General features: G+C 65.6%; 54 protein-coding genes (2 of these 54 only partly in view). 30 read left to right on the top strand and 24 right to left on the bottom strand.

Going from position 1 to position 55,742, the window contains the following annotated elements; translation table 11 throughout:
• The 3 genes in view from fdhF to AC3WLF_RS05295 are tightly spaced (at most 16 nt apart) and all read left to right on the top strand, a layout consistent with a single transcriptional unit that may run on beyond the window.
• A protein-coding gene (fdhF, locus tag AC3WLF_RS05305) for a formate dehydrogenase subunit alpha (RefSeq protein ID WP_492352249.1) crosses the window boundary here: on the top strand, positions 1-1,508 show its 3' portion. Its footprint begins 1,372 nt before the window's first position; 1,508 of the gene's 2,880 nt are visible here — the last part of the coding sequence; the start codon falls outside the window, past its left edge; the stop codon is at positions 1,506-1,508.
• A gap of 16 nt (positions 1,509-1,524) precedes the next feature.
• On the top strand, positions 1,525-2,391 hold the full coding sequence (gene fdhD / locus AC3WLF_RS05300; protein WP_492357919.1) for a formate dehydrogenase accessory sulfurtransferase FdhD: 867 nt from the start codon (positions 1,525-1,527) through the stop codon (positions 2,389-2,391).
• Entirely contained in the window at positions 2,388-2,612 is a 225-nt protein-coding gene (locus AC3WLF_RS05295; protein WP_010811246.1) for a formate dehydrogenase subunit delta, read from the top strand. Before fdhD ends, AC3WLF_RS05295 begins: the two co-directional genes overlap by 4 nt.
• Positions 2,613-2,630: 18 nt before the next feature.
• Here the strand turns inward: AC3WLF_RS05295 and tssA are convergent, their stop codons facing one another.
• From tssA to AC3WLF_RS05265, 6 genes are read right to left on the bottom strand one after another with little or no spacing between them, the layout of a single operon-like run.
• Positions 2,631-3,677: a type VI secretion system protein TssA gene (gene tssA, locus AC3WLF_RS05290; RefSeq protein WP_492357918.1), complete on the bottom strand. Its 1,047-nt coding sequence runs from the start codon at positions 3,675-3,677 to the stop codon at positions 2,631-2,633.
• A 2-nt stretch (positions 3,678-3,679) separates the two neighbouring features.
• Positions 3,680-4,720 carry a type VI secretion system baseplate subunit TssG gene (gene tssG, locus AC3WLF_RS05285; protein WP_492357917.1) on the bottom strand — a complete coding sequence of 347 codons (1,041 nt, stop codon included), beginning with the start codon at positions 4,718-4,720 and terminating at the stop codon, positions 3,680-3,682.
• 2 nt (positions 4,721-4,722) lie between these two features.
• Positions 4,723-6,603 carry a type VI secretion system baseplate subunit TssF gene (gene tssF / locus AC3WLF_RS05280; protein ID WP_492352253.1) on the bottom strand — a complete coding sequence of 627 codons (1,881 nt, stop codon included), beginning with the start codon at positions 6,601-6,603 and terminating at the stop codon, positions 4,723-4,725.
• A gap of 4 nt (positions 6,604-6,607) precedes the next feature.
• Positions 6,608-7,129 (bottom strand): type VI secretion system baseplate subunit TssE, encoded by a 522-nt coding sequence (tssE, locus tag AC3WLF_RS05275; protein ID WP_011614627.1) that lies wholly within the window; start codon positions 7,127-7,129, stop codon positions 6,608-6,610.
• Positions 7,122-7,958, bottom strand: coding sequence for a type VI secretion system accessory protein TagJ (locus AC3WLF_RS05270; RefSeq protein WP_492317577.1), 837 nt, complete (start codon positions 7,956-7,958; stop codon positions 7,122-7,124). The genes tssE and AC3WLF_RS05270 overlap by 8 nt, the downstream gene beginning before the upstream one ends.
• A complete protein-coding gene (locus AC3WLF_RS05265) occupies positions 7,948-8,550 on the bottom strand; it encodes a TagK domain-containing protein (protein ID WP_492317576.1) in 603 nt (200 codons plus the stop codon). The genes AC3WLF_RS05270 and AC3WLF_RS05265 overlap by 11 nt, the downstream gene beginning before the upstream one ends.
• 453 nt (positions 8,551-9,003) lie before the next feature.
• Here AC3WLF_RS05265 and tssH point away from each other — a divergent pair, with 453 nt between their 5' ends.
• The 18 genes from tssH to AC3WLF_RS05175 all read left to right on the top strand — a co-directional run bounded on the left by tssH (position 9,004) and on the right by AC3WLF_RS05175 (position 31,136).
• Positions 9,004-11,718 (top strand): type VI secretion system ATPase TssH, encoded by a 2,715-nt coding sequence (tssH, locus tag AC3WLF_RS05260; protein ID WP_492357916.1) that lies wholly within the window; start codon positions 9,004-9,006, stop codon positions 11,716-11,718.
• Between the two features lie 39 nt (positions 11,719-11,757).
• The gene (gene tssB, locus AC3WLF_RS05255; RefSeq protein ID WP_492356822.1) at positions 11,758-12,291 is read left to right on the top strand and encodes a type VI secretion system contractile sheath small subunit; all 534 of its coding nucleotides are present in this window, start codon (positions 11,758-11,760) and stop codon (positions 12,289-12,291) included.
• A gap of 49 nt (positions 12,292-12,340) precedes the next feature.
• Positions 12,341-13,834: a type VI secretion system contractile sheath large subunit gene (gene tssC, locus AC3WLF_RS05250; protein WP_492357915.1), complete on the top strand. Its 1,494-nt coding sequence runs from the start codon at positions 12,341-12,343 to the stop codon at positions 13,832-13,834.
• Positions 13,835-13,962: 128 nt separating this feature from the next.
• Positions 13,963-14,448 (top strand): Hcp family type VI secretion system effector, encoded by a 486-nt coding sequence (locus tag AC3WLF_RS05245; protein WP_492317575.1) that lies wholly within the window; start codon positions 13,963-13,965, stop codon positions 14,446-14,448.
• A gap of 130 nt (positions 14,449-14,578) precedes the next feature.
• Entirely contained in the window at positions 14,579-17,041 is a 2,463-nt protein-coding gene (locus AC3WLF_RS05240; protein ID WP_492317574.1) for a type VI secretion system Vgr family protein, read from the top strand.
• A gap of 17 nt (positions 17,042-17,058) precedes the next feature.
• A complete protein-coding gene (locus AC3WLF_RS05235) occupies positions 17,059-17,916 on the top strand; it encodes a DUF4123 domain-containing protein (protein ID WP_492352258.1) in 858 nt (285 codons plus the stop codon).
• 181 nt (positions 17,917-18,097) lie between these two features.
• Positions 18,098-18,727: a DUF3304 domain-containing protein gene (locus AC3WLF_RS05230; RefSeq protein WP_492357914.1), complete on the top strand. Its 630-nt coding sequence runs from the start codon at positions 18,098-18,100 to the stop codon at positions 18,725-18,727.
• 22 nt (positions 18,728-18,749) lie between these two features.
• The gene (locus AC3WLF_RS05225) at positions 18,750-19,382 is read left to right on the top strand and encodes a DUF3304 domain-containing protein (RefSeq protein WP_492340238.1); all 633 of its coding nucleotides are present in this window, start codon (positions 18,750-18,752) and stop codon (positions 19,380-19,382) included.
• Positions 19,379-20,113: a DUF3304 domain-containing protein gene (locus AC3WLF_RS05220; protein ID WP_492340239.1), complete on the top strand. Its 735-nt coding sequence runs from the start codon at positions 19,379-19,381 to the stop codon at positions 20,111-20,113. Before AC3WLF_RS05225 ends, AC3WLF_RS05220 begins: the two co-directional genes overlap by 4 nt.
• Positions 20,110-20,559 carry a hypothetical protein gene (locus AC3WLF_RS05215; protein WP_492357913.1) on the top strand — a complete coding sequence of 150 codons (450 nt, stop codon included), beginning with the start codon at positions 20,110-20,112 and terminating at the stop codon, positions 20,557-20,559. Before AC3WLF_RS05220 ends, AC3WLF_RS05215 begins: the two co-directional genes overlap by 4 nt.
• Positions 20,546-22,513: a T6SS phospholipase effector Tle1-like catalytic domain-containing protein gene (locus tag AC3WLF_RS05210; protein ID WP_492357912.1), complete on the top strand. Its 1,968-nt coding sequence runs from the start codon at positions 20,546-20,548 to the stop codon at positions 22,511-22,513. The genes AC3WLF_RS05215 and AC3WLF_RS05210 overlap by 14 nt, the downstream gene beginning before the upstream one ends.
• A 67-nt stretch (positions 22,514-22,580) precedes the next feature.
• Positions 22,581-23,051, top strand: coding sequence for an inner membrane protein YiaA (gene yiaA, locus AC3WLF_RS05205; protein WP_492317570.1), 471 nt, complete (start codon positions 22,581-22,583; stop codon positions 23,049-23,051).
• Positions 23,051-23,389 carry a PAAR domain-containing protein gene (locus AC3WLF_RS05200; RefSeq protein ID WP_492317569.1) on the top strand — a complete coding sequence of 113 codons (339 nt, stop codon included), beginning with the start codon at positions 23,051-23,053 and terminating at the stop codon, positions 23,387-23,389. The genes yiaA and AC3WLF_RS05200 overlap by 1 nt, the downstream gene beginning before the upstream one ends.
• Positions 23,376-23,933 (top strand): type VI secretion system lipoprotein TssJ, encoded by a 558-nt coding sequence (tssJ, locus tag AC3WLF_RS05195; protein WP_492317568.1) that lies wholly within the window; start codon positions 23,376-23,378, stop codon positions 23,931-23,933. Before AC3WLF_RS05200 ends, tssJ begins: the two co-directional genes overlap by 14 nt.
• A 4-nt stretch (positions 23,934-23,937) precedes the next feature.
• Entirely contained in the window at positions 23,938-25,281 is a 1,344-nt protein-coding gene (tssK, locus tag AC3WLF_RS05190) for a type VI secretion system baseplate subunit TssK (RefSeq protein WP_492317567.1), read from the top strand.
• A 56-nt stretch (positions 25,282-25,337) separates the two neighbouring features.
• Positions 25,338-26,576: a type VI secretion system protein TssL, long form gene (tssL, locus tag AC3WLF_RS05185; RefSeq protein ID WP_492356818.1), complete on the top strand. Its 1,239-nt coding sequence runs from the start codon at positions 25,338-25,340 to the stop codon at positions 26,574-26,576.
• A gap of 19 nt (positions 26,577-26,595) precedes the next feature.
• Positions 26,596-30,420, top strand: coding sequence for a type VI secretion system membrane subunit TssM (gene tssM / locus AC3WLF_RS05180; protein WP_492352261.1), 3,825 nt, complete (start codon positions 26,596-26,598; stop codon positions 30,418-30,420).
• Positions 30,417-31,136 carry a TagF domain-containing protein gene (locus tag AC3WLF_RS05175; protein ID WP_492352262.1) on the top strand — a complete coding sequence of 240 codons (720 nt, stop codon included), beginning with the start codon at positions 30,417-30,419 and terminating at the stop codon, positions 31,134-31,136. The genes tssM and AC3WLF_RS05175 overlap by 4 nt, the downstream gene beginning before the upstream one ends.
• 46 nt (positions 31,137-31,182) lie before the next feature.
• Here AC3WLF_RS05175 and AC3WLF_RS05170 read toward each other — a convergent pair whose 3' ends face one another.
• Both AC3WLF_RS05170 and AC3WLF_RS05165 read right to left on the bottom strand, forming a co-directional pair.
• Complete coding sequence (locus AC3WLF_RS05170; RefSeq protein WP_316153245.1) at positions 31,183-31,878, bottom strand: transglycosylase domain-containing protein; 696 nt, start codon at positions 31,876-31,878, stop codon at positions 31,183-31,185.
• 181 nt (positions 31,879-32,059) lie between these two features.
• Positions 32,060-33,583, bottom strand: coding sequence for a DASS family sodium-coupled anion symporter (locus AC3WLF_RS05165; RefSeq protein WP_492352263.1), 1,524 nt, complete (start codon positions 33,581-33,583; stop codon positions 32,060-32,062).
• A gap of 433 nt (positions 33,584-34,016) precedes the next feature.
• Between AC3WLF_RS05165 and AC3WLF_RS05160 the strand changes: the two genes are divergently transcribed.
• A complete protein-coding gene (locus AC3WLF_RS05160; protein WP_010811526.1) occupies positions 34,017-34,262 on the top strand; it encodes a hypothetical protein in 246 nt (81 codons plus the stop codon).
• A gap of 50 nt (positions 34,263-34,312) precedes the next feature.
• A complete protein-coding gene (locus AC3WLF_RS05155) occupies positions 34,313-35,134 on the top strand; it encodes a tyrosine-protein phosphatase (RefSeq protein ID WP_492357911.1) in 822 nt (273 codons plus the stop codon).
• A 1-nt stretch (position 35,135) separates the two neighbouring features.
• Here AC3WLF_RS05155 and AC3WLF_RS05150 read toward each other — a convergent pair whose 3' ends face one another.
• Positions 35,136-36,371 carry an acetate/propionate family kinase gene (locus AC3WLF_RS05150; protein ID WP_492317561.1) on the bottom strand — a complete coding sequence of 412 codons (1,236 nt, stop codon included), beginning with the start codon at positions 36,369-36,371 and terminating at the stop codon, positions 35,136-35,138.
• A gap of 47 nt (positions 36,372-36,418) precedes the next feature.
• Complete coding sequence (locus AC3WLF_RS05145) at positions 36,419-37,381, bottom strand: phosphate acetyltransferase (RefSeq protein WP_492352268.1); 963 nt, start codon at positions 37,379-37,381, stop codon at positions 36,419-36,421.
• Positions 37,382-37,422: 41 nt separating this feature from the next.
• Here AC3WLF_RS05145 and AC3WLF_RS05140 point away from each other — a divergent pair, with 41 nt between their 5' ends.
• The 4 genes from AC3WLF_RS05140 (at position 37,423) to AC3WLF_RS05125 (ending at position 40,071) form a co-directional block, all read left to right on the top strand.
• Positions 37,423-37,938, top strand: coding sequence for a hypothetical protein (locus tag AC3WLF_RS05140; RefSeq protein WP_492357910.1), 516 nt, complete (start codon positions 37,423-37,425; stop codon positions 37,936-37,938).
• A gap of 84 nt (positions 37,939-38,022) precedes the next feature.
• Positions 38,023-38,817 (top strand): TOBE domain-containing protein, encoded by a 795-nt coding sequence (locus AC3WLF_RS05135; RefSeq protein WP_492317559.1) that lies wholly within the window; start codon positions 38,023-38,025, stop codon positions 38,815-38,817.
• A gap of 96 nt (positions 38,818-38,913) precedes the next feature.
• Positions 38,914-39,513: a LysE/ArgO family amino acid transporter gene (locus AC3WLF_RS05130; RefSeq protein ID WP_013955713.1), complete on the top strand. Its 600-nt coding sequence runs from the start codon at positions 38,914-38,916 to the stop codon at positions 39,511-39,513.
• Positions 39,514-39,531: 18 nt separating this feature from the next.
• The gene (locus AC3WLF_RS05125) at positions 39,532-40,071 is read left to right on the top strand and encodes a class IV adenylate cyclase (protein ID WP_492317558.1); all 540 of its coding nucleotides are present in this window, start codon (positions 39,532-39,534) and stop codon (positions 40,069-40,071) included.
• Here the strand turns inward: AC3WLF_RS05125 and AC3WLF_RS05120 are convergent.
• From AC3WLF_RS05120 to AC3WLF_RS05100, 5 genes are all read right to left on the bottom strand, one after another.
• On the bottom strand, positions 40,041-40,763 hold the full coding sequence (locus AC3WLF_RS05120; RefSeq protein WP_492317557.1) for an ATP-binding cassette domain-containing protein: 723 nt from the start codon (positions 40,761-40,763) through the stop codon (positions 40,041-40,043). The two genes, AC3WLF_RS05125 and AC3WLF_RS05120, sit on opposite strands and share 31 nt — an antisense overlap.
• A gap of 13 nt (positions 40,764-40,776) precedes the next feature.
• Entirely contained in the window at positions 40,777-41,487 is a 711-nt protein-coding gene (gene modB / locus AC3WLF_RS05115; RefSeq protein WP_492317556.1) for a molybdate ABC transporter permease subunit, read from the bottom strand.
• An 18-nt stretch (positions 41,488-41,505) separates the two neighbouring features.
• Positions 41,506-42,279, bottom strand: a complete 774-nt coding sequence (gene modA / locus AC3WLF_RS05110) for a molybdate ABC transporter substrate-binding protein (protein WP_492317555.1) — start codon at positions 42,277-42,279, stop codon at positions 41,506-41,508.
• A gap of 210 nt (positions 42,280-42,489) precedes the next feature.
• Entirely contained in the window at positions 42,490-42,684 is a 195-nt protein-coding gene (locus AC3WLF_RS05105; protein WP_013955718.1) for a DUF1059 domain-containing protein, read from the bottom strand.
• A gap of 71 nt (positions 42,685-42,755) precedes the next feature.
• A complete protein-coding gene (locus AC3WLF_RS05100; RefSeq protein WP_492317554.1) occupies positions 42,756-43,697 on the bottom strand; it encodes a 2-hydroxyacid dehydrogenase in 942 nt (313 codons plus the stop codon).
• 177 nt (positions 43,698-43,874) lie between these two features.
• On the opposite strand from AC3WLF_RS05100, the gene AC3WLF_RS05095 reads away from it, so the two are divergent.
• Positions 43,875-44,435, top strand: a complete 561-nt coding sequence (locus AC3WLF_RS05095; protein WP_492317553.1) for a nucleoside 2-deoxyribosyltransferase — start codon at positions 43,875-43,877, stop codon at positions 44,433-44,435.
• Here the strand turns inward: AC3WLF_RS05095 and AC3WLF_RS05090 are convergent.
• From AC3WLF_RS05090 to AC3WLF_RS05060, 7 genes are all read right to left on the bottom strand, one after another.
• Entirely contained in the window at positions 44,432-45,037 is a 606-nt protein-coding gene (locus AC3WLF_RS05090; protein WP_492357909.1) for a PqiC family protein, read from the bottom strand. The two genes, AC3WLF_RS05095 and AC3WLF_RS05090, sit on opposite strands and share 4 nt — an antisense overlap.
• Positions 45,034-46,689 carry a PqiB family protein gene (locus tag AC3WLF_RS05085; RefSeq protein ID WP_492356813.1) on the bottom strand — a complete coding sequence of 552 codons (1,656 nt, stop codon included), beginning with the start codon at positions 46,687-46,689 and terminating at the stop codon, positions 45,034-45,036. Before AC3WLF_RS05085 ends, AC3WLF_RS05090 begins: the two co-directional genes overlap by 4 nt.
• Positions 46,676-47,428, bottom strand: coding sequence for a paraquat-inducible protein A (locus AC3WLF_RS05080; protein WP_492356812.1), 753 nt, complete (start codon positions 47,426-47,428; stop codon positions 46,676-46,678). The genes AC3WLF_RS05085 and AC3WLF_RS05080 overlap by 14 nt, the downstream gene beginning before the upstream one ends.
• Positions 47,425-48,114 carry a paraquat-inducible protein A gene (locus AC3WLF_RS05075; protein WP_492357908.1) on the bottom strand — a complete coding sequence of 230 codons (690 nt, stop codon included), beginning with the start codon at positions 48,112-48,114 and terminating at the stop codon, positions 47,425-47,427. Before AC3WLF_RS05075 ends, AC3WLF_RS05080 begins: the two co-directional genes overlap by 4 nt.
• Positions 48,114-49,271 (bottom strand): AI-2E family transporter, encoded by a 1,158-nt coding sequence (locus AC3WLF_RS05070; protein WP_010811543.1) that lies wholly within the window; start codon positions 49,269-49,271, stop codon positions 48,114-48,116. The genes AC3WLF_RS05075 and AC3WLF_RS05070 overlap by 1 nt, the downstream gene beginning before the upstream one ends.
• A 574-nt stretch (positions 49,272-49,845) precedes the next feature.
• A complete protein-coding gene (locus tag AC3WLF_RS05065; protein WP_492317548.1) occupies positions 49,846-50,985 on the bottom strand; it encodes an HPP family protein in 1,140 nt (379 codons plus the stop codon).
• 177 nt (positions 50,986-51,162) lie between these two features.
• A complete protein-coding gene (locus AC3WLF_RS05060) occupies positions 51,163-51,582 on the bottom strand; it encodes an Lrp/AsnC family transcriptional regulator (protein WP_010813068.1) in 420 nt (139 codons plus the stop codon).
• A 165-nt stretch (positions 51,583-51,747) separates the two neighbouring features.
• On the opposite strand from AC3WLF_RS05060, the gene AC3WLF_RS05055 reads away from it, so the two are divergent.
• Both AC3WLF_RS05055 and ocd read left to right on the top strand, forming a co-directional pair.
• Entirely contained in the window at positions 51,748-52,626 is an 879-nt protein-coding gene (locus AC3WLF_RS05055; protein WP_492317547.1) for a dimethylarginine dimethylaminohydrolase family protein, read from the top strand.
• Between the two features lie 22 nt (positions 52,627-52,648).
• Complete coding sequence (gene ocd / locus AC3WLF_RS05050; RefSeq protein WP_492317546.1) at positions 52,649-53,734, top strand: ornithine cyclodeaminase; 1,086 nt, start codon at positions 52,649-52,651, stop codon at positions 53,732-53,734.
• 46 nt (positions 53,735-53,780) lie between these two features.
• Here the strand turns inward: ocd and AC3WLF_RS05045 are convergent, their stop codons facing one another.
• Together AC3WLF_RS05045 and AC3WLF_RS05040 are read right to left on the bottom strand one after the other, a co-directional pair.
• Positions 53,781-54,377, bottom strand: a complete 597-nt coding sequence (locus AC3WLF_RS05045) for a helix-turn-helix domain-containing protein (protein ID WP_492317545.1) — start codon at positions 54,375-54,377, stop codon at positions 53,781-53,783.
• A gap of 481 nt (positions 54,378-54,858) precedes the next feature.
• Positions 54,859-55,742: the 3' portion of a sigma-54-dependent transcriptional regulator gene (locus tag AC3WLF_RS05040; protein ID WP_010813064.1), read on the bottom strand. 436 nt of this gene lie beyond the right edge of the window; only the last 884 of its 1,320 coding nucleotides appear in the window; its start codon lies beyond the right edge, outside the window — the gene reads right to left on this strand; its stop codon occupies positions 54,859-54,861.

Below are 55,742 nucleotides of genomic sequence, written 5' to 3'. Positions count from 1 at the left end.
TGCAACTGCGCCCGGGCACCAACGTGGCGCTGGTGACCTCGCTGGCGCACGTGATCGTCACCGAAGGCCTGCTCAACGAAGCCTTCATCGCCGAGCGCTGCGAGGACCGCGCCTTCCAGCAATGGCGCGATTTCGTCTCGCTGCCGGAGAACTCGCCGGAGGCGATGGAAAGCGTGACTGGCATTCCGGCGGAACAGCTGCGCGGTGCCGCACGCCTGTATGCCACCGGCGGCAACGCTGCGATCTACTACGGCCTGGGCGTGACCGAGCATGCGCAAGGCTCCACCACCGTGATGGGCATTGCCAACCTTGCCATGGCAACCGGCAATATCGGCCGCGAAGGCGTGGGCGTGAACCCCCTGCGCGGACAGAACAACGTGCAGGGCTCGTGCGATATCGGTTCGTTCCCGCATGAGCTGCCGGGCTATCGCCACGTGTCGGACTCGACCACGCGCGGCCTGTTCGAAGCCGCGTGGAATGTCGAGATCAGCCCCGAGCCGGGCCTGCGCATCCCCAATATGTTTGAAGCCGCGCTGGCCGGCAGCTTCAAGGGTCTGTACTGCCAGGGCGAGGACATCGTCCAGTCCGACCCGAACACGCAGCACGTGTCCGAGGCGCTGTCGTCGATGGAATGCATCGTGGTGCAGGACATCTTCCTGAACGAGACCGCCAAGTACGCGCACGTGTTCCTGCCGGGCTCTTCCTTCCTGGAAAAGGACGGCACCTTCACCAACGCCGAGCGCCGCATCTCGCGCGTGCGCAAGGTGATGCCGCCCAAGGCGCGCTATGCCGACTGGGAAGCCACCATCCTGCTGGCCAATGCGCTGGGCTACCCGATGGACTACAAGCATCCGTCGGAGATCATGGACGAGATCGCGCGCCTGACGCCGACCTTCGCAGGTGTCAGCTACAAGCGCCTGGACCAGCTCGGCAGCATCCAGTGGCCGTGCAACGCCGAGGCGCCGGAAGGCACGCCGACCATGCATATCGACACCTTCGTGCGCGGCAAGGGCAAGTTCATCATCACCAAGTACGTGCCCACCACCGAGAAGATCACGCGCGCCTTCCCGCTGATCCTGACCACCGGCCGCATCCTGTCGCAGTACAACGTCGGCGCGCAGACGCGCCGTACCGACAACGTCTACTGGCATGCCGAGGACCGGCTCGAGATCCATCCGCACGATGCCGAGGAGCGCGGCATCAAGGACGGCGACTGGGTCGGGGTGCAGAGCCGTGCCGGCGACACGGTGCTGCGCGCGATCGTCAGCGAGCGCATGCAGCCGGGCGTGGTCTACACTACCTTCCACTTTCCGGAATCCGGCGCCAACGTGATCACCACCGACAACTCCGACTGGGCCACCAACTGCCCGGAGTACAAGGTGACCGCGGTGCAGGTGCTGCCGGTGGCGCAGCCGTCGGCGTGGCAGCGGGAGTACCAGGAGTTCAACGCCCAGCAGCTGCAACTGCTGGAAGCCGCCAGCGCCGACCCGGCGCAGGCCGTACGCTGAGCGGAGGGGCCACGCCATGATGCGCTGCATGCAGTCACCGGAGGTGCATCCGGCCGCGGCCGGAGACGCCGAGCCGCCCACTCACAGCACCTTCGCCGTCAGCCGCTGGCGCCGCGGCGAGCTGATGCTGAGCCCCGATGAAGTGGCCGAGGAGGTGCCGGTCGCGCTGGTGTACAACGGCATCTCGCACGCGGTGATGCTGGCGACGCCGGCCGACCTGGAGGACTTCGCACTCGGCTTCAGCCTGAGCGAAGGCATCGTCGCGAGTGCCAGGGATGTCTATGACATCGAAATCGACACGCGCGAGGAAGGCATCGCGGTGCAGCTGGAGATCGCATCGGAAGCCTTCATGCGGCTCAAGGACCGCCGCCGCTCGCTGGCCGGGCGCACCGGCTGCGGACTGTGCGGCACCGAATCGCTGGAACAGGTGATGCGCCTGCCGGCACCGGTGCGCAGCGATGCCAGCTTCCATACCGACGTGATCCAGGCCGCGTTCGTGCAACTGCAACTGCGGCAGGAATTGCAGCAACACACGGGTGCGACGCACGCTGCCGCATGGCTGCGTGCCGATGGCCATGTATCACTGGTGCGTGAAGACGTGGGCCGCCACAACGCGCTGGACAAGCTGGCGGGCGCGCTTGCCCGCAGTGGCGAGGACATCTCCAGCGGCGCGGTGCTGGTGACCAGCCGCGCCAGCTATGAAATGGTGCTGAAGACCGCCGCCATCGGCGCCGGCGTGCTCGCCGCGGTATCCGCACCGACGGCGCTGGCCGTGCGGCTTGCCGAACAAGCCAGCATCACCCTGGCCGGCTTCGTGCGCGCCGGCGCGCACGTGGTCTATGCCCATCCCACACGTCTGCAGCACGAAGCGAGCCTGGCATGAAGATCGACAACCTCATCACCATGGCCAACCAGATCGGCAGCTTCTTCGAGGCCATGCCGGATCGGGAAGAGGCCGTCTCTGATATTGCAGGGCATATCAAGCGGTTTTGGGAGCCGCGCATGCGCAAGGCCTTGCTGGGGCATGTGGATGCCGAGGCAGGGAGCGGACTGCTGGACATCGTGCGCGAGGCGTTGGGGCGCCATCGGGCGATGCTGGAGTAGCTTGCAGGCCGGTTGCCGCTATGTGTCCTGCGCCCAGCGCTCCACCAGATCCGCAGGGATCGCCTGGAACACTTCATCGAAGCGCTTGCCGGTCAGCCGCTCGGCTTGCCTGAGCAGCAGTGCCACCGGGCTGCTGGGTTCGTGGAACTCGAACCATTGACGCGCGGCGCGGATGGCGGCCAGGGCGGCATCGCGATCCCGCGGTTTGCAGCCGTCTGCGTGCACGGCGGTTGCGGCAGGGGAAAGACCGCCGGCAGCATCGCCGCATGAAGGAGCAGCGACTGGCGCGGCCGTTGGTGCGGCGACCTGCGCTGGCGGGGCGGTTGCGACAGTGCTCTTCATCAAGCCAAGCAGCCTGAGCAGCGGGCTCAAGTCGGGGCTGTCCTGCCGGAGGTTGGCTTTTGCCCAAGCGTCAATGGCCGCTGCTTGGGCCGCGGCCTCGTCGAGTGCCGTGAGGGCGGGGCTGTTCTGCTGGCGCAGATCCTGCATTTGTTGTCGCACCGATTCCGGCGCCAGGGCGTCCGCGGGCCGCGGCACGCCGAGCGAACGCTCGACGTCGCGGATCTGCAGCCGGAGCGCCGCGTTGCCAGTGATCGTCAGCTCCCGCACGTCCCGCATCAGCCCCTCCGGGTCGGTCAGCGCGGCCAGCGCATTGGCGCGCATCGCGGGATCGGTTTCGCCATCGACGCATAACTGCGGATGGACGGCATCGGGCCATTTTGCCAGCAGCCGCGCCATGGCCGCGAGTCCGTCGCGCAGGCCGCTTGCCTGGCCTAGCCGGGTACGGCAGCGCAGCAACAGCGCCAGGATGCGGATGTCGCGCGTGCGCAGCAGCAGGCGCCGGCAGTCGCGCTCCAGATCCGCCCAGTTGATGGCCTCGGGCTCACTGACGAAGTTGCCGTACTGCGCGTCGGGCTTCGGCGCCGCCTTGGCCAGCAGCACGACGAACTCAGGGTCGTATTCCAGGTCGTCACCGCATGGCCTGTCGGGTGCGACAGGTTCCAGCAGTTCCGGGAAGGGAAAGTCAGGTCTTGGCACCGGTACGGCCTTGGCTTTGGCATTCATGGTCAGTGTGTTGCATAGTGTTCGGGCTCGAACACCATGCCGGTGATGGCGCGGCTGTGATCCGGTTCGCCCAGCCATGTAGACCAGCCCAGGCGTTCCTGCGAGCCCAGGATGGCAGGCGGCGCCGAGTCCGGGATCACCTGCAGCTCGGCTTCCCAGACGAACTCGAAACCGACGAAGGCGCGCACCCATTCGATGAGCGTCGGAAGATCCCTGCCGTTCGGCGTGAAGTTCAAGTATTGCTGCAACCCGAGCGGGCCGATCACCAGACGGAACTTGTGTTGGCGGTCCGGCACCATTTCGCCAAGCATGGCGCCTTGCCCCATGACGCCTGGGGCGCCCGGGTGTCCCAGGCGGCTGCGCTCGGCCGGATCGACGGCGATCCAGTGCAATACATACTCTTCAAGCCTGACGGGCACACCAAAGAAGTGTGAAAGCGTGGCCGCGATGCCGTCGGGATTGCGTGCTTCGCGCACCTGGTGTGCGCTCGCAGCGAGCCGGGCGTGCGGCGGCAGGGTGCCGTGCGCGATTTCGTCGGCTTCATTGCCCGCCAGCCAGCCGACATAGCGGGAGAACACCTCGCCGTCGCGCCGATCGAGGCCCGCGGTGGCTTGCGCGCTTGCCCACGCGCGGTAGAACTGCGTGAAGGCGCGATGGTGGAAAAGATCCAGGAAGTCGGCGGTGGTGTTGTCCCGCTGTGCCTCGCTACGTTCGCGTACAACTTCCGTCAGGTGAATCGGCAGCGCCCCGTTCGGCCCCAGCATGCCCAAGCCAAACAATTGCACCTTGAGCCGGCCGGACAGCGGCTGCACCTGCGCGATCTCGCGCGGCGCGAAGGTGAGCGCGGCCTGCTGGCCAGCCCGGAAAGGCTCGTCGCGTGGCCGGCTCGCCTGCCCGATCGGGGGCAAATCAGGGTGCCGGGCGGACAGATGCCGCAGGAGCCCCAGGAAGCTCAGCTTCCACGGCGCCTGGCCGGCATAGTTTCCGGGCGCGGCCGTCGCCGCCGGCGAGGGCGGCACATTGTCGTCGTTGCCTTTGAACATGGCTACACGGCGCTGCGGCCGCCCATGCGCACGGGCCAACGATGCACCAGGCCGCGTTGCATGGAGTGCAGTTCGGTTTGCGTGAAGACATTGACCGAGACGTGGCGCGCCAGGAAATGCTCCAGCACCACGCCGAACAGGTATGGGCTGATGCCGGAGAAGCCGCCTTCGTCCACCGTGAGCTGGCACTGGATGCCGCGGCCGTAGATCAAGGGCCCGTTGCCTGGCAGCCGGCGCATGACTGGTTTCACGTTCGCGCCGATCAGGCTCTGGATTTGCCCCTGGTGCGCGAGGTCGTCGTTCGCCACGAAAAGCCGCAGCATGTCACGCAGGCCCTGGCCCCCTGAGCGATGCTCCAGGTCGGTCAGCGACAAGTAGTTGAAGCCCAGCAGCCGTATCAGGCGCCAGGCCATTTCACCATCCGCATAGGGCGGCCGTGGTGCCGACGGCGCGCGGATCAGGCCGATCCCGTCCACGGGGATGGAAGCTGCCGGGGTCAGGTCGTGCCGGCCATTGCGCGGTACCAGATTGGGCAGATCGCGATTTGTAACCAGCGATTCCACTGACAGGTAGCGCAAGGCGTCCGGGTAGGGAGCTTCGTGCTGGTCCACCAGCGACACGAACAGCTCGGTGCCGACGTATGCCGTGCGTGTGCCGTACTTGCGAGCCTGCTCAGAGATCAGCCGACGCTCGCGCCGCAGGGAAAAGTAGCGGCCGTGGTTGCCTTCATCACTATTCAGGGTGGTAAAGAGCGGCTGGAAGTCGATGCCTGCGCTGTGCTCGGACCGTTGTGCGGAGAGCTGCCTGACGGTGTGGATTTCGTAGTCAAGCGGATGCTGCCGGTCGGCGACCAGGTGAAACTCGGCGCGGCCCGGCGTGACCTCGATGCGATCGGTGCGCTTTGGAAACAGATTGACCACCGGTGTGCAAAACAGCGCGAACTGTTCGCGGTCGACCTTGCTGGTCAGATCCCGGGGCGGCTTTGACAGCAGCACGACGATCTCGGCTTCCTTGCCGCGGATCCGGCTCAGGCCCTGAGCGAGCTTGTTGAGGCCGAAGAAATAGAAGCGTTGCGGGCAAGCGAAGTACTCATGCAACAGGTTGTGCCCGTGGAAGCTGTTCCACTGCAAAGGCAGCGCGCCTTCGCCCGGTCCCATTCCCACGTAACTGACAGCATCCTGCGCCACTGCGCAGGGGCGCTCGCTCATGGCCCCGGGGTGTCCGATCAGCGTCGCCACACCGGCGCTGTGCAACAGTTCGAACAGTTGTGAGGCGATCAGGTCATCGCCGCGCAGATAGACCGGCAGGTGGTCCAGGCCGGGCAGTTGGTCGAAGGTCGCGTCTCGCGTACAGCGCAGGCGCAACCGCAGGGCACCCTGGACTGTCACATGGGCGGGCACATAGCGCTCCGGCCCCCTGACATCGGGCGGAATGCCAGTGAGCCGCGCTTCGGTGATCTCAACCGGCCACAGTGTCAACGGCTGCGTGGTCCTGAACTGGCAGGCCGTCTTCTCTCCAGGCGCCGCCGCCGCGTTGACCTCCGTGCCGCGCGGAACCTCCACGCCACGCGCAAAATCGCCCTCGCTCTGGCTGGGTCGGAACTGCGCGACCGCAATCGATGGCGTCGGCGCCACATAGTTGGGGTAGATCACCTCCAGCAGCCGCTGCGTGAAGCGTGGGAACTCAGCGTCCAGCTTGATCTCGGTACGCGCTGACAGGAAGCAGAACGCCTCGATCAGGCGCTCGACGTAGGGGTCGGCCACTTCGATGCCCTGCATGCCCAGCCGTTTCGCGACCTTCGGGTGCTGTTTGGCGAATTCCCCGGCCAGCTCGCGCATATAGACGAGCTCGCGATTGTAGTAATCGAGCAGTTGCGGATCCATGGTGTCAGCTGGCGTGGATCGATTGGACACTCATCCGGCTGGTTTCCAGGTCGAGCGAGCTTTGGGCAGTGAACGCCATCGGATACGGGTTCATATGGATCAGGCCTTTGATCTCGAACACCAGGGTGTTGTAGCGTTGTGGCGCATCTTCTTTGAGAAGCGGCTTCACTTCCAGCGAGCCGGGGATGAGCCGGGGTTCGAAGTCCAGGATCGCACGCCTGACGATGGTGACGATATCGCTCCACTTGTGTTCGGCCAGATAACTGCCGGCGACCGGGGACACGCCGTAGTTGATGGTCGATGCGGCAGCAGCGGGATAGCGCTTGCGATCGATTTCATCCTCGCGATTGGTGGTGTTGAGCAGATAGGTGAGGTCGCGCTGGATGATCTCGCGCATCTGGGCACGCGTGACGGTGTATTCGTCCGCGCTTTCCGTCTGGCGCTGGGGCGCGTCGTCGCGCAGCCGGTCCAGCAATGTCGGCAGCAGTTGCGAATTCGGGCGGCGCGGCGGGCGGTGTTCAGCCATGCTCCGCGTCCAGGGTGAGTGTTGTCACATCCAGCATGGCGACATCCCCCGTGTCCGTCATCCAGGTCTTCTGGCCGAAACCGATGACACCTGTCTCGCCCGCTTCACTCCAGCTGGTTTCGCGAGCCAGCCGAATCCCGTCGCTGCCTTGTTCGGAGCCTGGGTAGCGCACCGGCAGGAAGCCACGGCTGACCACGCCGTCGGCGAGTGTCACCGTGGCCGGGCGCCATAACAGATCCAGCAACCCGGACGCCTTGCCCAACTCGATCTTGCGCATCTGCGCAAAGGGCAGCCAGGCGTAGCGCCCCGCGGTTACGATCTCGCAGGTCGGTCCCAGCCGTGTGTCAGTGTCGGTGATCCAGGCAAAGCGCACGCCGTCGTGCGCGCCGGCTGAGGCTGGCACCTGCGACAGGGCCAGGTGCCGGCTGGCGTCCGCGGCTGAGCAATCGCCGGCCTTGTTTCCTGCCAGAGCCGTGTGGAGCTTTGCCACCCACGCCGGGGCCGGCAGCAGCGAGCCGGGGGTGCGCTGGCCGGCAAATACCTCGCCACGGAACACCTCCGCACGGATCAGGTCGCGGTACACATGCGCGGTTTGCGCGAAGCCGGGCGCAAGCTGCGTGGCGACCTGCAATTGCTTGAGGGCCCTGGACCAGTCACCGACCACGCAGAGCCACTGGAATAGCCGCCAACGGAAAGCGAAAGAGCCAGGTTCCTCGCGGACCTGCGCCTCCGTCTGGGCCAGCGCGCCCTTGACCGAGCCGCTTCGGCGAAGGATTGATGACAGCCCCGTGTCGGATGCCTGACGAGGGGTGTGCGATTCAAGCGTCATGGTCAGGATCAGGCGTCAGCGCCGGCGCGGGACGGTAGGCGCTGTCCATCGAGACCAGATGGTGTTCGCGACGGGTAAGCGGGGCCGTGACATTGCGGCGCCGCGTGGGCGCAATGTCGCCAGCGAACAGCCACAGCACGTCCGGCGCAGCCGGGGTTGAAAAGAGTTCGTGCTCTTCCAGGGATTCTTGGGAGCCGATCAGCGAATCAATATGGCCAGCTGTGTCCAGCATGTCCATCAAGCTATCGGCATGGTTCGCTTCGCGCGCGACCGTTTGCAGCGGCTTCGGGTCGACCTCCGCCGGGATCTGAACTGTCGACGTTGCATTTGAGCTGGCATGTGCACTGACGTAGTTCGGATCCCGTAGCGCCGTCTCGGCCTCGCGTTTGAGCTGATCGAGCACGTCGGCCGGGTCAGGGGCAGCCGCCGCCGTTGTCCCCGCGCCACCGGCTGGCTTCACCAGCGAGAACGGATCGGCAGCGTCTGGCTGCGGCCCCCCAAGCGCATCCCAGGGCCAGGGCGCATTGCTGTCGCCACCGAGTCCGGCGTTGACGGCGTGGATTTCTGCAGTGCGGTTCTGCCAGTCGCTCATAGCCCAGCCACCTGAGGTTATTGGTTTTCGAGAGCGTCTGATGATAATCGAAAATCCTGGTGTAACGAATTTTAAATCGAATGGAATTTTCCTATTAAATATCCGGAAAATCAGAATTAAAAAATGATTTTAGCAGTTTAAGGATGATCCTATGGACATCGGATAAAAATGATGTATGTCTCGGATGGATTGTCAAAAATTGTAATATTTCATGCGGGCATGGTGTTGGGTCATTGTCGGCGCGAAGAAATCGTGATAATCGCGCGATGGTGTGAATAAGTTCTTCAAAATCAATTGGTTAGATAAATTTAAGATGCCGCCGTGCAGGGATTTTGTCGCGGATGAGAAGTTTGCTAGCGTATTGTTTTGGTCATATCCTAAAAAAGCCAATAACAAAATCTCTGTGCAATGGCAGCCCTCTCTTCCAAGGAGGGCGAACGGCAAAGGCATCGAATGGATATTTCGCGTCAGGCGTTATTTGGCCGACTCAATCTCACGCTATTCAAGGCGATCGAAAGCGCGACGGCCTTTTGCAAGCTCCGCGGCAACCCGTACGTGGAGCTTGTGCATTGGCTCCACCAACTGCTGCAAGCCCCGGATGGCGACCTGCAGCGGATGCTGCGCCATGCCGGCGCCGACCTGTCCGTGCTTGAAGCCGACCTGACCCGCGCGCTGGCCGCGTTGCCTGCCGGCGCCACCTCGATCAGTGACTTTTCGTTCCAGCTTGAGTCGGCGATCGAGCGGGCCTGGGTCTATGCGACGCTTGCTTTTTCCGATGACCACGTGCGCGGCGCCTATCTGCTCGCTGCGCTGCTCAAGACGCCGGAGTTGCGCCGTACGGTGCTGGGCATCTCAAGCCAGTTCGCGAAGGTGCGGCCCGATGACCTGGTGGAAATGGCACCGGCGCTCCTCGCGCAATCGCCTGAGAGCCGTGAAGCGGCGTATGACGGCAGTGGCCTGGCGCCGGCCACACCGGGTGAAGCCAGTGGCGCGACGGCACCTGCCAGTGCCGGCAAGCCCGCCCTGGGCAGGTACTGCCGCGACTTGACCGAGGAGGCACGCGCGGGCCGGCTGGATCCCGTGATCGGCCGCGAGCATGAGATCCGCACCATGACGGACATCCTGCTGCGCCGCCGTCAGAACAATCCGCTCCTGACCGGAGAGGCGGGCGTCGGCAAGACCGCCGTCATCGAGGGGCTGGCACAGGCCATTGCCGCGGGTGAGGTGCCGCCCAGCCTGAAGGACATCAGGCTGCTGAGCCTCGACGTGGGTGCGCTGCTGGCGGGCGCCAGCATGAAGGGCGAGTTCGAAGCGCGGTTGAAGGGCGTGCTTGAGGAAGCTGCCAGATCCCCGACGCCCGTGATCCTGTTCGTCGATGAAGTCCACACGCTGGTTGGCGCCGGTGGCCAGGCCGGCACCGGCGATGCCGCGAACCTGCTCAAACCGGCGCTGGCGCGTGGGGCACTGCGCACGATCGGCGCCACCACCTGGAGCGAATACAAGCGCCACATCGAGAAGGATCCGGCGCTCACCCGCCGCTTTCAGGTGCTGCATGTCATGGAACCGGACGAAGCCAGTGCGGTCGCCATGGTGCGGGGTCTGGTCCGGACGTTCGAGGCGCATCACCAGGTACTGATCCGCGACGAGGCGGTGCGCGCCGCCGTCAGGCTATCGCATCGCTTTATCCCGTCGCGGCAGTTGCCCGACAAGGCGATCAGCCTGCTCGACACCGCTTGTGCACGCGTAGCCTTGTCATTGCATGCGCCCCCGGCAGAAGTCGAACATCTGCGCCACGAACTCGCCGCGGCCGACGCCGAGTGCGCGCTATTGGCCCGGGAAGCCGGCTTTGGCCGGCCGGACGCTGCGCGGATTGAGCTCGCACGGGCTCGGCGCGAGCAGTTCGAAGCCGACCTGGCTTTGGCCTCGGCGCGCTGGGACCGGGTGCGCGGTCTGGCGACCGACCTGGTCGCCCGCCGATACGCACTGGTGCAGTCCGCGTCGGATGAATCGACTGTAGCCGCCCCGGCGCGACGAACCCTGGATGAGCTCGAGGGCCATCTTCATGCCGCGCAAGCGGATGCGCCGCTTGTATACACGGAAGTGGATGAACGCGTGGTCGCTGCAATCGTCGCCGACTGGACCGGTATCCCGGTTGGGCGCATGGTCGCGGACGAGGTGGCAACCGTGATGCAGTTGCCGCAGACACTTGGCGAACGCGTGATCGGGCAAGGCCATGCGCTGATCCAGCTCGGGGAGCGCGTCACGACCGCCCGCGCACAACTGACTGACCCCAATAAGCCGGTCGGGGTCTTCCTGCTGGCAGGCCCGTCGGGCGTTGGCAAGACCGAGACTGCGCTGGCGTTGGCCGACGCGCTGTACGGCGGTGAGCAAAACCTCATCACCATCAACCTCTCGGAATTCCAGGAGCCGCATACCGTCTCGACGCTCAAGGGCGCGCCGCCGGGTTATGTCGGCTACGGCGAAGGGGGCGTACTGACCGAAGCGGTGCGCCGCCGGCCCTACAGCGTGGTGTTGCTCGACGAGGTCGAGAAGGCCCATGCCGATATCCACGAAGTCTTCTACCAGGTCTTTGACAAAGGCTACATGGAGGATGGCGAGGGGCGCCATATCGACTTCAGGAACACCATCCTGCTGCTCACCAGCAATGCCGGTTCCGAACTGCTGGCAAATCTCTGTGAAGACCCGGCGCTGATGCCGGAGCCCGCCGCACTGCGCGATGCGCTAATGCCCGAGCTGCGCAAGGTGTTCCCGGCGGCGTTCCTCGGGCGGCTGGTAGTCGTGCCATATCTGCCGCTGGCGGCCGAAAACCTTGGCCGCATCGTGCGCCTGCATCTCGATCGCGTGGCGGCGCGCATGCAGCATCAGCACGGCATTGTGCTGACTTACGACGACCCGGTGGTCGAGTTCATCGTGGCGCGCTGTCCGGTCGGCGAGACCGGCGCCCGGCAGCTGATCGGCTTCATTGAGCAGGTCATCCAGCCGCAACTGGCGCGCCTGTGGCTGTTGGCACTGTCCGAGAAGCGCGAGCTCGCGGTGATCGCGATCCGCGTCGCCGACAGCGCGCCTGCCGGGCTCGCCTACCACACCGAATACCGCGCTGGCCACGATGCCGTTGTGCCGGAGTGTCCCGAGGCCGGCTCGGCGTGACGCCGACCGGCATGTCCATGTAACCCGCAGGGGAAATCCATGTCTGTTGTGAACAGTTCGCAGAAATTCATCGCGCGCAACCGCGCGCCGCGCGTGCAGATCGAGTACGACGTCGAAGTTTATGGCTCGGAGAAGCGCATCGAGCTGCCCTTCGTGATGGGCGTGCTGGCCGACCTGTCGGGCAAGCCGGCCGAGCCGCTGCCGGCGGTCGCCGATCGCAAGTTTCTTGAGATCGATATCGACAACTTCGACGAGCGCATGAAGGCCATGAAGCCGCGCGTGGCGTTTGCCGTGCCCAATACGCTGTCCGGTGACGGCCAGCTCATGGTCGACATGACATTCGAGAGCATCGAGGATTTCTCGCCCGCGGCGGTAGCCGGCAAGGTCGATGCGCTCAGGCAATTGCTCGAAGCCCGCACCCAGCTCGCCAACCTGCAGACCTACATGGATGGCAAGTCGGGCGCCGAATCGCTGATCAACCAGTTGCTGCAGGATCCCGCGCTGCTGCAGTCGCTTGCCAAGGCGCCCAAGCCCAGGGCCGGCGACGACGAACTTCAGTCGCCGCAGTCCTGAATGGATCGGCTACTTGCCTACCTGAACCACCTCATCAAGCAAGGAATCCATGGCCTCCGCCCAACAAGCACAACAGCAAGCGCTCGCGAGCGCTGACCATTCCGACTTCGCCGCGCTGATCAGCCGCGAATTTTCGCCCAAGACCGACCAGGCCCGCGAGGCCGTCGATCTCGCCGTCAAGACGCTGGCCGAGCAGGCGCTCGCCAGCTCGTTCACCATGAGCGATGATGCCTACAAGAGCATCGAAGCCATCATCGGCGCCATCGACAAGAAGCTCTCCGAGCAGATCAACCTGATCCTGCATCATGAGGACTTCCAGAAGCTGGAGTCCGCCTGGCGCGGCCTGCACCACCTGGTCTCAAACACCGAAACCGACGACAAGCTGCGCATCCGCGTGATGGATGTGTCCAAGGAAGACCTGCGCCGGACCCTGCGCCGCTACAAGGGCATCGGCTGGGACCAAAGCCCGTTCTTCAAGCGCATCTATGAGGAAGAGTACGGCCAGCTTGGTGGCGAGCCCTACGGCTGCCTGGTGGCCGACTACTACTTCGACCACACGCCGCCAGACGTCGAACTCCTTGGCTCGCTCGCCAAGATCTCGGCAGCGGCTCACGCCCCGTTCATTGCCGGCGCCTCGCCGTCTGTGCTGCAGATGGATTCGTGGCAGGAACTCGCCAATCCGCGCGATCTGTCCAAGATATTCCAGAACCTGGAATACGCGCCGTGGAACAGCCTGCGCAACTCGGAAGATGCCCGCTATGTCGGCCTCGCCATGCCGCGTTTCCTGTCGCGCCTTCCCTACGGCATCAAGACCAATCCGGTCGATGAGTTTGACTTCGAGGAAGACACCGACGGTGCCGATCACCGCAAGTACGTGTGGAGCAATGCCGCCTACGCCATGGCGGTCAACATCAACCGCTCGTTCAAGCTCTATGGCTGGTGCACGCTGATCCGAGGCGTCGAAAGCGGCGGCGTGGTCGAGAACCTGCCGTGCCACACCTTCCCGACCGACGATGGTGGCATCGACATGAAGTGCCCGACCGAGATCGCCATCTCGGACCGCCGTGAAGCGGAACTGTCGAAGAACGGCTTCATCTCGCTGGTGCACCGCAAGAACACCGACTATGCAGCTTTCATCGGTGCCCAGTCGATGCAGAAGCCAGCCGAGTACTACGACGCTGATGCGACCGCCAACGCCAACCTCTCGGCACGCCTGCCGTACCTGTTCGCCTGCTCGCGCTTTGCCCATTACCTGAAGTGCATCGTGCGCGACAAGATCGGCGCCTTCAAGGAGCGCGAGGACATGCAGCGCTGGCTCAACGAATGGATCATGAACTACGTCGATGCCGACCCGGCCAACTCGTCGCAGGAGACCAAGGCGCGCCGACCGCTGGCGGCAGCCGAGGTGGTCGTCGAGGAACTGGAAGGCAACCCCGGCTACTACAGCGCCAAGTTCTTCCTGCGTCCGCACTTCCAGCTCGAGGGCCTGACCGTCTCGCTGCGGCTGGTGGCGCGCCTGCCGTCGGTCAAGGACGCCGCCTGAGCGTCGCTCAGGCATTGAAACGTACCGGTAGTTCCACGCCGAGGTATCGCGCCCCTGACCTGATTGGGGCGCGGCCCTGGTTGTGGCTCTTGTCTGCAGTACCTGTCTTAACGTCAAGGAGTTTTGCAATGGCACAGGACATTTTCCTGAAGATCAACGGCATCGACGGCGAGTCGCAGGATTCGTCGCACAAGAACGAAGTCGAAGTACTGGCCTGGGACTGGAGCATCGAGCAGCAGTCCACCATGCACGCGGGCAGTGGCGGCGGCGCCGGCAAGGCGACCGTGTCGGACCTGTCCTTCGAGCATTTCATCGATCGCGCATCGCCCAACCTGATGAAGTACTGCCTGACCGGCAAGCACATCAACGAAGCCGTGCTGGTGGTGCGCAAGGCCGGCGGCAATCCGCTCGAATACCTGAAGCTCACCATGACCGACGTGATCGTCACCAGGGTGAGCCCCAAGGGTTCGGTGGATGACGAAGTACGCATGCGCGAGAAGGTGGCGCTGTCGTTTTCCAAGGTGAAGCAGGAGTACGTGGTGCAGAACGCCCAGGGCGGCAGCGGTGGCGCCGTGACCGCGGGTTACGACATCAAGGGCAACAAGGAAGCCTGATTGTCATGGCTGGCCTCGCCGGCTACCAGTGTTGAAGCTGGCGAGGCCAAGGAGTCTGGCACTGACCGAGTGCGGAATCCATGCGGATGACAACGGCCCGACTCTGAGCAGCCGTTAAAGAGATGACCTTATGAGTGCGCTAAACAATCTGAAAAACCTGGCCGTTGGGCGGAATCGCACCGTCAGCGTCTCCAGCGCGGCGATTCCCGACCTGTTGGGGCAGCCCCAGCTGGAGTTCGTGAGGCTCTCAGGTCATGAGGGATTGAGCGAACTCTTCACCTACAAGGTAGACCTGCGTGCGGTCTCGCCTGCCGCGGAACAGTATCTTGCGGAGGCCGATCCCGATGCGATGATCGGCCGCGAGATGACCGTCACCATCGAGCTCGATGGCATGGGCACCGGCCTGCTGGGTGGGGTAGGGGCTGGGCATCGCGAGATCACCGGTGTCATCTCCGATATCGAACATGTCGGCGGCGTTGCGGAGAATCGCTTGTACCGGTTCACGCTGCGCCCCTGGCTGTGGCTGGCGACGCAGACGTCCGACTTCAAGCCTTTCCAGAAGAAGACGGTGATTGAGATTCTTGACGAGGTGCTTGCGGACTACCCGTTCTCGGTGGAGAAGCGCCTCGATACATCGGTCTATCCGAAGCTCGCCTGGGAGGTGCAGCATGGAGAGACCGATGCGCATTTCATCCAGCGGCTGACCGAGGAGTATGGCATTACCTACTTCTTCGAGCATGACGGCGGACACCATCGGCTGATCCTGGCCGCCGAATCGGGAGCATATCGCCAGTTCCCCAGCGAGGCCTATCACACGCTGCCCATCTATCCGCGTGGCTTCAAGATCGACCAGGAACATCTGGTCCGCTTCGATCCGGTCAACCGGCTGCGCACGGGCAAGGTGACGCTGAACGACTACGATCCGCGCAAGCCGCGCGCGAATCTGACCACCGACAACAGCCAGCCGCGCGATACCAGCTTCGCCGATTTCGAGCGCTACGAGCACCCGGGCGACTATGTCGATCCGGCGGTGGGCGAGATGCGGGCGAGGATTCGCATGGAGGAACGCCGCTCACGCGGCCGGCGCGCACGTGGCGCGGGTGCGCTGCGCGGGGTGGCGGCGGGCTGCACCTACCTGGTGAGCAATCACAGCAACCCGGCGATGAACCGCGAGTTTCTGGTGACCGGTGCGACGCTGGACCTGGAGGATGTCGGCGGCGAATCCGGCAGCGGGCAACAGTTTTCGTGCCGCGTTTCGTTTGAAGCGCACCCCACTGATGAAGTCTTTCGCCCCCCGCGCACGGTCGGCAAACCACGCGTGGCTGGCGTGCAGCGAGCGGTGGTGACCGGCCCGAAGAACCAGGAGATCTGGTGCAACGACCACGGCAACGTGATCATTCAATTCGAATGGGACCGCTACGGGAAGTACGACGAGAACTCGTCGCCATGGATTCGGGTGGTCAATGGCTGGTCGGGCGACCAGTTCGGCGCGATGCACATTCCGCGGATCAGGCAGGAGGTCATTGTGGCGTTCATCAACGGCGATCCGGACTGTCCGGTGATTGTCGGGCGGGCGCCGAACCAGCTCAATCTGCCGCCGTGGTTATTGCCCCACCAGCAGTCGTTGTCGGGCTTTCGGAGCCGCGAATTCGCAGACGGGAGTGGCAAGGGTGGTGGCCGCGCGAACAAGGTGATCGCGGACGATACGCCGGGGCAACCGCAGGCACAAATCGGCTCGGACTACCAGGCGTCGGAGCTGGCGCTCGGCCATATCGTCGATATCCCCGGCAATGCCGGTCGCACGGACAAACGTGGCGAGGGATTTGAGCTTCGTACGGACGCCTGGGGTGCCTTGCGCGCCAGCCTCGGCATGCTGGTCAGCACTTATCCGCGCGAGTCTGGCGACGACTATGCGCTTAGCATGGGAGCGGTGGTTGACGGCCTGCGGGAGAGCGCCAGAGAGGCCGATCAACTGATCGACGCCGGCAGGACAGTCGAAGCCCATGATGGGGAGCCTGCGGCCGTGTCCAAGATCCTTGCCAAGCAAGTGGACGCGATGCTGGGAGAAGGCCGCCTCAAGGAGCTGACCTCGCCGCACCTGGTTCTCGCCAGCCCAGCGGGAATCATCCAGGCCACGCCGGGATCAAGCCATACGCGCAGCGGCGGACACGCTGCCGTGACCGCCGGACAACATATCTCCCTGACCGCCGGGGGCGGCCTGTTCGCCAATGTCCGCAAGGCGTGGCGGGTGTTTGTTCATGAAGCAGGGATCAGGCTGGTAGCTGCTTCCGATGACATCGACATCCACGCCCTCAGGAACTCGGTCAACTTGCTCGCAAAGCTGAAGATCACCTTGACAGGCGAGCGGATCGAAATCAGCGCCGAAAAGGAACTGCGGCTCTCCGGTGGCGGCAGTGCGATCGTGCTTAACGGCAATATCAATGAGTACACGCCCGGCGGCCACACCATCCATGCCGCAAGCAAATCCAAATCGGGTCCGCGCAGCATGCCGGTGGAATTCGAGACAAAGTCGCTTTGTATTGAATGCCTGCTCAAGGCTGCCAAGAGCAATGCCGCACTGGTTCTGCGTTGATGTCCGGGATGGCTGCCATGACTGAATCGATGCCTCTGTATGTGCTCGCCGATGGCGCGCAGTTTCCCGCTAACGTTGCCTCTCTGGTGGCGCAGGCTCCGGAGTGCCGGAACGTGTATGCCGGAATGCCGGAAGAGCGGGCGGAGAGCGCGTCGCTGTTCCTGGCGCGCGTCGGCGAGGGCCAGCCGGCGTGGATGACAGAGCTGGATCGACTGGATCAGCAGATGCCGTGCATCTCATTGATCCTGAGCGATGCCGGCATCGACGCCATGGCGATGCATCTGCAGCAGTTTCTGATTGCCGACCTGGGCGACAAGATGTCTGCGCTGGTGCGCTACTTCGATCCGCGCAATCTCGCTGCCTTCCTGAACGTTTTTGGTCCGGAGCTTGCCGAGAAGTTGACGCGGCCTATGTATCAATGGAAGTACCGCGGGCACTCGCGGAAGTGGAACGGCATAAACGGTGGCGCTGAGTACACCGCAGTGCAGGACGCCCCGGTGGCCATCAGCCTGGATCAGCGGCAACAGGATTACCTGATTGCTCACTGCGAGCCGGATCAGGTGCTGTTCAGCCTGATTCAAGGCGGCGTAGTCGCCGGCGCAGGGCTATATGCGGAGCGCTTTGAAGACTTGCTGCATCGATATCGGCGCGTTGCAGCCTGGGGGCTCACGGAGACGATGTGTCGGCTGCGGTATTGCGAGTACAGCTATCGGTATGGGTTCGATTTCGACGAGCACCCGGAGGTGCGGACGGCGCTGGAAGCGAGATGGCGCGAAGGCGGTTCGTTCATTGAAAGCGTTGACGCATTGCCGGATCACGTATGGACGGAGTTGCTGCATAAGCGCCAGCGTGGTGCCGGACACAACGGTGAGTGAAATGTGCGTACAGCGTTGGCTGGCAGAGATGTCCGAAGCCCGGGGACTGGCTAGGACGCGAGGGTGGTTCATTGAGAGGAGATGCGTCGCGATGAGGACCCGGGAGATATGCCGTGCGCTGGTGGCCTTGCTAGTACTGGCCCTTGCGGCTTCACTGCAGGCGTGCAAGGAGCGTACTGCAGTGCCCGCCGAAGCTCGCGATGTGCCGGCCCTCGCCGATCAGAACGTAGTGAACCCAGGCGGCGTAAGCGGGCTGAACTACACGCCTCACTATATCGTGGGCTTCGGCATCGCCGGTGAGAACGGCATGAGCGGGGGCGGCCCCAACATCTGGCGCGCAGAAGGTGACGGCCCTGCCGGGGGAGGGGCGGAGACGTGCTGTATCGGCATTCCGGAAGTATGGAAGCCAGACATGAAGATAACGATCCGCTGGGAGGTGGAGAAGGTTCCGGATGGCAAGACGCCAGGGATTCACTACATGGCAGTTGCGAAGGTTCCGCAGTACTCAAGAGACACTGGCGGCATGTGGGCGATTTTCTTGCCAAATGATCGAGTCAAGGTGATGGTGAATGATGGGAATGCCAGCGGCCACAACAGCCTCAACGTGCGGCCCGGCGACGATGATCCGTACGTCGCTCAGGGGGTGGTGGACGAACCGGCGAACCGCGAGGCTGCAGAGCGCCGCTGCAAGTATCCCGTGCTACCGACAGATTGCCCTGCAGGGAGAGCGAAATGTGCGTACTACGTTGGCCAAAGAAGATGCCGAAGTCCGATGGACTGGCTGAGAGCGAGGGTGGTTCATCGACAGTAGGGACATCGCGATGAGGTTCCGGATGACAAGTCGTGCGCTGGTGGCCCTGGTCATGCTGGCTGTGGTGGCAGCATTGCCGGCGTGTACGGAGCGTACTGCAGCCCCCGCCGAAGCTCGCGCTGCCTCGGTGCTTGCCGATCAGAACGTGGTGAATCCAGGGGGCGTAAGTGGGCTGAATTACACGCCTTACTACATTGCGGGCTTTGGGATCAGCGGAGAGAACGGGATGAGCGGGGGAGGGCCGAACATCATGCCCGCAGCCGATGAGCGGCCGGCAGGCGGCGGGAAGGAAACGTGCTGCATCGGCATACCGGAGGTGTGGCAGCCCGGAATGAAGATCACGATCCGGTGGGAGGTCGACAAGGTGATGGACGGAAAGGCCGAGACCGTGCATTACAAGGCGTTCGGCGAGATTCCTCAGTACTCAAGGGAGACAGGAGGTATGTGGGCGATATTTTTGCCTAACGATCGAGTCAAGGTGATCGTGAATGATGGAAACGCCAGTGGCTACAACAGCCTAAACATCCGACCTGACGACGGCGATCCATACGTAGTGCAGGGCAAGGTGGATGAAGAGGCCAATCGCGAGGCGGCGGAGCGTCTCTGCAAGTATCCGGTGTTGCCGACAGACTGTCCCGAAAGGAGAGCGAAATGAGCATACTACGTTGGCCAAAGAAGATGCCGAAGTCCGATGGACTGGCTGAGAAGCGAGGGTGGCTCATTGACAGTAGGCACGTCGCGATGAGGTTCCGGACGACAAGTCGTGCGCTGATGGCCCTGGTCATGCTGGCTGTGATGGCGGCACTGCCGGCGTGTACGGAGCGTACTGCAGTTCCCGCAGAAGCTCGTGATGCTTCGGTGCTTGCCGACCAGAACGTGGTGAACCCAGGCGGTGTGCGCGGACTGAACTACACGCCCCACTATATCGTGGGCTTCGGCATCACCGGCGACAACGGCATGAGCGGAGGCGGTCCCAACATCTGGCGCGCAGAAGGCGACGGCCCTGCCGGGGGAGGGGCAGAGACGTGCTGTATCGGCATTCCGGAAGTATGGAAGCCAGACATGAAGGTAACAATCCGCTGGGAGGTGGAGAAGGTTCCGGACGGCAAGACGCCGGGGATTCACTACATGGCAGAAGCCAGGATTCCTCAGTATGCAAGAGAGACGTCAGGCATGTGGGCAATCTTCTTGCCAAATGATCGGGTGAAAGTAATGGTCCGGGACGGGAATGCGAACGGGCACAACAGTGTCGAGACTCACCCTTCAGATGATGACCCTTATGTTGTACAGGGCGTGGTGGATAAAGAGGCTAATCGTGAGGCCGCGGAGCGCCGTTGCAAATTTCCGACGCTGCCAACCGATTGCCCTGCGGGGAGAGTGAGATGAACGTACTGCGCTGGCCGAAGAGGACGCCGGAGACGGAGACTGGTCGCCTGCCCGACAGTGCTGAGGCCTATAGCCTGGGTTGCGGCAAGGTAGCCGATCCACAGTGCAGCTGCGAGAGGACGCTGCATATCAGCCTCTTCTTCGATGGCACTAACAATAACGATGACGTCAAGAATCCTTGGCGCGATGCGAAAAGCCAATCGCATACAAACGTCGCGCGGTTGTTCACCGCTGCGATAGACCGACACGAGCAGGATGTCTTCAAGTACTACATTGCTGGCGTTGGCACGCCGTTTCCCGAACTGGGGGAGGAAACATGGCACATCGGGAAAGTCCTTTGCAGTAGGCTTTTCCAAACGCTGTGCCTGGGCGTACACGCGGGTGATGATTGCAATATACGAATCGATTCTGGGAACCAAGGAAGCGGTGCTGATGAGCGATCCTGAAGCACGCCGAATTTGTGAAGCGCTCGACGTCGGGAGAGCTTCGCCGGATTTGATGCGGCGAGAGAGCATGCTGAGCGCTGCACAGCAGAACCGCAAGGACGATGGCCAGCGCAACCGCGTCGTCAAGAGGGCGTGGATCAACGTCTTCGGCTTCTCGCGTGGCGCCGCCGAGGCCCGCGTCTTCGTGAACAAACTCATGAAGGAATGGGCACCGGATGAAAAGATCGTCGGCAGCATTCCCTATGAGGTGAACTTCGTCGGTCTGTTCGATACCGTGGCCTCGGTCGGGCCGCCCGATTCCGTCAATAGTGTGATCAAGTCCGACAAGTTCGATGGACACTTCGCATGGGCCATGAGCGGGAATCTGAACATCCCGGCCGCGGTCAAGCGTTGCGTGCATTTCTTCTCCATCCACGAACAGCGCATGAGCTTCCCGCTGGACACCGTGCGCATGGGCAATAGCTACCCGCAGAACGCAGCCAGGCTGCTTGAAGTCGCCTATCCTGGCGTGCATTCTGACGTAGGCGGCGGCTATGTTGCGGGGGAGCAGGGCAAGGCGCGCCTGGGGGATTCCGACAAGCTGAGTCGGATCCCGCTGCACGACATGTATATCGAGGCGCTGAAGGCCGGCGTTCCCCTTATGCTGCATGACAAGATCAAGGAGTCCGTCCAACTTACCAGGGATTTCCAGATAACGCCGCAAGTTGCCAAGGCATTCAACGCCTGGCTCGACAAGGTCATCCCCATCAGAACCGTGGAAGACGCCATGGAGTTCGGCATGCGGCAGAACCTGATGTGGCGGACCTTGCGCGCGCGAATCGGGACCGGGAGCTATCTTGCCAATCAACCCTTCTTTGCCGCCTGCCGGCAAGACAAGCTCACCCCGAATCAGGTCGAGAAGGAGCACAAGAAGGTGGCGAAGCAGGACGATGTATTGCAACGCCTTCGACGCGAACAGCAGGATCTGATGCGCGAAAGCGGAGAGATCGCCTCTGAGGTGGAGAGTGCTGGCTATCGTGGAGACATCAAAGCCATGCTCGCCGGTTCGGCGCAGATGCGGGCTGTACAAGCGAAGTTGGTTTCCAAGCGACTGGAGATTCAGCGCCGGGAAGAGGTGCTCTATGCGCAGGTTGCGGGCAAGAAGCCGGAGGACGCCCGGCCGGGCGAAGGCGCGGACGAGATCGTCACCAATGACCAGACTGATTTGCTGGAAGGCGCGGAGGACTTTCGTCTTCTGCTGGCATCGCTGCATCCGGATCAACGTGACAAATGGCAGGCCAGCATCAAGACGATTTCTCGGCCAGCGACGCTTGGTCAGGTCGCGAAGGGACTCCCATTCGGCATTGCGGGTCCAATTCTCACTAGTACGGCCGGAGCCATGACGAACTCTGGCCCACACCTGTGTGTCTTGCGCCAGAATCGTCCGGCCTCGGACTCCAGCCTGGTCGCTCTTGTGAAGTCGGACGTCCGCGTGATGTACGCAGCAATCGCGGCTTATGCACCCGAGGACGACGTGGTGCTGGAGCATGCCCCGGAAATGGGGGACTACCTGCGCAAGTGGACGTCTGCAGCCGCTGTGGACCAGTTCGCCATTCAGGAGAAGGCGGCGATCAAGCTGTTCGACGACTACATCCACGACAGCCGGGCGTGGTTCCGGGTCCCGAATTTCCATGAGTACGCACCAGGCGGCTACGGCTGGGCGCGGACGTTTTTCGTTGGCAACGATACCCGGGTGCGTCACCTCGGCATCAAGATGCCAGGCACGCTTGACGCCATGCGCGACGCGGCCAATGCCGTCGAGAAGAAGGTCAGGGCTACTCGCGATGCAACGCTTGATGCCGTGGGCGATGCTGCAGCAAAGGGCGTCGACGCGATCCTGGACGGCGCGGCGGCAGAAGGAAGACGCGTTCTCGAGAAAGTCTTGCCGACCAGCTTCCCAGTTCCACGCCTGTAGCCAGGCCCAGGCGACGGCAAATGCATCGTGCTTTCCCGATCCTATTCACTCACCAGCCTATCTATCCATGACCATGCACCACAACTCACAACAACCCTCCTTCGCCTTTGTCGCAGCATCCTGGTCGGCGCTGCTTGCTGGCTTTCTGGCATTCCTGATCGGCCTGTTCAATGCCGATATGCAACTGAATGAGCGCGGCTACTACTTCACCGTGCTGGTCTACGGCCTGTTCGCCGCTGTTTCGGTCCAGAAGAGCGTGCGCGACAGACTCGAGGGCGTTCCCGTGACGGGCATCTACTACGGTTTGAGTTGGCTCTCGGTCATTCTGGCGGTGCTGTTGCTTTGTGTCGGCTTGTTCAATGCAACGCTGGCCCTGAGTGAGAAGGGCTTCTATGGCATGTCGTTCGCACTGGCACTGTTCGGCGCCATTGCGGTGCAGAAGAACACGCGCGACATCCAGGCGGCCAGGCCGACCATCATCGAGCCGGAGTTGTTCCGTCTCCAGGAGGATGGCGCAAGCAAGCAGACCGATGCCTGATGGCTGAGGACGATATCAACGGTCGCGTCCATGCGGCAGGGCTGGCAACACCATCTTCAGAAGAATCCATGGAAATACTCGGCTATATCTGCCAGGGCGATACAGCGACCTGTGGCGCGACAGTGGAAGAGGGATCGCCGCAGGACACTGCTGACGGCGGTCGCGCTTATACCTTCCAGGGGGCGCGCATGCGCTGTGACAAGGCGTGCGTGATCGTGGGCGGCGTGCGCGGTTCCACATTGTCAAATGGCCGACCTCAGGTCGTGCATGGCATGTTGACCAGCAACGGCTGTAGCTTGATCTCCAAACTCAATGGGACGGACGGTGAACGCGTTTGAGCAGCGCCGGACGGCAGATCCGGGATGCCGGCGGCGCAGGGCTCTGTGCCGCCTGGCCGGGATCCTCTGGCTGACAGGGGTGGTACTCGTCGGATGCTCCACGGCACCTGCCAGGAACGAGCAGATGAGGCTTGATCTGGCCATGCTGGCCAAAGACACCGTCAACCCCGATGACAAGGGGCGGGCGTCGCCGGTCCTGGTTCGTGTGTACGAACTCAAGACGGAAAACGCCTTCGAGAATGCCGACTACTTCACGCTCGAAAAGGCTGACAAGACGCTGCTGACGCAGGATCTGCTGGTGCGCGACGAGTTCATTCTCCGCCCCGGCGAATCTCGTGACATCGAGCGCAAGCTCAATCCGGACACGCAGGCATTGGGGTTCCTGGTCGGGTACAGGGAGCTTGGCAAGGCGACATGGAGAGCGGTCTACAAGTTGCCCCCCGCCCCTGAGGCCGCGTGGTATCGCGCGGCCATCCCCGCACGCAAGATCAAGCTGCAAGTCTCGTTGGACCAGCAGTCCATTACCATTTCCAAACGTGATTGAAGCCATGAGCTGGTACAACAAGGTCGTCTGGAGCGAAGGGCTGTTTCTGCGCCCGCAACTTTTTCAGCAGCAGGAACGCTATCTTGAGCACTACGCGCATAAGCGCAGCGCGGCGCTCAGTCCGTTTTTCTGGGGCTTTCATCATCTTGCGATTGATGCCGAGGCACTGTCGCTTGGCAAACTGGTCGTGTCGAGCGCAGCTGGCATCTTTCAGGACGGCACGCCTTTTGATGCCCCGGCGCATGCCGCGCTGCCCGCGCCACTCGCGCTCCAGCACGAACATCTGAATCAGACCATCTATCTGGCGGTCCCGATTCGGACGCCCAATGCGGAAGAGACGAACTTCGAGGATGCCGCGGATTCGCTGGCACGGTACCGGACTTTCGAGCAGGAGTTGCTGGACGCCAATTCGATCGCGCAAGGGCCGAAGCTGGTGCAGCTGGCGGATTTGCGTCTTCGGCTGTTGCCGGAGAAGGAGCTTTCCGAGTCCTGGCTTGGCCTGCCGCTGACCAAAGTGGCAGAGATTCGGGCAGATGGGAGCGCTCGGCTGGATTCGGCAGTGATTCCGCCGGTCAATGTGTACACGGCCAGCGCATTGCTTCACACGTGGCTTAACGAGATCCACGGCCTCTTGCACCTGAGGGCCGACGCGATGGCCGAGCGCCTGTCGGCTGCCAGCATGCGAGGCGGCGACGCGGCCGAGGTGTCGGAATACCTCATTCTCCAATTGCTGAACCGATACGAGCCGATCCTGACCCACCTGTTGGCCGCTAAGGCTGCTTCACCGGAGGTGATCTACCTGCATCTGGCTGCGCTGTCGGGTGAGTTGTCGACATTCGTGCGCACGCAGACCCGCCGACCTGCGGAGCATGCCGCCTATCGGCACGACGCCCCGCATCTGTGCCTGAAGCCGTTGGTGGACGATCTCCGCCTTCTGCTCAATGTAGTCCTGGAGCGGGCCGCGCAACGGATCGAGATCAAAGAGCAAGCGCACGGCGTGCGCCTGGCGGTGCTTGATCCGATTGAACTTGGCCGCTTCGCCACCCTTGTATTGGCGGTCACTGCCCAGGTTCCTGCCGATCTCCTGCAGCAGCAGTTTCCTGCGCAGACCAAGGTAGGGCCGTCCGAGCGACTGCCGGATCTGATCCGGTCCCACCTCCCCGGCATTCCCCTGCAGGCATTGCCGGTGCCGCCACGGCAGATTCCGTTCAACGCCGGCTTCGTCTACTTTGAACTGTCCCAGCAACACCCGCTCTGGGAGCAGGTCGAGCGCTACGGTGGGTTGGCTCTCCATGTGGCAGGCAGTTTCCCTGAGTTGCGCATGGAATTGTGGGGAGTACGGCAGTGAAGCCCGATACACGCGATACAGAGGCTGTTGCGTCCAGCGGTGCTCCGAGTCCATGGATGGAGGCGTTCTCCAGCGTGCCGCCAAGTGGAACATCGCAGCCCGCGCGTACGGAAGAGGCGGAAGTCCGGCCGATCATGCGCAAGCCGGTCGAGCAACGGGTAGCTGAAATCGGCCACGCCACCAACCCGCTGCTGGCGGCTGCGCGCCCGTTGCTGCGGGCCCTGGCCGATATGCCCATGGACTTTCAACCGGCACAGGGCGAACGGTTGAAGGAAGTGCTGGTGCAGGAAGCGAGGGATTTTCAAGCCGTCTGCGAACGCGCCAATATTCGTCGCGAGCATATCCTGGCCGCGCGCTACGCTCTCTGTACGGCGCTGGACGAAGCAGCGAACGGCACGCCATGGGGGCAGCATACCTGGGCAAATAACAGTCTCCTGATCCAGTTGCATGGCGAGAACGATGGCGGCGAGCGCGTGTTCCACTTGCTTGGCCGGCTCGTTGAACGGCCCGCCGAACACATCGACGTGATCGAAGTGATCTACCACGTCCTGTCACTCGGCTTCCTCGGCCGATATGCCGGCCACACTGACGGCCATCGTCAACTCGACGCGATCCGGCAACGCCTCCTGCACTTGATCAGCGGAGCACGCGAAAGCGTGCCGCGCGACTTGTCGCCGCACTGGCGGGGCGCCGACGCCGGGCGGCTCAGCCTGCTACGCACGGTGCCGGTATGGGTCACGGTGTCGGTGCTGGCACTGGCGGTGTTTGGCCTGTTCGCCTGGTACAAGTACCAGCTCTTGTTCCGCACCCACGATCTCGAGCAGCAGATACTTGCCATCGGCAAGGCAGCACCACCGGAGCCGCCTAAGTTACTGCGCCTTGCAGCGTTGCTCAAGGACGAGATCGCGCGTGGCGTTGTCAGCGTACAGGAGGATGCGGCGCGCAGTGCCGTAACGTTCCGCGGTGATGACATGTTTGGCGGCGGCCGCGCCGAAGTCAGCGACAGGATCCTGCCGTTGCTGGACAAGGTGGCTGCGGAGATCAACAAGGTCACCGGCAAGGTGACGGTGATCGGTCACAGCGACAACGTTCCCATCAAAACGGCCAGGTACCCGTCAAACCAGGTGCTGTCGGAAGAGCGCGCTGCGACAGTGACCGAGTACCTGGCCAGCAAGGGCGTCGCAAAGAGTCGCCTTGAAGCGATTGGTAAGGGCGATTCCGAGCCGCTTACCGACAACAAGTCGCCAGCCGCCCGGGCAAGGAATCGCCGGGTCGAGATCGTGGTAACGCAGTAATCGGGGTCAAGGTCAAGGCATGGAATTCCTCAAACGTATTGGTGCGGTGTTGTTCTCCCGGCAGACGCTCGCTCTCATTGCCGGGCTTATGGTCGCGGCTGCCATCTGGTTTATCGGGCCGCTTCTCGGTTTCAACGGCATGCATCCGCTGGCGGGCATCGGCGCGCGCGTCACGCTGATCGTGCTGCTGCTGGCGCTGACACTGTTCTGGTTGCTTGGCTGGCCGGTCTCCACCATCGGAGTCGCCGCGCTGTGCCTGCTGATCTGGCATGCCGGCCCGTTGCTGGCCATTGGTGCCACGCATCCGCTGAAGCCTGATTCGATGCGTATTCTGCTGATCGCGGCGATTGTGTTTGTATTTGCCGCGTACCTGTTGTACCTGCTTTGGCAGCGCGCACGCACGGACAAGACCTTGGTCGAGAGCCTGCTGAACTTTGGCGGCAAGCGGCAGGAAGTCGTGGCCAGGGATGAAATCGCCAAGCTGAATGCGGCTATTCAGACTGCGCTGGGGCAGCTCAGGAGCATGCGCACCGGTAGCCGGATTGCTCGCCTGTTCGAGGGCCGCCGCTATCTCTACGAACTGCCCTGGTACATGATGTTCGGCGTGCCGGGGGCCGGCAAGACGACAGCGTTGCTGAATGCCGGGCTGCAATTCCCCATCGCGGAGCAGATGAGCCTGGCGGCCCGCGCGCGGCATGGCACCGAGCAGACGGATTGGTGGTTCACCAATGAGGCGGTGCTGATCGACACGGCAGGCCGCTACACCGCGCAGGAAGCGGGTTCGGCGATCGACCCGGCAGAATGGAAGGGATTCCTCGGCCTGCTGCGCAAATATCGCCCCCGCGCCCCGATCAACGGCGCGCTGGTGACCATCAGCGTGGAGGACCTGCTTCGGCACTCCAAGGAGGCGCGGGTGGCCGAAGCGTCCAGGATCCGGGCACGCCTGGCCGAACTGCGCGAGGAGTTGGGTATCCAGTTTCCCATCTACGTGCTGGTGACCAAGCTCGACCAGCTCGCCGGTTTTGCCGACTACTTCCAGTACCTGACCAGCGAGGGGCGGTCGCAGCCCTGGGGCTTCACCTTGCCCGTCGCGGCGAAGCGGCGGCGGGGACAGCCCGCTGTGGATGTCTCCGCACTGTGCCGGGAGGAGATGCGGTCTCTGGTGACGCGGTTGGAGACGGGGCTGGACGGACGGCTGTATGAGGAATTTGACCTGAGCCGGCGCAAGGCGCTGTACGCCCTGAGCGATGAGCTTGCGAGCGTGACAGAACCGCTTGTCGCGATGCTGGAGCAGATATTCCTGGATTCGCGGTACGACGATACCGAGCGGAACGCAATGCTGCGCGGCGTGTACTTCACCAGCGCCGCGCAAACCGGGGAGGCGGTGGTCGCGGATGCGGGTACTGTCATCAGGCAGGTGCGCGGCACGGGACAGTCCGGTACCCAGGCTGCCGGCGCAGCCACGGATCAGCCCGCCGGCAACCGCAGCTACTTCCTGCAGGATGTCTTCAAACGCATCATCGTGCCGGAAGCCCACATGGTGAAGCCAAACCTGCGCTGGGAATTCCGCTTCCGCCTGCTGCGCCTGCTCGGGCATGCGCTGGCGTTGGTGATCTTCCTGTGGCTGGTGGGGGCGTTATATGCCAGTTTCGGCCATAACCGCAGCTACCTTGACGTGGTGCAGGAGAAAGCCAAGGCGCTGGCCGCCACGGTAACGGCGTTTTACAAGAAGCCGCAGCCTGATTCGATGCCGGAGGTGTTGGGAGCGGCCCGCGACCTGCCTGCCTACGCCGGCCTGGATCTGGTCAATCCTTCTGCCGACTGGCGCTACGGCCTGTACAGCGTGGCGCCGGTGCTGGGCGCCGCGACCTTGACCCATACCAGGTTGCAGGACAACCTGCTGGTGCCGTACCTGGTGCGCCGGGTCGAAGCGGTGCTGTCAACGGCGGTCAGTCAGCGCGACGCCAAGCAGGCCTACGACACCCTGCGGGTCTACCTGATGCTGCATGACAAGGACAAGTTCAACGCATCCGACGTGCGTAGCTGGGTGCGCAGCGACTGGGCGACGGGCAACGGGGCGGATGCCTTTGGTGGCCGCGTGGCGGTGCTGGAGCATCTGGACAGCCTGCTCGATGGCAGCCGGCCGGTCTTGTCGCCCTACGCAAAGAACGAGGCACTGATCCGCTCGGCGCGCGATTTCCTGGACAGCGATACCTCGGTCGAACGCCTGTATGACCGCGCCAAGGCGGCCATGATGGAAGAGGCACCGCAGGATTTCACGCTGGTGCGCGCGGTCGGTCCCCAGGCCGGCACGGTCTTTACCCGGGCCAGCGGTGAGCCGCTGGAGCGCGGTATTCCGGGGCTTTTTACCTATGCCGGCTACCACGACCTGTTCAATGTCCGCTTGCCGGAGTTTGTCGCCAGGGCGCAGGCGGTCGACATTTGGGTGATGGGGCGTGGAACAGGGCCTGGCGCTCAAAAAAAAACGGCTGACAATGCCGTCGGCCGGCTCACGGGCAATGATCCGCTCACGCGCGAGATCCGGCGCCTTTACCTGAGCGAATATGCCCGGAACTGGGAGAAGTTTCTGGGTGACATCCGGACCGTGACGGGAAGCAACCTGGCCTTTGACCTGGAGATCCTGCGCAACTTTGCCGCGCCGGATTCACCGCTTGCCCGGCTGGGCAGGGCAGCGGTGCAAGAAACGACGCTCAGCCGCCCGCTCGAGCCCGAGGAAAAGTCCCTTGCGGAGAAGGCGTTGTCAGCGCTGGACAAGAAGGCCGACAAAACCAGTGCTCTGAGCATGCGTGCCGAGGCCCGTCAGGAACGCGAGCTGGTCGATAACCGCTTCGCCGCGCTGCGCGAAGTGGTTACCGGCCAGGCCGACGCGGCGGCGCCAGGCGCGCGGGACACCGCCGGCAAGCCGCAGCTGGATGCGATTGCCGGCATCGTCAATGCTTACTACACCAGTCTGGTAGTGGCCAATAACGCGCTGAGCACCCGGAACCTGCCGCCGCCCGCGGACGCAGGCGAGCAGTTGCGCATGGAGGCGGCGAAGTTGCCGGCACCCTTCCAGGCGGTGCTGGCCGACCTGGTCGTGCAGGGCGCCAGGGACGTCAACAAGGGCGTGGGCGATATCCTGATTGCGCAGATGGACGCCGTCATCGGCGAGAGCTGCCGCGGCGCCATCGACGGCAAGTATCCGTTCACGCCGACGTCGATGCAGGACGTGGACCCGGAAGACTTTGCGCGCGTCTTCGCCGCGGGCGGAGTGCTGGACGACTTTTTCCAGAAGGTGTTGGCGCCGCACGTGGATACCACCATCTCGCCTTGGCGCTACAAGTTGACCGCCCCCGACGTGCCGCCCGTGGCTGGCCCGAGTCTGGTGCCGTTCCAGCGCGCCAGGGAAATCCGGGAAGTGTTCTTCCGGGATCCGGGAGCGAAGAAGATGGCCTGGAAGGTGGACCTGAAGGTGGTGGAACTCGATCCCGAAATCGTCGAGCTGAACATGGACTTCGACGGACAGAGCCAGCGTTACGTGCACGGTCCGGTCATCCCGCTCAAGGTGACCTGGCCGGGACCGCGGGGCGGGCAAGGGGCTGAGATCACTGCCAGCCCCCGGATTCGTCCGGATACCTCGACGCTGGCCGCCAACGGCCCGTGGGCCCTGATGCGGGTGATTGCCAAGGGCAGGCTCGCCGGCTCCGCTAGCGCCAGCCACTTCATGGCCGAATATGACTTCGACGGCCGCAAGGCGAAGCTCGATATCAATACCGGCAGCCTCGCCAACCCCTGGACCACCGGGCTGCTGCAGGGCTTCCAGTGTCCCGGGAGGTCCGGGTGATCACGGCGCCGTCGATTTTCGGCAAGCTGCCAGCGCTGGGAGACTTTGTCCGCCACAATGCGTCGCTGGACCAGGTGCAGGCGTGGCGGAGCTGGTTCGATCATCGGGACGACGAATTCCCGGCGAGGGCGGCGTCGCATTCCGCGGGCGGCAGCGTCCGGCATTGGCTGCACCTGACCCCGCCCAGTCTCTCGGTTCAGTCCCGCTTGCGCCCGTCTGAACCATGCCTCTTCATCCTCCGGCCGCGCGGCCTGCAGTTTCCCAGCGAGAGCAGCTACCTGCTCGGTGTCCTCGCTGCATCGCATGACCGGGTTGGGCGCCGCTATCCGCTGGTGGTCTGGCAGGCCGCGAGCGCGCAATGGGCCGGTCATATCCTTGCCGCGCCCGCGCAGTGGCTTACCGATTTGGTGCAAATCGTGCACGACCACACGCGCATGGCGGGCCGAACCGGCCTGGCTGCCGCGGTAGATGACCTCTGGGCCCGCCACCGGCCTGGTTGGCGGGATCGTATCCAGCTTTCGCTCAGGCGGCTGGCCGATGCATCCCGGCCTGGCGCGTCAAGCGACGGCGTTATCGGGCCAAAGTCAACGCGAGACGACTGGCCCCCGGGCCTGTTGCGCGATGGCAGCCTTGGCAGCGTTTGGCAGTCCGCTGCGCACTGCGCTATCGAAATTGACGGCGTTGCTTCCATTCGCCGGATCGCGGCCGGACTCTGATCCTTCCTCCAGGGGGGAATCTTCTGCCAGCGCCATCACCGACGGCTTACCTCAGCCTCAACGGCTCCAGCAATGCCCCGTCATACTCTCCTCGCGAGATCCGTCCAAGCTCCAGCATCCGCTGCAGGATATAAACCTGCCGCTGCCGCGCCCGCCTCGGATTCGCCACCGGATTATTAGCCGACGGCGCCTTGGGCAGCCCGGCAAGCATCGCACACTCAGCCAGCGTCAACTGATCCAGCCGCTTGCCAAAGTAAGTCCGCGCCGCATCGGCAAAGCCATACGCCCCCTGGCCCAGGTAGATCTTGTTCATGTACAGCTCCAGGATCTCGTCCTTCGTCAGTGCCTTTTCGATCCGGTATGACAGCAGCACCTCGTACAGCTTGCGGGTATAGGTCTTGTCCCGCGACAGGTAGAAATTGCGTGCCACCTGCATGGTGATGGTCGATGCCCCCTGCGACAGCTCGTCCGACAGGTTGGCAACGCCGGCACGGACGACGCCGATGTAGTCGATGCCGTCATGCACGTAGAAGCGCTCATCCTCGATCGCCACCACGGCGTCGGTCAGCTCGCGCGGGATCTTGCCGATGGGCACGTAGTCGGGCGTGTGGCGGAAGGCGGTGAGGGCGTCGAGCGACGGCAGCTGACGGTTGGCGGCCAGGATGGCGATGGCGGCCAGCAGCGCGCCGCCGATCACGGCGAGCACCAGCAGCTTGATGAAGGCGGACCAGAGGCTTTTCATGGCACGTATTGTGCCAGCCGTGTGCGGCAGGGTGCGAGTCCCGCCGCAGGCGGCGTCTTCAGGCCGTGGGCACGGCCACGTTGAGCGAGTGCGCTAGATGGCCGGATCAAAGCCTCGACTTCGGCGCTCTGCCAGTCCAGGCCCAGGTCCGCAGCGGGTTGTCCGGCTGGATGGTGCCTCCTCAGACCCAGCCCAGCCAGCGCCAGTAGGTGGCTGCGAACAGCAGCATCATGGCGTAGCCGATGATCGTCACGGGGATGCCGATGCGCGCGAACTGGCGGCCGTTGAAGGTTTCCGTGCCCAGGCACACCATGTTCTGCGGCGCGTTGATCGGCAGGATAAAGCCGAAGCTGACGGTAAAGCCCAGCAGCATGGTCATGCCCACGCGGTTGATGTCGCCGGGCAGTGTCTGCAGCACCGCGATCAGGATTGGCAGCAGTGCCGCGGTCAGCGCGGTGGCGCTGGCAAAGCCGAGATGGATCAGGATCAGGAAGGCCGACAGGATCGCAAACACCAGCAGCGCGCCGTGCGCCGCCAGCCCGGAGTGCGTGACCACGAACTGCCCCAGCCACTGGCCGGCGTTGGTGGACAGCAGCGCCGTGCCCAGGCTGATGCCGACGCCGAACACGATCAGCGTGCCCCACGGCGTGCGTTGCTGCATGGTCTTCCAGTCCATCACGCCGATGCGCGGCATCATCAGGATCACCAGGCCGACGAAGGTCACGGTGGCGGTGTCGAAGCTGTGCAGCTTGCCTTCGGTGGCCCAGAACAGCAGCAGGCCCAGCGATACCGCGGCCAGCCGCTTCTGCGGCGCGCTCATGGGGCCGAGGGCCGACAGCTCGCGCTGCACGGCTTCCTTGCCGCCGGGGATGGCGTCGGTTTCGGCGGGCAGCAGCAAGCGCACCAGGAAATACAGCACCACCGACATTGCGATGGCCCATGGCGCGCCCGCGATCAGCCATTGCAGCCAGGTGATGCGCTCGCCCAGCAGCTTGTCCATGAAGCCCACCGTCAGCAGGTTCTGCGCCGCGGCAGTCTGGATGCCGACGTTCCAGATGCTGGTGGCCTGCGCCACCGTGATCATGATGCCGGCGGCGATATTGGACTTCTTGTCGACGCCGAACGCTGCAATCACGCCCATCATGATCGGCACCACGCACGCACTGCGCGCGGTGGCGCTGGGCACCACCAGGCTCAGCGCGATGGTGACGGCGATCGTGCCGATCAGGATGCGGCGCGTGCTGGTGCCAATGGCAGACAGCGTCACCAGCGCGATGCGCCGGTCCAGCCCGGTCACGGTCATCGCCGCGGAGATGAACAGCGCCGCGGCGACCAGTGCCAGCGCAGTGTTGGAGAACCCGGCCAGCGCCATGCCGAGCGCTTTCGAGGTGCCGTACTGCACCGAGGGGTCGTTGACGGTCGGCGCAAAGCCGATCAGCCCCGCCATCAGCGAGGTGATCATGATGGCGCTGGTCTCATATGACACCGCCTCGGTGATCCACACCACGATGGCGAAGGCGAGGATCGCCAGCATGCGCTGGCCGGCGACGGTCAGGCCTTCGGGCTGCGGAATCGCCAGGACCGCCAGCAACGCGGCAACGGCGGCGAACAGGCCCCAGTGCAGCGTGAGTTTCGGCGCCGGCACGACAGCCTGGGCAGCCGCGGCGGAAGGGGCGGAAGGGGGGGAGGCGGAAGTATCTGTCATCGCCGGCATCCTTGGTTGGTGGTCCTGGTCGGTACCCGGGTGCACCTGGCTCGGACGGCTCTCGGCGGACAGTGCGGCGCGCCGGCGCTGGGACAGCGCGGCCGGCAGGACAGGCAGGTGTCGGTCGCGAGACGGCATCCGTGTGCGGTGTGCCCGGAGCGGCCTCGCTGCTGGCGTGGCCGCCGCGTTCGACATGATAGGAATTTTCCGACCGGCAGCCGGCCCTGTCGAGGGCGATCCCAAGCTATTTCCGCCCGCCATGAGCAGGATCAAGTCCACGCATGATCAATGGATACCCGAGTCGCCGCAGGCGTCATACCAGTGAGAAGCTCGCCACATAAGGCTGGCGGCGGTGTGTGTGCGCAAGCGCGCCACCAGGGCCCCGGCCGGGTGATGCATGAGCGGGAGTGATCTGAAATAATTGGAGCCGACCATGAAGGTTTTAGTACGTGGACTGAAAGCAGGCCTGGACGCGGCGGCACTGCGCGAGGCGCTGGCGCGGTATGCGAAGATCCGTTCGGTGGAACTGGTGGAAGCGGGCGACCCGAAGCACCCGTGGGCGTGGGTCGATATCGATGCCAGTGCGCTGACGGTGTGGAAGCTGGTGGCGCGGCTGGACCGGCGCTATATCGCCGGCTGCCACCTGCGCTGGCATGTGCCGGCGTACCGCGCGCGCTGAAGCGCCGGCACGGCATCGGCCCGCATCGCAAGGACAATCGGGAAAGAACAATGATCAAGTGGCTTCAACGCGCAGGATGCCTGTCCGCCCATGCTGTCGTGCCGCAGGCTGCGGCCGCGGCCAGCGTGCAGGGCCGGCATGACCTGGCATTCGACACCATCAGCAATGCGCGCGACCTGGGCGGCCTGGCCGGCGCGGGCGGACGCCGCGTGCGCCAGGGGCGCCTGTACCGCAGCGGCAACCCCGCGCTGGCCAGCGCGGCGGACCTGGAGCGGCTGCAGGCGCTCGGGCTCGACATGGTGGTGGATTTCCGTTCGCCCGGCGAGAAGTCGCCTGAAGAGGCCGCCTTCGGCCAGCGCTTCCACTGGGTGGCGGCGCCGGTGCTGGAGGGCAGCATGGCGATGGACGTGCTGATGCCGCGCCTGCGCGCCAGCACGCCGGCACAGATGGATGCCTTCATGCTGGAGGTCTATGGCGACTTCCCGGTGCGCTACCGCGACGCCTTCGCCGGCTTCATGCGCACCGCGCAGGGCGGCAAGACGCTGCTGTTCCACTGCACCGCCGGCAAGGATCGCACCGGCTTTGCCGCACTGTTGTTGCTGGCGGCGCTGGGCGTGGCGCAGGACGATATCCTGGCCAACTACCTGGAGTCGAACCAGCGCAATGCGCAGTTCAACCAGTCTGCGCTGGCGCGCATGGCCGGGCTTGGCGTGGCCCCCGCAGTGATGACGCCGCTGCTGGAAGTCCGCGCCAGCTATCTCGATGCGTCGATGCAGGCCATCGACGCGGGCTGGGGCAGCGTCGACAACTACCTGCGCGACGCGCTCGAAGTGGACGTCGCGCAGCTGCGCGGGCACTACCTGGCAGGCTGACTCAGAGCTGCCCGCATCCGCGCAGGATGCGGGCGGTGTTCAGCGCAATCATCCCTTCTTCATCGGTCGGCAGCACCAGCACCGGCACGCGGCTGTCGTCGCGGCTGATGCGCTGGCTGTTCTCGCCGTTGGCGCCGCCGTCGAGCGCGATGCCGAACAGGCCCGCCAGGTGTTCGCAGGTGCGTGCGCGCACCGGCGGCGAGTTGGCGCCGATGCCCGCGGTGAACACCAGCGCGTCAAGGCCGCCCAGCGTGGTGGCGAGCTTGCCGATCTCCTGCGCGGCGCGGTAGGCGTAGAAGTCCAGCGCCAGCCGCGCGCGCGGCGCATCGCTGGCCAGCAGCGCGCGCATGTCGCTGCTCACGCCTGACAGTCCCTTCAGCCCGGATTCCTGGTACAGCATCGCCTGGATCTCGGCCGGCTTCATGCCCTGCTGCGCCAGCCACAGCAGCGCGCCGGGATCGACCGAGCCGCAGCGCGTGCCCATGGGCAGGCCGTCGAGCGCGGTCAGGCCCATGGTGCTTTCCACGCTGCGGCCGTTGCGCATGGCGCACAGGCTGGCGCCGTTGCCCAGGTGCGCCACGATCACGCGGCCCTCGGCCAGGTCGGGCGCGACCTGGCGCAGCCGGCGCGCGATGTACTCGTACGACAGTCCGTGGAAGCCGTAGCGCCGGATGCCGCGCTCGTAGTACGCGTAGGGCAGCGCCATCAGCTGCGCCAGCACGTCGTGGCCGGCATGGAAGGCGGTGTCGAAGCAGGCCACCTGCAGCAGGTCCGGCACGGCTTCGCGCACCGCGCGGATGGCAGTCAGGTTGTGCGGCTGGTGCAGCGGTGCCAGCGGCACCAGTGCCTCCAGCTTTGCGATCACCTCGTCGTCGATGCGCACGGCCTGCGCATAGTCGGCGCCGCCATGTACGACGCGATGGCCGATCGCCACCGGCGGGTTGTCGCGCAGGCCCACGCTCAGTACCAGCCGCACCAGGCGGAAGGCGGCGTCGTGGTCGGCCACCTGGGCCTGCGGGAAGGTCTCGTCGGCGACCACGCGCCCGTCGGCCATGCGCGCGGTCAGGCGCGGCGCCACGCCGATGCCCTCGATCTGGCCGTGCGCGCTCAGCACCGGGTTGATGTCGGCATTGCCATGCGCGGCGTCGGGCACGGCGTAGACCGAGACCTTGACGCTGGACGAGCCGGCGTTGACAACGAGGATGACGGGATGCACGGCGGGATGGATGGCGGTCACGCTGGAGGGACTCCCAAGTGGTTGCGCAAGGGCTGCACGGGCACGGCTCAGACCTGCGCCGCGGCTGCGGCGCTGCGGCGCGCATGGGCCAGCAGCACGGCAATGGCGCAGCTGCCGATGCGCGCGCGCACGCTGTCGGCCCGGCTGGTGAGGATGATGGGCACGCGCGCGCCCAGCACGATGCCGGCGGCTTCGGCGCCGGCCAGGAAGGTCAGCTGCTTGGCCAGCATATTGCCCGCTTCCAGGTCCGGCACCAGCAGGATGTCGGGGTCGCCGGCCACGTCCGAGTCGATGCCCTTGGTGATGGCGGCCTCGCGGCTGATGGCGTTGTCGAAGGCGAGCGGGCCGTCCAGCATGCCGCCGGTGATCTGGCCGCGCCGTGCCATGGTGCACAGCGCCGCGGCGTCGATGGTGGAGGGGATCTTGTCGGTGACGGTTTCCACTGCCGACAGGATCGCCACCTTGGGCTGCTCGATGCCCAGCATGCGCACCAGGTCGATGGCATTGCGGCAGATATCTGCCTTCTCGTTGAGCGTGGGGAAGATGTTGACCGCCGCATCGGTGATGAACAGCGGCTTGTGGTAGCGCGGCACGTCCATTGCGAACACATGCGACAGGCGCCGCCCGGTGCGCAGCCCGCTGGCCGTGGCAGTGACCGCGTGCAGCAGCTCGTCGGTGTGCAGGCTGCCCTTCATCAGCAGCTCGGCGTCGCCGGCGCGCACGGCTTCGACCGCGCGTTCGGCCGAGTCGTGGCTGTGCGCCGTGTCGATGACGATGGTGTTGCCCAGCGCCATGCCGTGCTCTGCCGCCACCTGCCGGATGCGCGCGGCAGGGCCCACCAGGATCGGCACGATCAGGCCCAGTTCCGCCGCTTGCAGCGCGCCGCCCAGCGAGGCGGCGTCGCACGGATGCGCCACCGCGGTGGGGATGGGCGGCAGCCCCGCGCAGCGCGCCAGCAGTGTGGCGTATTTGTCCGGCGCGTCTGCGGCGGGCGCGGCAAGTTCGGACATGGCGGACGTGGCAGGCGAGGCAGCGGTCATGACGATGTTCCGTGAGCGAGGGAGCGGCTAGGGTACCCGGCCCGCGTCATTGCGTCGAGCCTGGCGCCGGCCGCGCGCGGGTGCGCGATTGCTGCAATGCGCAAAGCGCCCTGCGCCAGTATAGGCGACGAGTCTTTCCAGTCGATGACCGCGCGGCGCGCCGCCCCAGCGCCATCGAGGAGCGGCCGTTCAACCTGCTGCGCCGCATCGCGCGCGAACAGCAGCAAGCCACCGGGCAATCCGGCGGCCAGGCCGACCTGGCTGCGTTCAAGACCGCGGTGCGCCAGCAGAGCTTTATCGTCAGGCTGGATCCGCAGCGCGCGATCCGGGCACTGCCGGCACTGGTGCCGGACCGCGAGACCCGCCGCAAGCTGATGGTGGCGGTGCATCGCGTGATGACGGTCGGGGGCCCGCTGGCAGGCGAGCGGCTGGGGCGTTATCGGGAAGTCGCCGACGTGATGGGGACGGGTCATCCGCGCGAGGTTGCCGACTCAGCCGAGGGGGATGAGGCCGCGCACCAGGACTGAGTGCGCCGGACCGATCCGCAATTCGGATTACCATAGCCGCGTCTATGACTCCATTGCGGTGCCGGCCACCGGCACCCGACATCCATGCTTGAACTCCAGGGAGCCATCTGGTTCCGCTCCGGCTCGCAAGACTGGGGCGGCAAGGACCGCATCGCGCTGCTCGCCGCCATCGGCGAACACGGCTCGATCACCGCGGCCGCGCGCGCGGTCGGCATCAGCTACAAGGCCGCGTGGGACGCCATCGATGCCATGAACAACAGCGCGGGCGAGCCGCTGGTGGTGCGCGCCGCCGGCGGCAAGGGCGGCGGCGGCACGCACCTGACCGCGCGCGGCGAGCAACTGATCCGCACCTATCGTGCGCTGGAAGATGAACACCAGCGCTTTGTCGCGCAGCTGTCGCTCCTGGGCGAAGGGGCGGCCGACGATATCCACCTGATGAGGCGAATGATGATCAAGACCAGTGCACGCAACAAGCTGTTCGGGCGCGTGGCCAGCGTGCGCGGCGGCGCGGTCAATGACGAGGTCGTGCTGGAACTGCCCGGCGGGCAGCAGATCGTGGCCACCATCACGCATGAAAGTGTCGAAACGCTGGCGCTGGCCGAGGGCGCGGAGGCGTTTGCGCTGATCAAGGCATCGTCGGTGCTGGTGGGGCTGCCCGATCCGGGGATGCGGCTGTCGGCGCGCAACCAGCTGCCGGGCGTGGTGTCGCGCGTGATGCCTGGCGCGGTGAACGCCGAGGTGGTGATCGAGCTCGACGGCGGCGGTACGGTTGCGGCGATCGTGACCAATGGCAGTGTGGAAGCGCTGGGGCTGCAGGTGGGGGTGGCTGCGCTGGCGGTGTTCAAGGCGTCAAGCGTGATCCTGGGTGTAGTGGCGTGAGGTAGTCCTGCGGCAGGAATGGGAAGGTGGGCGGGCATGGCGGCTGCCCCCGGCGTGCAATAATAGCCACCCAAAAAAACAGCCGTTCCATATCCAATGCACGCCGCCCTGGCCGGCTTCTCCCTCGGTCTTTCCCTGATTCTTGCCATCGGTTCCCAGAATGCTTTCGTGCTGCGACAAGGGTTGCGGCGCGAGCATGTGTTCTGGGTCTGCCTGGTGTGCGCACTTTCCGATGCGCTGCTGATCCTGCTGGGCGTTTCCGGCTTTGCCGTGATGATCCGCGAGCTGCCCTGGCTGGGTGCGGCGATGCGCTACGGCGGCGCGGCTTTCCTGATCTGGTATGGCGCGCGCAGCTTCCTGGCCGCGTGGCGCTCGAATGCGGTGCTGGATCCCAGCGACGCCGCGCCGCGGCCGCTGGGCGCGACGCTGGCGGTATGCCTGGCGTTCACCTGGCTCAATCCGCATGTGTATCTCGATACGGTGATGCTGATCGGCTCGGTGTCGACGCAGTTCGCAGGGAATGCGCGCGAGTTTGCCGCGGGTGCCATGACCGCGTCGTTCCTGTTCTTCTTTTCGCTGGGCTATGGCGCGGCGCTGCTGCGGCCGGTGTTTGCACGGCCGCGCGCGTGGCAGGTGCTGGAAGTGGTGATCGGCATCACCATGTGGGTGATTGCCGCGCGGCTGCTGCTGGGCTGATTAAAAGGAGACAGACACATGCCAAGAAACGTCGAGATCAAGGCTCGCATTGACAGTATCGAAGCCGTGCTGCCGCATGCGGCAGCGCTGGCCGACAGCGGTCCCGAATACATCCGCCAGGACGATACCTTCTTCCCCTGTGCCAACGGCCGGCTCAAGCTGCGCGAGTTCGCGCCCGACCGCGGCGAGCTGATCTTCTATGCGCGTGCCGACGAGGCGGGGCCGAAGGAGAGCTTCTACATCCTGTCGCCGACGCAATCGCCGGAAACCCTGCGCGCCGCGCTGGCCGCGGCGCATGGCGAAGGCGGGCGGGTGCGCAAGCTGCGCACGCTGTACCTGGCTGGCCGCACGCGCGTGCACCTGGACCGGGTCGAGGACCTTGGCGATTTCCTGGAATTGGAAGTGGTGCTGGCCGAAGACGAGCGCCTGGAGAACGGCGTGGCCGAAGCCCACGCATTGCTGGCGCGGCTGGGCATTCCCGCGTCGAGCCTGATTGAAGGCGCCTATGTCGACCTGCTGCGCGCGGCTCAGGCCACGCGCGCCGATACCGGCGCGTAGACCGGTGGATGGTGGCGGCTGGTGCCGCTGCCGAAGATGCGGCCCTCGCGGATTTCCAGCACGTGGTCGCCCAGCGCCTCGACATCGGCGGGATCGTGCGAGATCACCAGCATCGGCACATCCAGGCTGGCCTGCAGCGTGCGCAACTCAGCGCGCATGCGCGCGCGCAGCGCGGGGTCGAGCGCGGAGAAGGGTTCATCCAGCAAGACGATGTCGGGCTGCGCCACCAGCGCGCGCGCCAGTGCCACGCGCTGCTTCTGGCCGCCGGAGATCTCCGCCGGGTAGTTGCCGACGATGTCGGCCAGGCCGAAGGCATCGATCCAGCGCTGCGCTTCCGGATGCACGGCGCCACGGCGCGGGTTGCGCCAGCCGCGCGACAGGCCGAAGCCGATGTTCTGGCCCACGGTCAGGTGCGGGAACAGCGCATATTCCTGGAACAGGTAGGCCACGCGGCGCTCTTGCGGGCGCACGTCGATGCCGGCGTCGGCATCGAACAGCGTGCGGCCGTTCAGCACGATGCGGCCGCTGTCCGGTGCCAGCAGGCCGGCGATGGCGCGCAGCGTCAGGCTCTTGCCGGCGCCCGAGGGCCCGAACAGCGCAATGCGCCGGCTGGCCGAATCGAAATCGATATCCAGTGCAAAGTGGCGGTCGGCCGAGACCATCTGCTTGCGGATGCTGACGTGCATGCTCATGGCGGGTCCCGGCTTAGCGGATGCGCGGGCGCAGGCGCCGGCGTTCATAGAGTTCAGCGGGCTTGCGCGCCGCGGCGGGCACCAGGCGCCCGGCGACCACCAGCAGCAGCACGCAGGTGACGGAGGTCACCAGCACCAGCAGGTTGGCGGTGTTGTCGTCGCCGGCCTGCACCGCCTCATAGATGGCGACTGACAGCGTCTGCGTGCGTCCGGGCAGGTTGCCGGCGATCATCAGCGTGGCGCCGAATTCGCCCAGCGCGCGGGCAAAGGCCAGCAGCACGCCGGCGATGATGCCGCGCGCGGCCAGCGGCAGCGTGACACGGAAGAAGATGCCGGCTTCGGGCACGCCCAGCACGCGGGCGGCGTTTTCCAGTTGATGGTCCACGCCTTCAAAGGCGGCGCGCGCGGACTTGAGCACCAGCGGGAAGGCGACGATGGTGGAGGCCAGCACCGCGCCCTGCCAGGTGAAGACCAGTTCGATGCCCAGGCGCGCCAGCCACTCGCCGAAGACGCCACGGCGCCCGACCAGCACCAGCAGGTAATAGCCGAGCACCGTGGGCGGCAGCACCAGCGGCAGCGTCAGCACCGCATCGACCACGTCGCGCAGCGGGGAGCGCCAGCGCGCCAGCGCCCAGGCCGCGCCGACGCCGAGCACGGCATTCAGCGCGGTGGCCCAGCCGGCCACCTTCAGCGACAGCAGCAGCGGTACCCAGACGGCGTCCATGGTGCGCGCAACGCTCCGTCAGGGCTTCTGGAAGCCGAAACGCGACAGGATGGCCTGGCCTTCCGGCGAGGCGACGTAGTCGACGAACTGCGCCGCTTCCTTCTGCTGGCGCGTCTGGCCGGTGATGGCGATGGGGTAGGTCACCGGCGTGCGGCTTGGCACGCGCACTGCCACCTTGACCTTGTCCGGCATCACCGCGGCGTCGGTGGCAAAGACGAAGCCGGCCTCGACCTCGCCGCGCGCGACGTAGTCCAGGCTCTGGCGCACGTTCTGCGCCGGCACGCCCTTGGCGGCCACGGCGTCCCACAACCCGGCCGCTTCCAGCGCGCCGCGGGTGTAGCGGCCCACCGGCACCGAGGCCGGGTTGCCGTAGGCGATGCGCTTGACTTCCGGGCGGGTCAGGTCCTGCAGCGAGGCGATGGCCAGCTTGCTGTCCGCGGGCACGATCAGCACCACCTGGTTGGCGGCGAAGTTGCGGCGCGAGGCCGGCGCGATCACCTTCTCGGCCTCGGCCTTGTTCATTGCCTCCTGGTCGGCCGAGGCAAACACGTCGGCCGGCGCGCCCTTGATGATCTGCTGCATCAGCACGTCGGACGCGCCGAAGTTCAGCACCACGTGCGTGCCGGGATGGGCGCGCTCGAACGACTCGGCCAGCGACTTGAAGGCATTGGTCAGGCTGGATGCCGCGGACACCACCAGGTCGGTGGCAAAGGCAGGCGGCGCGGCCAGCGCCAGCGTGGCGACGGAAGCGGCCAGCAGGAACCCGCGGCGGCAGGAACGAAGGGCAAACATCGGAATCCTCGGGAATCGGCCGGCCGGCGTGTGCGGCAAGGCCCGTGCGGGTGGACTGTCATGCGCAATATACGTCTGTATATAGCGCTGCGTCAATGATGCGCCATGACGGCGGTCATGGGTATTCGATGTGGCTAAAGTGCTTTATCAGCTACTGCGAATGAGGCCAGGGGTGGGAGCCGGCGCCCCCGGGCGCCAGCCGTGCCGGTTTCACGCCGGCGGCATGCCTTCCTTGAACAATGACTTCAACTGGGTGCGCAACTCAGGGGTGTCCTGATGCTGGTGCACCGCTACCGCGTGCTGGACCGCGGCTTCGAGCAGTTCGTCTTCGCTGTCGGCGCTCATTGCCACCGTGCAGTGGGTGTCGCTCGGGAACTCGCGGCAATCGATAAACTTGCGTGCCATGATGCCTCCTGACGCCGGCCCGCAGAGTGGGCTGGAGCCGGTGCATCCAGTATAGGCACGGCGGTAGCCGTCTACAGCACTGGCGTCAGCACCCTGCCATCAGCCAGGAATGCATCCAGGTTCTGCAGCGTCAGCGCGGTCATGGCGGCGCGCGTTTCATGCGTGCCGCTGGCCATGTGCGGCGCCAGCACGACATTGTCCAGTGCCAGCAGCGCGGGCGGCACGTTGGGCTCGTCCTGGAACACATCCAGGCCGGCGCCGCCCAGGCGCCCGTCAACCAGAGCCTCGACCATTGCCGCCTCGTCGATCACGCTGCCGCGCGACACATTGACCAGGATGCCCCTGGGCCCGAGGGCGTCGATGACCTCGCGCGATACCAGCCCGGCCGTCGACGGCCCGCCGACGGTGGCCACCACCAGGAAGTCGGCCCACGTCGCCAGCGCCTTCAGGTCAGGCTCGAAGCGCCACAGCGCGCCCTCGCGCGGGCTGCGGTTGTTGTAGGCGATCTCCATGTCGAAGCCCTGCGCGCGGCGCGCCACGATCTCGCCGATGCGGCCCAGCCCGAGGATGCCGAGCTTCTTGCCCGACACGCGCGTGGTCAGCGGGAAGCCGCCCTGCGGCCAGCGCCCGGCGCGCACGAAGCGGTCGCCATGGGCGATGCCGCGCGCCGCGTCCAGCAGCAGCCCGAAGGCCAGGTCGGCAACGCAGTCGTTGAGCACGTCGGGCGTGTTGCTGACCTGGATGCCGCGCGCGCGGGCCGCATCCAGCGCGATCGCGTCATAGCCCACGCCGAAGCTGACGATGGCTTCCAGGCGCGGCAGCGCATCGATCAGCGCCGCGCTGCAGCCGTGGCGCGCCGAGGTCACCACCACGCGCACCTGCTGGGCCTCGCTGCGCGCCCACGCGATCGGATCGGCCTGCTGCCACAGCGCCGCGGCGCCGTACTGTTGCTGCAGGGTGGCATTGGTCTGCGGCGCGAGCGGGCCGACCTGGAGGATCTGGGGAGCAGGCATGGGATGCGGGATGCAAGGAGGGGACGGGCAATGGTAGCGCAAGGGCCCCCCATGCGCAGGGAGCAGGCAAAGCGTGCGCGCGCAAGTTGTGCGATGTTCGTGCAGGCAGGTGGTATCGCGCCCGCGGGCGGCGGGTTATGCTGCGATCCTGATCCCTGTTGCCCCACTTCACGTGCCATGAAAACCATCTACCTGGCTGGCTTCGACGTCTTTCGCAAGGATGCGCGCGCCTGGGGCGAGCACCTCAAGGCGCTGTGCGCGGCGCACGGCTTCAGCGGCCTGTATCCACTCGACAAATCCGCGCCCGATGGCCTGTCGGGCGCCGACACCGCGCGCTGGATCTATGACGCCAATCTTGCGCTGCTGCGGCGCGCCGACATGGTGATGGCCAACCTCGACGATTTCCGCGGACCGGGCGAGCCGGATTCCGGCACCGCGTTCGAGGTGGGCTTTGCGGTGGCGCTGCAGAAGCCGGTCTGGGCCTACAGCGCGGATGCGGGCACGCTGCGCGAGCGCGTCACCGTGGCCACCGACGAGGATGGCGCGCCGCTGGATACGCGCGGCTTCGTGGTGGAGGATTTCGGGCTGGGCAAGAACCTGATGCTGGCGTGTGCGGCGAAGCTGGTGCAGGGTGGGGCGGCCGAGTGCCTGGCGGCGATGGCCGAGGCGATTCACCGGCGCGCCGCTGAAGCGGCCGCGCGCCGCGAGCGCGACGCGGCCGCGTGGGGCGACGACTAGCGCTGCAGCGACTGCACCCCGGCCGCGATATCGGCCGCCGTGGTGGCGACGATCTCGCGGTACGCCGCCACGACGCCATCGACCGCGCCGGGCGCCGGCAGCTCTGCCTGGGTGCGGCCGCTGACCACCTTGCCGTCAGGCAGCCGCCGCACGGTCCAGTTGATGGTGGCGCCGGCACGCTGGCCCACGTCGGCATCCAGGCGCAGCACTTCCGTGGTGATCCGGTACAGCGGCTGCACGTCGGACATCCCCTGCTGGTAGGTGTCGACCGCGCCCAGCGTGGCCTGCAGGCGTTGCGACAGCGCGTCGCGCAGCTCCTCAGGCAGCGGCGCGGACCAGCGCGCCAGGTCCAGCAGGCGCAGGCCGGCATCGCCGCCATCGCGCACCACCAGTTGCGGGCGGTTGAGCCGCTCCGGCACGCGCACCGGCGCGACTTCCAGCCATAGCGTGTTGGTCGATGCCGGCGTCGTCGTGGCCGGCAGCGGCGCGGCCGCGCCCTGCGCCAGCGTGTAGTAGCGCGGCTCGGGCGAGGCGCACCCGGCCAGCACGGCCGCGGCCAGCGCGCCGGCGAGGAGGCTGGTGATAGAAAGGCGCTTCATCATTCTTGCTCCGGCTTGCCGCGCAGCAGCGCTTCTGGGTGGCGTTCGAGGTAATCGGTCAGCGTGCGCAGCGACGTGGCGGTGCGCGTCAGCTCCTGCAGCATGCGGCGCGTGTCCTGCTGCAGCGGCGCGTCCGAGGCCAGCGTGCCGTTGGCCGCGGTCAGGGTCTTGCGCGCGTCCTGCAGCGCGGCCAGCACCTGCGGCGCGACGTCGCCGTTGAGCTGCTGCACCAGCTTGTCGGCGGTCGCCAGCGTCTTGTTCAGGCTGGCCACCGTGGTGCGCAGGTCCTGGCCGATCTGGTCGAACGGCACCTTGTCGATGCGGTTGACGATATCGCCCACCTGCGCCTGCAGCTGGTCGAAGGTGCCAGGCGTGGTGGCGAATTCCGGGATCGGCGCGTCCAGGTCGACCTTGGCCGGCGGCGCCTTCGGGAAGAAGTCGAGCGCCACGTAGAGCTGGCCGGTGAGCAGGTTGCCGGTGCGCAGCTGCGCGCGCATGCCACGCTGCAGCAGCCCCTGGATGATCTTGCGCGCGCGCTCGCGGTCTTCGACATCGCGTTCGCGGAAGCCCATGCGCGACGGGTACAGCTCCACCACCACGGGCATGCGGAATGCTCTCTTGTCGCGCTGGTACTCGATGCCGATCGAACGCACCTGGCCCACGATCACGCCGCGGAAGTCCACCGGTGCACCCGGCGAGAGCCCGCGCACGGACTGGTCGAAATTCAGCACCGCCAGCGTGGGCGCCAGTTCTTCCGGCTCCTTCATCGCCTCGGCCTGGTCGTTGGCCAGCAGGAACTGCGTGTTCTCGGACGCGGCGTCGGTGGCAGTGGTGTGGTCCGGCGCCTGGAAGGCGACACCGCCCAGCAGCACTGTCACCAGCGACTGGGTCGACAGCTTGAGCCCGCCCGCATCGAGCTTCAGGTCCACGCCACTGGCATGCCAGAAGCGCGTGTCCGCGGTGACCAGCTTGTCATAGGGTTTGTTGACGAACACGCGCAGCGTGAGGTCGCGCCCGTTGGGGTCGAGCTGGTAAGCCACCACCTGGCCCACCAGCACGCGCCGGTAGTAGACCGGCGAGCCGATATCGAGCGAGCCCAGCTCGGAGGCGCGCAGCACGAACTGCTTGCCGGAGGCATCGGTGGTCACCACCGGCGGCACTTCCAGCCCCTTGAAGTCGCGCGCGGATTCATTCGACTTGCCCGCGTCCACGCCGATATAGGCGCCCGACAGCAGCGTCTCCAGCCCGGACACGCCGCTGGCCGCAAAGCGCGGGCGCACCACCCAGAAGCGGGTGTCGGCCACGGCGAAGTTCTCGGCGTCCTTGGTCAGGTCGATCGACGCCACCACGTGCGAGCGGTCGCGTGCCAGCCGCACCGACTTGACCAGCCCGATGTCGACGTCCTTGTAGCGTACCGCCGTCTTGCCGGGCGTCAGGCCCTCGGCCGTGCGGAAGGTGACCGTAATCTCCGGCCCGCGCGAGGTCAGCGTATGCACCAGCAGCGAGATGCCGACCACCGCGGCGACGATCGGGATCAGCCAGACCAGCGAGGGCAGCCAGCGCGCGCGGCGCCGTCGTTCGGGCCGCGGCAGGCCCGGTGGTGCCGGCGGGGGCGAAGCCGAGGGCGTGGAGGCTTGGTTGTCAGTGTCGGGCATTGTTGTCTTCCAGCGAATCCCACAGCAGGCGCGGATCGAAGCTGAGCGAGGCCAGCATGGTCATGACCACGACCGCGCCGAAGGCCATGGCGCCGCCGCCTGGGATGATGGTGGCCAGCGCCCCGGCCCGCACCAGCGAGGCCAGCAGCGCCACCACGAAAATATCGAGCATCGACCAGCGGCCGATCACCTCCACCAGCCCGTACAGCCGGGTCTGCTGCCGGATCCGCCAGGTCGAGCGGAAATGCACGGACAGCAGCAGGAAGGTGAGGATCACCATCTTCAGCAGCGGCACGATGATGCTGGCGATCAGCACCAGCCCGGCCAGCATGTGCGAGCCGGACAGCCACAGGTAGATCACGCCGGACAGGATGGTGTCCTGCTGCGTGCCGAGGATGGACTGCGTCACCATTACCGGCAGCACGTTGGCCGGAATATAGAGGATAAAGGCGGCCAGCAGGAAAGCCCAGGTGCGCGCCAGGCTGTCGGGCTTGCGATGGTGCAGGGTGGCGCCGCAGCGCGGGCAGGGCTCGCCCTCCAGTGTGCGCGGGCTGACCAGGTCGCAGGCATGGCACGACAGCAGGCCCAGCCGGCTGGCGGTCGGGACCTGCGGCAGCGGACTGCGCTCGTCGTCGTCGGTGAGCTCGGCCACCACCTCGCGCGCCAGCTGGCGCGGGCGGGCCAGGCGGCCGCCTGGCTGGCGGGGACGCTGCGACGGCGGTTGCGGCTGGTCCGTCATCGGCCTTCCTCGCCCGCAGCCGCGGCGTTGTCATCGGGTGTTTCCAGATGGCGCCAGAGGTCGCGCGGATCGAACGACAACATCGCCGCCAGCACGATCACCAGCGCCGCGAACGACCACAGCGCGATGCCGGGCAGCACGCGCGCCATGCTGGACAGCTTCACCAGCGTGACCAGCACGCCGATCATGAAGACTTCGATCATGCCCCAGGGCCGGGTCTGGCGGATGCCGCGCACGATGCGGTCGAAGCCGGCGGGCATGCGGTGCTGCGCCATCGGCACCAGCAGATAGGCCATCATCAGCATCTCGGACAGAGGAAAAAGGATGGTGGTGGCGAACACCAGTGCCGCCACCAGCCCCATCTTGTCGGTGTACAGGGCCTGCACGGCGCCCAGCAGCGTGGTCTGGGTGCGGACCCCCTGCAGGTCCATCTCGACGATCGGGTAGGCGTTTGAGACCAGGAACAGGATCAGCGCGGTGATCACCAGCGGCAGCAGCCGTTGATACTGGCGGCGGCTTTCGCGGTAGAGCTGGCCGCCGCAGCGCAGGCACAGCGCGCGCTCGCCGGGCGAGATCGGCGTGCGTTCGTAGACCGCGTCACAGTATTCGCATGCCACCAGCCGGTGCAGCGCGGCCGGCGAGAGGTCGGGGGTGGCGGGCGCGCCGGGCGCGTCGTGTCCTGCCATCAGCCGGGGTGCTTGCCGGTCGTGGCCGGCGGGACGTCGGGGTTGTCGACCACGGCCGGCGCCGGTGGCGCGGCCGCCAGTGCCTCGCTCTGCTTCAGGTCTTGCTTTACCTCTGCCTGCGAGCCGATGGTCCAGTCGCGCAGCAGCGCATAGGCCACTGCCAGCAGCGTCGGGCCGATGAACACGCCCAGGAAGCCGAACGCGAGCGCGCCGCCGAGCACGCCCAGCATGATCCAGATCAGCGGCATGCCGGTGCCCTTGCTGATCAGCAGCGGCTTGACGATGTTGTCAGCCATGCTGACCACGCCCACGCCCCATACCACCAGGAAGATGGCCCAGCCGGTGGCGCCGGTGTGGTACAGCCACAGCGCGGCCGGCAGCCACACCAGCGGCGGGCCGACCGGGATCACCGACAGGAAGAAGGTCACGAAGCCAAGGATCGCCGCGCCCGGCACGCCCGCGATCCACAGGCCGATGCCGGCCAGCACGGCCTGGATGAAGGCCGTGCCCAGCACGCCGTAGACCACGCCCTTGACGGTGCTGCCGGCCAGCTCCAGCAGGTGGTCGGCGCGCTCGCCGGCGATGCGGTGCATGCCCGCGCGCAACCAGGCAATGGCAAGCTCGCCGCCGGTGTAGAAGAAGAACGCCAGGATGATCGACAGCGCCAGCTGGCCCAGCCCGGCGCCGATCGACAGCCCGGCGCCCAGCAGCATGTGGCCAACCGGGGCGATCAGCTTGCGCAGGTTGGCGACCATCTCGGAATCGGCATTGATGACGCTGTTCCAGGAGTTCTGCAGGTAGGAGCCGACATAGGGCAGGCTGCTCAGCCAGGCCGGCAGCTGCGGGATGCCGTGTTCCCTATAGCGGTCAACCAGCGCGGACAGTTCGTCCAGGTGAGCCGAGAAGCTGGCGCCGGCATAGACGAACGGACCCAGCACCACCACCGTGGCCAGCAGCACGCAGATCAACGCTGCCAGGCTGCGCCGGTTGCCCAGCCAGCGCGACAGCACCGTATACGGGTACCATGAGCTGAAGGCCAGGATCGCGCCCCACAGCAGCGCGGTGGTGAACGGCGCGAGCACCAGCAGCGAGCCGCCGATCAGCACGATCAGTGCGAAGACGGCTGCGATTTTCTCAATTAACTGGCCGGAACTCATGGATGGATCTCCCTTGGTCCCGCCGGTGTGACGGGAACGGCGTAAATATAGCTTACGTTGGGTGGGGCGATGCGGAAGGGGGGCGGTGGGTTAGTCGTCACTATGGCGGTGGGCCGCTGCGTGCGGCGTGTTCCCCTCGTGGGGGGCACAGTGCCATAGGTTTGTGACGGTGGATAGCGGGTGGGTGCTTGGGCTTTTTGCTAGCGGTCGGTATGTGGCGCTTGGTCGGCGTGGCTGTTTCGCCGGCGTAGCCGGCGAGTCACTTTTTGTCCGAGCGACAAAAAGTAACCAAAAAACGCGTCGCCTGTGCGGCTGGCAATCAATTCCACGGTGTTGGTGGTTCGAGCGGTGGTGCTTGCCGTTTGGGCGTGGTTGCCCGTTCGACCCTGCTACGCCATGTGAGTCAGGGACAGTGCCTGCGTTAACCCACTATTGAACGATCCCCATGCAGGGCGTAGGCCGCCTGCTGCCAGCCGCATCGCGGGGACGCCTACGGCTGCTGCGCGGGTCCAAAATGCGCCGTCGCGCACTGGGCGCTTGTGCGTAGCGCAGCCGAACGCGTTGATGCGTACTCTCAATCCGGCACCGCCATCACCCCGCTCTTGAGCAGTGCAGCCACCAGATCGGACTGCGTCACCATCCCCACCACGCGCCGGTGGTCGTCGATCACTGGCGCGTGGTGCAGGCCGCCATCCGAGAACGCCTGGGCCAACTCCACCATCGGCTGCTCGGGTCGGGCGGTGACGACGGCGCGTGTCATCAGGTCCCGCACGGTACCAGCCAGCCGCCGCGCACCGGTATCACGCTGCGCCGCAAAAAAATCGCTTTGGGTGATGATGCCCACCAGCCGCCGGGTGGCGTCCACCACCGGCAGGGCCTTGATACGGTGCCGCGACAGCAGGTGCCCGGCCTCATGCGCAGGCTGGTCCGCGGTCACCATGACTACGTCGCGCGACATGATCTCGCCGCACAGCACGTTGCCGAAGTGGCGCCGGTAGGCGCGCAACTGCGCGGCCACCAGGATCTGTTCGAGGTCGTCTTCTTCGATATCCAGAAATTCGCCGCGCACCTTCAGCGCGGCATCGAGGTCGGCGCGGGTGACGCCCACGCGCTGGGATGGCGGCACGTCCTTGGTCCCGTGCTGCATGGCCGGCTCGGGCGGGCGGTGCGGGTAGCGCCGCCGCGACAGGTTGTTGAAGGCCAGCGCCATCATCAGCAGCAGCATCGAATTGAACAGCACGGGCACGGCAACGAAGCCGAAGCCCAGCGCACTGACCGCCGGCCCGCCGAATACGGCGGTGATGGCCACCGCGCCGCTGGGTGGGTGCACGCAGTGGAACTGGAACATCAGGGCGATGGAGACGGCCACGGCGACCGCTGCGGCCAGGCCAGGGTCCGGGATCCAGCGCGCGCACGCCACGCCGACCACCGCGGCAATCAGGTTGCCGCCAATCACTGACCAGGGCTGTGCCAGCGGCGATGACGGCACCGCGAACAGCAGCACCGCGCAGGCCCCCATCGGCGCGACAAACCAGGGGTTGAAGCCGCCCAGGGTCTGGTGGCTGATCCATTCAGTGCAGAGCAGGCCCAGCAGGGCGCCCAGGCAACTTTTGAGGCGCTCCTTGCGGCTGGCGGCAACGGGTAGCGGAACGAATGTGCGCAGCCATGCACGGGCATTCTGCGCCAGGGCAGAGACAGCGGGGGCGGTTGGCATTCTTGTGACGGGGGGCGCTTTGGAATGGTGCGCGTAATATATCACGGGGTGATATATTTGGCCGCCTTTGGTGCAATGCATCCCAATCGTGGGGCGTGATGCACCGCACAAGCGCATGGCGGCGCCGGGCGTGGCGCCCCTGCCGGTGGGGTAGCGCCGGGACCTGGGCGGGTCCCTTTACTTGTAGGTCGACAGCAGGATGCTGGTCTCGGTGGCGCTGATGCCGTCGATCAGCCGGATCCTGTCCAGCGCGCGGTCGAACGCTTCCAGTGTGTCGGCGCGCAGTTCGGCAATGATGTCCCAGCGGCCGTTGGTGGTATGCAGGGCCTGCACATTGGGCTCGCCGCGCAGCGCCTGCAGCACGGTGCGGGCCTTGTTGCCTTCCACGGCAATCGTCATCCAGGCGCGGATCCGGTGTGCTTCGGCCTCGGGCCGCAGGCGCACCGTGTAGCCAACGATCACCCCTTCCTGTTCCAGTTTGTCGATGCGGTTCTGCACGGTCGCGCGCGACACGCGCAGCGCCTGCGCCAGCGCCGTGACCGGCATGCGCGCGTTGTCGCGCAGGAGGGAAATCAGCTGGTGGTCGGTGGCATCCATGTGGGGTGGGCAAACAGTCTTTTCAAAGCGCCAGCGTAGGCTGACATTTTGATAAATGCCTCGCGCAAATTGCGCAAGTTGCTGGCTATTAGTTAACACCAGCTTGCCCGAGAATTCAATCGACCGATTGATTTCCCGAAACCTGCCATCAAAAAAGGAGCCCCCGTGACCCACTCCCCCACGATCCTGCTGGTCGAGCCGACCTTCTACGATGTGTCGTACAGCATCAATCCGTGGATGGACCCGGCTGCCTGGGCGCGCGACCCGCGTGGCATGCACCGCAGCGCGATGCAGTCGTTCGACGCGCTGCGCGAGGCGCTGGGCCGGGCCGGCTTTGCGGTCGAGGTGGCCCCCGGCGCACCGGGGCTGCCCGACATGGTGTTCCCGGCCAACGCCGCGGTGGTGCTCGATGGCCGCGCGCTGCTGGCGCGATTCCGTTACCCGCAACGCCGTGGTGAAGAAGCGCCGTTCGCCGACATCTTCGGCAAGCTGCGCGAACGCGGCCTGCTCGACGAAGTCGCGCTGCTGCCCGAGGGCTGCTTCCAGGAAGGCGCGGGCGACTGCATCTGGGATGCCGGCCGCGGCCACTTCTGGGCCGGGTTCGGTCCGCGCTCGTCGCATGAGGCGGCCGTGGCGGTGTCGAACTACTTCGGCAAGGACGTGGTGGCGCTGGAGCTGGCCACCGAGCAGAGCTACCACCTGGACGTCTGCTTCTGCCCGCTTTCCGGCGGCGAGGTGCTGTACTACCCGCCAGCCTTCAGCGAAGCGGCGTTGCGCGAGCTGCGCGCGCGCGTGCCGGCGCGGCTGCGCATCGAGGCCAGCGCCGACGACCTGCGCCACTTCAGCGTCAATGCCGTCAATCTCGACGACCAGGTGGTGATGACCCGCACCACGCCGCACCTGCGCACCGAGCTGGGCCGGCGCGGCTACCAGCTGCATGAGGTCGACCTGTCGCCCTTCATGCTGTCCGGCGGCGGCGCCTATTGCATGACGCTGCGCCTGGATCGCCGCAGCGGGCGTGGCGTGGCCGCGGCGGCGGCCTGAGCAGACCATCAAGGAGAGGGTCATGAAGAACACCGCCCGATCATTGTTTCTCGATGCCACGGACGTCGCCCGGCTGGTGGCCTTGATCGGCCCGCAGGCCGCCATCGTCGACCTGGCCGGGCAGGTCCGGCAGGCCTTCCTGCGCTGGCACGACTTCGACAAGTCCGCACGGCTGGCGAGCCATTCCGCGCGTGGCGTGATCGAGCTGATGCCGGTCAGCGACGGCATCCAGTATGCGTTCAAGTATGTGAACGGCCATCCGCGCAATGCGCAGCATGGCATGCCGACGGTGATGGCCTGTGGCTTGCTGGCCGAAGTGGAAACCGGCTTCCCGCTGATGCTGGCCGACCTGACGCTGGCCACGGCGCTGCGCACCGCGGCCACGTCGGCGCTGGCGGCGCGCGCCATGGCGCCGCCCGGTGCGGCGACCATGGCGCTGATCGGCAACGGCGCGCAGGCCGAGTTCCAGGTGCTGGCCTTCCAGGCGATGCTGGGCGTGCGCGAGATCGCCGCCTATGACATCGATCCCGCCGCCACCACACGGCTGATGCGCAACCTTGGTGGCGTACCCGGACTTTCGATCCGGCGTGCCGAATCGATCGAGGCCGCGCTGGCCGGGGCGGACATTGTCTCCACGGTCACCGCCGACAAGACTCGCGCCACCATCCTCGCGCCGGAAATGGTGCGGCCCGGCATGCACCTGAATGCGGTGGGCGGCGACTGCCCCGGCAAGACTGAACTGCACCCCGATATCCTGCGCCGCGCGCGCATCGTGGTGGAGTACGAAGACCAGACGCGCATCGAAGGCGAGATCCAGCAGTTGCCGCCCGACGCGCCGGTGACCGAGCTGTGGCAGGTGCTGGCCGGCCACGCGCCCGGCCGCGCGGCGGCGGACGAGGTGACCGTGTTCGATTCGGTCGGGTTTGCGCTGGAAGACTACGCCGCGCTGCGCTGGCTCTACGCCGCAGCGCAGGCGCACCGGGCGGGCAGGGCGGTTGAGCTGGTGGCGATGCCGCCGGATCCGCGCAACCTGTACGGCTGGATGATGGCGCAGGCCGACGGCGACGAAGCCGGGCTGGCAACGCCCCGGCAGGCGGCAGTGGCCTGAGGCTGCAGGCGATGCCGGGGCCGGCATGGCCCCGGTGCAGCCGTGCTCAGGCGGCGCGGCCCATCATCAGCTGGGCGCGCAGGAAGCCCTTGACCTCTTCCAGTGACGGCGTCTTCAGGAACACCATGATGCCCCAGTGCTGCAGGGCATCGGCCACGCCTTCATAGGCCTGGCGGTTGGTGATCACGGCAAAGATCACGTGCTGGCTGGCAAAGAAATTCTGCAGCTTCTCGATGGTGGCCGACTCGGCGTCGTTCAGTTCGTCGACGTAGTACAGCACCACGCGCGGATGCTCGCTGACCGAGGTGATGACGGTGTCCAGCACATCGTCGACCACCACGCTCTTGAGCGGCAGCCCCCATTTGGCAAGCTGGCCGTGGATGCGCTGCGCTTCCTGGTGGTTGGGGTGGAACACCACCAGGTCCAGGCCGTGCGGCGACGCCGATTCCGGCCCGATGCGCGTCGCCAGCAGGCGGTGCACGGTTTCCTTGTGGATGCGCCGATGGCCGCCGTTGGTCTTCCAGGCGCCAAGTTCGCCGCGCTCGACCATCTTCTGGACGGTGCCCAGAGAGACGTTAAGCAGTTTTGCCGCTGTACGCGTGCTGTAATAAGGCTTTTCAGCCAGTGCCGGATCCAGTTTCATCCCATCACCCGTGGTCCTGAAGGCAGTCGCGCCGGGACGGCGCCCGCGGCGCCAGGCACATGCGCCGCGCGCTTGTCACTGCCAATGGTTGACTGACCCTGTGTCCTGGCCCGCTCCCCCGCCGGCCGGACGGCTTTCTTTATAAATTTGTTGTTTCTTTCATTTCCAGCCGATCAGCGACTTTCTGGACGTATTGAAGATCTCAGACTCGGATCTGCTGGAAGCCAATAATATGCCGCAAACGCCAATCCATCTGTAAGAAAAAACATAAATCCATCGCGTATTGGTTGTTTAACGCACATTGGTGCTTGCAGGCAGACACGACAGTAACGCAGACATTGTCCTGCGCAGGTGGTTCCCCGGGATTCGACGCAGCGTCTGAAGCATCCGCTGAATACAGCGGGCGCTTCAGAGTTCTGTCGTGACATGACAGATTGCGCGGCATGGCCGGCGCGACTGTCCCCGATTCACCGGCCACGCTTCAAAGCCCGTACTTGCGCACCTTGTCGAACAGCGTGGTCTTCGCCACGCCCAGGGCTTCGCTGGCGCGGCTCAGGTTGCCGTCGTGGCGGCGCATGGCATCGGCAATCAGTGCGCGCTCGAATTGCTCGACTGCCTGCGCCAGCGGCAGGGCTTCTGGCGCGGTGGTGCCGTGGCCGGGGTTGCAGCCCAGCCCCAGCACATGGCGCTCGGCCAGGTTGCGCAGCTCGCGCACATTGCCGGGCCATGGGTAGGCTACCAGCGCGGCCAGCTCGGCCGGGGTCGCGGGCACAGCCTCGCGGTTGAAGCGCAACGCGGCCTGCGCGACGAAATGCTCGAACAAAGCCGGCACGTCTTCGCGCCGCTCGCGCAGCGGCGGCAACTCCAGCGTGATCACGTTCAGGCGGTAGTACAGGTCGGCGCGGAACTGGCCGGCATCGGAGAGCGCGCGCAGGTCGGCCTTGGTGGCGGCCACCACGCGCGTGTTGACCGGCACCGGCTGGTTGGAGCCAAGCCGTTCCACCACGCGTTCCTGCAGCACCCGCAGCAGCTTGATCTGCAGCGGCATCGGCATGCTCTCGATCTCGTCGAGAAACAGCGTGCCGCCTTCGGCGTGCTCGATCTTGCCGATGCGGCGGCGCGCGGCACCGGTGAACGAGCCGGCTTCATGGCCGAAGATCTCGCTCTCGAACAGCTGCTCTGGCAGGCCGCCGCAGTTGATGGCAACAAAGTTGCGCGCGTGGCGCTGGCTGGCCTCATGCAGGCAACGCGCCACCAGTTCCTTGCCGGTGCCGGTCTCGCCGTGGATCAGCACATTGGCGTCGGTGCCGGCCAGGTCGGCGATCAGGCGGCGCAGCCGCTCGACCGTGGGCGAATGGCCGATCA

This window comes from Cupriavidus sp. FW306-01-F10A, assembly GCF_058782785.1.
This window is presented reverse-complemented; position numbering and strand designations above follow the sequence as displayed.

Bases quoted from the DNA above. Each gene is read 5' to 3' on its own strand.
- fdhD (WP_492357919.1), top strand. From the start codon at position 1,525: ATGATGCGCTGCATGCAGTCACCGGAGGTGCATCCGGCCGCGGCCGGA.
- AC3WLF_RS05295 (WP_010811246.1), top strand. From the start codon at position 2,388: ATGAAGATCGACAACCTCATCACCATGGCCAACCAGATCGGCAGCTTC.
- tssA (WP_492357918.1), bottom strand. From the start codon at position 3,677: ATGAATGCCAAAGCCAAGGCCGTACCGGTGCCAAGACCTGACTTTCCC.
- tssG (WP_492357917.1), bottom strand. From the start codon at position 4,720: ATGTTCAAAGGCAACGACGACAATGTGCCGCCCTCGCCGGCGGCGACG.
- tssF (WP_492352253.1), bottom strand. From the start codon at position 6,603: ATGGATCCGCAACTGCTCGATTACTACAATCGCGAGCTCGTCTATATG.
- tssE (WP_011614627.1), bottom strand. From the start codon at position 7,129: ATGGCTGAACACCGCCCGCCGCGCCGCCCGAATTCGCAACTGCTGCCG.
- AC3WLF_RS05270 (WP_492317577.1), bottom strand. From the start codon at position 7,958: ATGACGCTTGAATCGCACACCCCTCGTCAGGCATCCGACACGGGGCTG.
- AC3WLF_RS05265 (WP_492317576.1), bottom strand. From the start codon at position 8,550: ATGAGCGACTGGCAGAACCGCACTGCAGAAATCCACGCCGTCAACGCC.
- tssH (WP_492357916.1), top strand. From the start codon at position 9,004: ATGGATATTTCGCGTCAGGCGTTATTTGGCCGACTCAATCTCACGCTA.
- tssB (WP_492356822.1), top strand. From the start codon at position 11,758: ATGTCTGTTGTGAACAGTTCGCAGAAATTCATCGCGCGCAACCGCGCG.
- tssC (WP_492357915.1), top strand. From the start codon at position 12,341: ATGGCCTCCGCCCAACAAGCACAACAGCAAGCGCTCGCGAGCGCTGAC.
- AC3WLF_RS05245 (WP_492317575.1), top strand. From the start codon at position 13,963: ATGGCACAGGACATTTTCCTGAAGATCAACGGCATCGACGGCGAGTCG.
- AC3WLF_RS05240 (WP_492317574.1), top strand. From the start codon at position 14,579: ATGAGTGCGCTAAACAATCTGAAAAACCTGGCCGTTGGGCGGAATCGC.
- AC3WLF_RS05235 (WP_492352258.1), top strand. From the start codon at position 17,059: ATGACTGAATCGATGCCTCTGTATGTGCTCGCCGATGGCGCGCAGTTT.
- AC3WLF_RS05225 (WP_492340238.1), top strand. From the start codon at position 18,750: ATGACAAGTCGTGCGCTGGTGGCCCTGGTCATGCTGGCTGTGGTGGCA.
- AC3WLF_RS05220 (WP_492340239.1), top strand. From the start codon at position 19,379: ATGAGCATACTACGTTGGCCAAAGAAGATGCCGAAGTCCGATGGACTG.
- AC3WLF_RS05215 (WP_492357913.1), top strand. From the start codon at position 20,110: ATGAACGTACTGCGCTGGCCGAAGAGGACGCCGGAGACGGAGACTGGT.
- AC3WLF_RS05210 (WP_492357912.1), top strand. From the start codon at position 20,546: ATGAGCGATCCTGAAGCACGCCGAATTTGTGAAGCGCTCGACGTCGGG.
- yiaA (WP_492317570.1), top strand. From the start codon at position 22,581: ATGACCATGCACCACAACTCACAACAACCCTCCTTCGCCTTTGTCGCA.
- AC3WLF_RS05200 (WP_492317569.1), top strand. From the start codon at position 23,051: ATGGCTGAGGACGATATCAACGGTCGCGTCCATGCGGCAGGGCTGGCA.
- tssK (WP_492317567.1), top strand. From the start codon at position 23,938: ATGAGCTGGTACAACAAGGTCGTCTGGAGCGAAGGGCTGTTTCTGCGC.
- tssL (WP_492356818.1), top strand. From the start codon at position 25,338: ATGGAGGCGTTCTCCAGCGTGCCGCCAAGTGGAACATCGCAGCCCGCG.
- tssM (WP_492352261.1), top strand. From the start codon at position 26,596: ATGGAATTCCTCAAACGTATTGGTGCGGTGTTGTTCTCCCGGCAGACG.
- AC3WLF_RS05170 (WP_316153245.1), bottom strand. From the start codon at position 31,878: ATGAAAAGCCTCTGGTCCGCCTTCATCAAGCTGCTGGTGCTCGCCGTG.
- AC3WLF_RS05165 (WP_492352263.1), bottom strand. From the start codon at position 33,583: ATGACAGATACTTCCGCCTCCCCCCCTTCCGCCCCTTCCGCCGCGGCT.
- AC3WLF_RS05160 (WP_010811526.1), top strand. From the start codon at position 34,017: ATGAAGGTTTTAGTACGTGGACTGAAAGCAGGCCTGGACGCGGCGGCA.
- AC3WLF_RS05155 (WP_492357911.1), top strand. From the start codon at position 34,313: ATGATCAAGTGGCTTCAACGCGCAGGATGCCTGTCCGCCCATGCTGTC.
- AC3WLF_RS05145 (WP_492352268.1), bottom strand. From the start codon at position 37,381: ATGTCCGAACTTGCCGCGCCCGCCGCAGACGCGCCGGACAAATACGCC.
- AC3WLF_RS05135 (WP_492317559.1), top strand. From the start codon at position 38,023: ATGCTTGAACTCCAGGGAGCCATCTGGTTCCGCTCCGGCTCGCAAGAC.
- AC3WLF_RS05130 (WP_013955713.1), top strand. From the start codon at position 38,914: ATGCACGCCGCCCTGGCCGGCTTCTCCCTCGGTCTTTCCCTGATTCTT.
- AC3WLF_RS05125 (WP_492317558.1), top strand. From the start codon at position 39,532: ATGCCAAGAAACGTCGAGATCAAGGCTCGCATTGACAGTATCGAAGCC.
- AC3WLF_RS05120 (WP_492317557.1), bottom strand. From the start codon at position 40,763: ATGAGCATGCACGTCAGCATCCGCAAGCAGATGGTCTCGGCCGACCGC.
- modB (WP_492317556.1), bottom strand. From the start codon at position 41,487: ATGGACGCCGTCTGGGTACCGCTGCTGCTGTCGCTGAAGGTGGCCGGC.
- modA (WP_492317555.1), bottom strand. From the start codon at position 42,279: ATGTTTGCCCTTCGTTCCTGCCGCCGCGGGTTCCTGCTGGCCGCTTCC.
- AC3WLF_RS05105 (WP_013955718.1), bottom strand. From the start codon at position 42,684: ATGGCACGCAAGTTTATCGATTGCCGCGAGTTCCCGAGCGACACCCAC.
- AC3WLF_RS05100 (WP_492317554.1), bottom strand. From the start codon at position 43,697: ATGCCTGCTCCCCAGATCCTCCAGGTCGGCCCGCTCGCGCCGCAGACC.
- AC3WLF_RS05095 (WP_492317553.1), top strand. From the start codon at position 43,875: ATGAAAACCATCTACCTGGCTGGCTTCGACGTCTTTCGCAAGGATGCG.
- AC3WLF_RS05090 (WP_492357909.1), bottom strand. From the start codon at position 45,037: ATGATGAAGCGCCTTTCTATCACCAGCCTCCTCGCCGGCGCGCTGGCC.
- AC3WLF_RS05085 (WP_492356813.1), bottom strand. From the start codon at position 46,689: ATGCCCGACACTGACAACCAAGCCTCCACGCCCTCGGCTTCGCCCCCG.
- AC3WLF_RS05080 (WP_492356812.1), bottom strand. From the start codon at position 47,428: ATGACGGACCAGCCGCAACCGCCGTCGCAGCGTCCCCGCCAGCCAGGC.
- AC3WLF_RS05075 (WP_492357908.1), bottom strand. From the start codon at position 48,114: ATGGCAGGACACGACGCGCCCGGCGCGCCCGCCACCCCCGACCTCTCG.
- AC3WLF_RS05070 (WP_010811543.1), bottom strand. From the start codon at position 49,271: ATGAGTTCCGGCCAGTTAATTGAGAAAATCGCAGCCGTCTTCGCACTG.
- AC3WLF_RS05065 (WP_492317548.1), bottom strand. From the start codon at position 50,985: ATGCCAACCGCCCCCGCTGTCTCTGCCCTGGCGCAGAATGCCCGTGCA.
- AC3WLF_RS05060 (WP_010813068.1), bottom strand. From the start codon at position 51,582: ATGGATGCCACCGACCACCAGCTGATTTCCCTCCTGCGCGACAACGCG.
- ocd (WP_492317546.1), top strand. From the start codon at position 52,649: ATGAAGAACACCGCCCGATCATTGTTTCTCGATGCCACGGACGTCGCC.
- AC3WLF_RS05045 (WP_492317545.1), bottom strand. From the start codon at position 54,377: ATGAAACTGGATCCGGCACTGGCTGAAAAGCCTTATTACAGCACGCGT.